The organism is Actinoplanes sp. NPDC024001, assembly GCF_040638955.1.
In the GTDB taxonomy this organism is placed as follows: domain Bacteria; phylum Actinomycetota; class Actinomycetes; order Mycobacteriales; family Micromonosporaceae; genus Actinoplanes.
Genome location: NZ_JBEZZB010000069.1, coordinates 1 through 50,644, shown reverse-complemented (window position 1 = coordinate 50,644; position 50,644 = coordinate 1). Strand labels below are relative to the sequence as shown.

Annotated in this window: 41 protein-coding genes and 2 pseudogenes; 26 read left to right on the top strand and 17 right to left on the bottom strand. The window is 71.4% G+C overall.

Translation table 11 applies throughout. The annotated features are described in order from the left end of the window. Nucleotides 1–292: pseudogene (locus AB0F81_RS25930) on the bottom strand (peptidase S8); the annotation flags it as partial. A gap of 237 nt (nt 293–529) precedes the next feature. On the opposite strand from AB0F81_RS25930, the gene AB0F81_RS25925 reads away from it, so the two are divergent. The 6 genes from AB0F81_RS25925 (at nt 530) to AB0F81_RS25900 (ending at nt 6,348) form a co-directional block, all read left to right on the top strand. Then, nucleotides 530–1,387 carry a hypothetical protein gene (locus AB0F81_RS25925; RefSeq protein ID WP_360201244.1) on the top strand — a complete coding sequence of 286 codons (858 nt, stop codon included), beginning with the start codon at nt 530–532 and terminating at the stop codon, nt 1,385–1,387. A 274-nt stretch (nt 1,388–1,661) separates the two neighbouring features. Next, nucleotides 1,662–1,865, top strand: coding sequence for an SAV_915 family protein (locus AB0F81_RS25920; RefSeq protein ID WP_360201248.1), 204 nt, complete (start codon nt 1,662–1,664; stop codon nt 1,863–1,865). Then, the gene (locus AB0F81_RS25915; RefSeq protein ID WP_360201242.1) at nt 1,862–2,143 is read left to right on the top strand and encodes a hypothetical protein; all 282 of its coding nucleotides are present in this window, start codon (nt 1,862–1,864) and stop codon (nt 2,141–2,143) included. The genes AB0F81_RS25920 and AB0F81_RS25915 overlap by 4 nt, the downstream gene beginning before the upstream one ends. Next, complete coding sequence (locus tag AB0F81_RS25910; protein WP_360201240.1) at nt 2,143–3,216, top strand: hypothetical protein; 1,074 nt, start codon at nt 2,143–2,145, stop codon at nt 3,214–3,216. The genes AB0F81_RS25915 and AB0F81_RS25910 overlap by 1 nt, the downstream gene beginning before the upstream one ends. Nucleotides 3,217–3,231: 15 nt before the next feature. Further along, nucleotides 3,232–4,071, top strand: a complete 840-nt coding sequence (locus AB0F81_RS25905; protein ID WP_360201238.1) for a hypothetical protein — start codon at nt 3,232–3,234, stop codon at nt 4,069–4,071. A gap of 564 nt (nt 4,072–4,635) precedes the next feature. Next, complete coding sequence (locus AB0F81_RS25900) at nt 4,636–6,348, top strand: IPT/TIG domain-containing protein (RefSeq protein ID WP_360201237.1); 1,713 nt, start codon at nt 4,636–4,638, stop codon at nt 6,346–6,348. A 132-nt stretch (nt 6,349–6,480) separates the two neighbouring features. Here AB0F81_RS25900 and AB0F81_RS25895 read toward each other — a convergent pair whose 3' ends face one another. Continuing rightward, the gene (locus AB0F81_RS25895; RefSeq protein ID WP_360201235.1) at nt 6,481–7,098 is read right to left on the bottom strand and encodes a hypothetical protein; all 618 of its coding nucleotides are present in this window, start codon (nt 7,096–7,098) and stop codon (nt 6,481–6,483) included. A 231-nt stretch (nt 7,099–7,329) separates the two neighbouring features. Between AB0F81_RS25895 and AB0F81_RS25890 the strand changes: the two genes are divergently transcribed. The 9 genes from AB0F81_RS25890 (at nt 7,330) to AB0F81_RS25850 (ending at nt 17,278) form a co-directional block, all read left to right on the top strand. Continuing rightward, complete coding sequence (locus AB0F81_RS25890; RefSeq protein WP_360201234.1) at nt 7,330–8,079, top strand: NUDIX domain-containing protein; 750 nt, start codon at nt 7,330–7,332, stop codon at nt 8,077–8,079. A gap of 226 nt (nt 8,080–8,305) precedes the next feature. Continuing rightward, the gene (locus AB0F81_RS25885) at nt 8,306–9,307 is read left to right on the top strand and encodes a molecular chaperone DnaJ (RefSeq protein WP_360201232.1); all 1,002 of its coding nucleotides are present in this window, start codon (nt 8,306–8,308) and stop codon (nt 9,305–9,307) included. Nucleotides 9,308–9,318: 11 nt separating this feature from the next. Continuing rightward, entirely contained in the window at nt 9,319–10,278 is a 960-nt protein-coding gene (locus AB0F81_RS25880) for a hypothetical protein (protein WP_360201230.1), read from the top strand. Further along, a complete protein-coding gene (locus AB0F81_RS25875) occupies nt 10,275–11,522 on the top strand; it encodes an adenylosuccinate synthetase (RefSeq protein WP_360201229.1) in 1,248 nt (415 codons plus the stop codon). The genes AB0F81_RS25880 and AB0F81_RS25875 overlap by 4 nt, the downstream gene beginning before the upstream one ends. Before the next feature lie 157 nt (nt 11,523–11,679). After that, nucleotides 11,680–11,973, top strand: coding sequence for a DUF1540 domain-containing protein (locus tag AB0F81_RS25870; protein ID WP_360201246.1), 294 nt, complete (start codon nt 11,680–11,682; stop codon nt 11,971–11,973). A gap of 140 nt (nt 11,974–12,113) precedes the next feature. Further along, nucleotides 12,114–12,548: a hypothetical protein gene (locus AB0F81_RS25865; RefSeq protein ID WP_360201228.1), complete on the top strand. Its 435-nt coding sequence runs from the start codon at nt 12,114–12,116 to the stop codon at nt 12,546–12,548. Nucleotides 12,549–12,552: 4 nt separating this feature from the next. Next, nucleotides 12,553–13,935: a multicopper oxidase family protein gene (locus tag AB0F81_RS25860; protein ID WP_360201226.1), complete on the top strand. Its 1,383-nt coding sequence runs from the start codon at nt 12,553–12,555 to the stop codon at nt 13,933–13,935. A gap of 105 nt (nt 13,936–14,040) precedes the next feature. Continuing rightward, on the top strand, nt 14,041–15,951 hold the full coding sequence (locus AB0F81_RS25855) for a S8 family serine peptidase (protein ID WP_360201225.1): 1,911 nt from the start codon (nt 14,041–14,043) through the stop codon (nt 15,949–15,951). Between the two features lie 208 nt (nt 15,952–16,159). Continuing rightward, a complete protein-coding gene (locus AB0F81_RS25850) occupies nt 16,160–17,278 on the top strand; it encodes a hypothetical protein (RefSeq protein WP_360201223.1) in 1,119 nt (372 codons plus the stop codon). A 6-nt stretch (nt 17,279–17,284) separates the two neighbouring features. Here the strand turns inward: AB0F81_RS25850 and AB0F81_RS25845 are convergent, their stop codons facing one another. Further along, nucleotides 17,285–18,403 (bottom strand): DUF5925 domain-containing protein, encoded by a 1,119-nt coding sequence (locus AB0F81_RS25845; protein WP_360201221.1) that lies wholly within the window; start codon nt 18,401–18,403, stop codon nt 17,285–17,287. Between the two features lie 64 nt (nt 18,404–18,467). Further along, on the bottom strand, nt 18,468–18,902 hold the full coding sequence (locus tag AB0F81_RS25840) for a nitroreductase family deazaflavin-dependent oxidoreductase (RefSeq protein ID WP_360201219.1): 435 nt from the start codon (nt 18,900–18,902) through the stop codon (nt 18,468–18,470). Between the two features lie 78 nt (nt 18,903–18,980). On the opposite strand from AB0F81_RS25840, the gene AB0F81_RS25835 reads away from it, so the two are divergent. The 7 genes and pseudogenes from AB0F81_RS25835 to AB0F81_RS25805 all read left to right on the top strand — a co-directional run bounded on the left by AB0F81_RS25835 (nt 18,981) and on the right by AB0F81_RS25805 (nt 25,246). Continuing rightward, the gene (locus tag AB0F81_RS25835) at nt 18,981–20,582 is read left to right on the top strand and encodes a S8 family serine peptidase (protein WP_360201217.1); all 1,602 of its coding nucleotides are present in this window, start codon (nt 18,981–18,983) and stop codon (nt 20,580–20,582) included. Nucleotides 20,583–20,680: 98 nt separating this feature from the next. Continuing rightward, the gene (locus tag AB0F81_RS25830) at nt 20,681–22,294 is read left to right on the top strand and encodes a S8 family peptidase (RefSeq protein ID WP_360201215.1); all 1,614 of its coding nucleotides are present in this window, start codon (nt 20,681–20,683) and stop codon (nt 22,292–22,294) included. A 46-nt stretch (nt 22,295–22,340) separates the two neighbouring features. Beyond that, entirely contained in the window at nt 22,341–22,940 is a 600-nt protein-coding gene (locus tag AB0F81_RS25825) for a sulfite oxidase-like oxidoreductase (protein ID WP_360201213.1), read from the top strand. Nucleotides 22,941–22,977: 37 nt separating this feature from the next. Next, nucleotides 22,978–23,715 carry a ferredoxin reductase gene (locus tag AB0F81_RS25820; protein ID WP_360201212.1) on the top strand — a complete coding sequence of 246 codons (738 nt, stop codon included), beginning with the start codon at nt 22,978–22,980 and terminating at the stop codon, nt 23,713–23,715. A gap of 15 nt (nt 23,716–23,730) precedes the next feature. Then, nucleotides 23,731–23,994: a DUF6510 family protein gene (locus AB0F81_RS25815; RefSeq protein ID WP_360201211.1), complete on the top strand. Its 264-nt coding sequence runs from the start codon at nt 23,731–23,733 to the stop codon at nt 23,992–23,994. Between the two features lie 59 nt (nt 23,995–24,053). After that, nucleotides 24,054–24,479: pseudogene (locus AB0F81_RS25810) on the top strand (sigma-70 family RNA polymerase sigma factor); the annotation flags it as partial. A gap of 86 nt (nt 24,480–24,565) precedes the next feature. Continuing rightward, nucleotides 24,566–25,246 (top strand): hypothetical protein, encoded by a 681-nt coding sequence (locus tag AB0F81_RS25805; RefSeq protein ID WP_360201249.1) that lies wholly within the window; start codon nt 24,566–24,568, stop codon nt 25,244–25,246. On the opposite strand, the gene AB0F81_RS25800 is transcribed toward AB0F81_RS25805, so the two are convergent. The 5 genes from AB0F81_RS25800 to AB0F81_RS25780 are packed head-to-tail and all read right to left on the bottom strand — an operon-like array spanning nt 25,243 to nt 32,225. Continuing rightward, on the bottom strand, nt 25,243–27,270 hold the full coding sequence (locus AB0F81_RS25800; RefSeq protein ID WP_360201210.1) for an alpha-galactosidase: 2,028 nt from the start codon (nt 27,268–27,270) through the stop codon (nt 25,243–25,245). The two genes, AB0F81_RS25805 and AB0F81_RS25800, sit on opposite strands and share 4 nt — an antisense overlap. Then, nucleotides 27,267–28,586, bottom strand: a complete 1,320-nt coding sequence (locus tag AB0F81_RS25795; RefSeq protein ID WP_360201208.1) for an extracellular solute-binding protein — start codon at nt 28,584–28,586, stop codon at nt 27,267–27,269. Before AB0F81_RS25795 ends, AB0F81_RS25800 begins: the two co-directional genes overlap by 4 nt. 11 nt (nt 28,587–28,597) lie before the next feature. Then, a complete protein-coding gene (locus AB0F81_RS25790) occupies nt 28,598–29,422 on the bottom strand; it encodes a carbohydrate ABC transporter permease (RefSeq protein ID WP_360201206.1) in 825 nt (274 codons plus the stop codon). Beyond that, nucleotides 29,419–30,273, bottom strand: a complete 855-nt coding sequence (locus AB0F81_RS25785; protein ID WP_360201204.1) for a sugar ABC transporter permease — start codon at nt 30,271–30,273, stop codon at nt 29,419–29,421. Before AB0F81_RS25785 ends, AB0F81_RS25790 begins: the two co-directional genes overlap by 4 nt. Next, a complete protein-coding gene (locus tag AB0F81_RS25780) occupies nt 30,270–32,225 on the bottom strand; it encodes a beta-galactosidase (RefSeq protein WP_360201203.1) in 1,956 nt (651 codons plus the stop codon). Before AB0F81_RS25780 ends, AB0F81_RS25785 begins: the two co-directional genes overlap by 4 nt. A gap of 133 nt (nt 32,226–32,358) precedes the next feature. Here AB0F81_RS25780 and AB0F81_RS25775 point away from each other — a divergent pair, with 133 nt between their 5' ends. Then, complete coding sequence (locus tag AB0F81_RS25775) at nt 32,359–33,366, top strand: LacI family DNA-binding transcriptional regulator (RefSeq protein ID WP_360201200.1); 1,008 nt, start codon at nt 32,359–32,361, stop codon at nt 33,364–33,366. Between the two features lie 45 nt (nt 33,367–33,411). On the opposite strand, the gene AB0F81_RS25770 is transcribed toward AB0F81_RS25775, so the two are convergent. After that, nucleotides 33,412–33,786 (bottom strand): hypothetical protein, encoded by a 375-nt coding sequence (locus AB0F81_RS25770; protein WP_360201199.1) that lies wholly within the window; start codon nt 33,784–33,786, stop codon nt 33,412–33,414. A 239-nt stretch (nt 33,787–34,025) separates the two neighbouring features. On the opposite strand from AB0F81_RS25770, the gene AB0F81_RS25765 reads away from it, so the two are divergent. Next, the gene (locus tag AB0F81_RS25765; protein WP_360201197.1) at nt 34,026–34,808 is read left to right on the top strand and encodes an SGNH/GDSL hydrolase family protein; all 783 of its coding nucleotides are present in this window, start codon (nt 34,026–34,028) and stop codon (nt 34,806–34,808) included. 137 nt (nt 34,809–34,945) lie between these two features. After that, nucleotides 34,946–35,233 carry a PLD nuclease N-terminal domain-containing protein gene (locus tag AB0F81_RS25760; RefSeq protein WP_360201195.1) on the top strand — a complete coding sequence of 96 codons (288 nt, stop codon included), beginning with the start codon at nt 34,946–34,948 and terminating at the stop codon, nt 35,231–35,233. A 6-nt stretch (nt 35,234–35,239) separates the two neighbouring features. Here AB0F81_RS25760 and AB0F81_RS25755 read toward each other — a convergent pair whose 3' ends face one another. From AB0F81_RS25755 to AB0F81_RS25745, 3 genes are all read right to left on the bottom strand, one after another. Then, nucleotides 35,240–36,820, bottom strand: coding sequence for a protein kinase (locus AB0F81_RS25755; protein WP_360201194.1), 1,581 nt, complete (start codon nt 36,818–36,820; stop codon nt 35,240–35,242). Nucleotides 36,821–36,995: 175 nt separating this feature from the next. Then, the gene (locus AB0F81_RS25750; protein WP_360201192.1) at nt 36,996–39,026 is read right to left on the bottom strand and encodes a response regulator; all 2,031 of its coding nucleotides are present in this window, start codon (nt 39,024–39,026) and stop codon (nt 36,996–36,998) included. 50 nt (nt 39,027–39,076) lie between these two features. Next, nucleotides 39,077–40,015 carry a ribose-phosphate pyrophosphokinase gene (locus AB0F81_RS25745; RefSeq protein WP_360201190.1) on the bottom strand — a complete coding sequence of 313 codons (939 nt, stop codon included), beginning with the start codon at nt 40,013–40,015 and terminating at the stop codon, nt 39,077–39,079. A gap of 46 nt (nt 40,016–40,061) precedes the next feature. Between AB0F81_RS25745 and AB0F81_RS25740 the strand changes: the two genes are divergently transcribed. Then, nucleotides 40,062–40,904 carry an ATP-binding cassette domain-containing protein gene (locus AB0F81_RS25740; RefSeq protein WP_360201188.1) on the top strand — a complete coding sequence of 281 codons (843 nt, stop codon included), beginning with the start codon at nt 40,062–40,064 and terminating at the stop codon, nt 40,902–40,904. Between the two features lie 7 nt (nt 40,905–40,911). Here the strand turns inward: AB0F81_RS25740 and AB0F81_RS25735 are convergent, their stop codons facing one another. The 4 genes from AB0F81_RS25735 to AB0F81_RS25720 form a co-directional block, all read right to left on the bottom strand. Further along, entirely contained in the window at nt 40,912–41,565 is a 654-nt protein-coding gene (locus AB0F81_RS25735) for an ATP-binding cassette domain-containing protein (RefSeq protein WP_360201186.1), read from the bottom strand. A 63-nt stretch (nt 41,566–41,628) separates the two neighbouring features. Next, a complete protein-coding gene (locus AB0F81_RS25730; protein ID WP_360201184.1) occupies nt 41,629–44,622 on the bottom strand; it encodes an FtsX-like permease family protein in 2,994 nt (997 codons plus the stop codon). Then, nucleotides 44,619–47,627, bottom strand: coding sequence for an FtsX-like permease family protein (locus AB0F81_RS25725; protein WP_360201183.1), 3,009 nt, complete (start codon nt 47,625–47,627; stop codon nt 44,619–44,621). Before AB0F81_RS25725 ends, AB0F81_RS25730 begins: the two co-directional genes overlap by 4 nt. Before the next feature lie 18 nt (nt 47,628–47,645). Continuing rightward, entirely contained in the window at nt 47,646–50,531 is a 2,886-nt protein-coding gene (locus tag AB0F81_RS25720) for an FtsX-like permease family protein (RefSeq protein ID WP_360201181.1), read from the bottom strand. Nucleotides 50,532–50,644: the final 113 nt, after the last annotated feature.

The following is a 50,644-nucleotide window of genomic DNA, read 5'->3' as shown; positions in this document are numbered from 1 at the left end:
CCGCGCCGTCGGTGTTCTGGCCGTCCTCGACCAGCTGCTTCGCGGTCTCCCGGTCGGTCGCCTCCCGCACCGAGATGACCGGCTTGCCGTCCTCGCCGATCGTCGTGGTGACGACCCGGGCCGGCGCGGCTTCGGAGACGGTGGCCGGCAGCAGCGCTTCCGGGCTGGCGGTCAAGCCGTAGGTCACGGGCTCCCAGCCCGTCGTACCGGTCGGCAGAGCGACAGCGCCAACAGCAGCGAAAGCGCCGATGGCGGTGGCACCGATGGCAAACCTACGGATCTGAACCTTCATCAACTACGTCCCCTCACGTATTTGCTTACGGGGACAAGATTCGGGGGGTGCGGGTGTGACAGCAGTTGTCGACTCGGTGCGCGTTGGTAGCACACCGAACGGGCTCCCACACCGGTTTTGCGCATCCCTCACCACCGGGCCTGAGGATCGGCTGGAAGTCTCCCGATTCGAGCGGATGCCCCTTCACGTTTTGGAAGCATGGAATCGACGAAGCCGACAAAACCGGAGGAGAGCGGCATGACCGACCATGAGCAACCACCGGCAGCCGAGAGCAGCAACCCCGCTGCCGCGGCACGGCGCGGCAAGCGCCGCAAGATCGCCCTCATCGGTACGGGCGGCGCCGCGGTGATCCTGGCAGGCGGCGCCCTGCTCGCGGCGCAGGCGAACGACTCCCGGCAGAGCCTCCCCGAGCCGGCCGCGATGGCCCCGCTCAGCACCGCGGACCCGATGGCGTCAGCCTCGGCGATGCCCGGCTCGGCCCCCGCGTCCGCCATGCCCGGCTCAGCTCCGGCCTCCGCGATGCCCGGCTCAACTCCGGCGTCGGCGATGCCCGGCTCCGCCCAGGGGACGGCCAACACGGCCCCGGCGACCGCGATGTCGCCCGCCACGCCCGCGGCTCCCGCGGTGACACCGCCCTCCCCCAAGAAGGAAGAGCGCAAGCAGGCCGCCCGCTCCGACGAGAAGAGCAAGGCGGAGGTCCGCAAGGAGATCAAGGAGGCACGCGCCAAGGCGGCCGCCGAAGGCGTCCCCCTCAAGCGCCCCCTCAAGGCCGCAGGTGACGTCGCGGCCGAAGAACACACCGTCCAGACCAAGACCGGCACGGTACGGGTGACGACCGCCCGCGGCGACCTGACCGGTCAGCGCGCCCTGACCATCGCAGCCGACAAGGGCAAGCCGGTCGGCGGCGGCGTGCGCTGCACGAACAGGATCCGCTTCAGTGCGGGTGTCCCCGCCCAGGAACGGCCGACGCTGCTGCTCTGCTGGCGCACATCGGAGAACCGCAGCGTGGTGACGATGGCGGTGACCCCGAAGGGGAAGCCGGCTACCGCAGAGAGCATCGCCGTCATCAAAAAGGAGTGGGCCAAGCTCGGCTGACGCCCGAACGCCCTCCGATCCGGGACAAGGCCGGGTGGTGCTCCCACCCGGCCTTACCCATGTCCCGACACGTGCTGCGGCATCTCCGTCGCGTGCCGTCGCCGGGCGGCTGTCAGATCACGGACTGGCATCACACCGATGACCGGCGCGGCCGGTTAGCCTGCGAGCCTCGTCGATCGAGGGGAGCCGAGCCCTGCCCGCCGAAACGATCCCGCCGTACGTCTACCTGCCCTGCTCGTCGGTCAACGCGGAGAGCGGCGAGGTCGACATCGACCTGCGGCGCACCGAGGACGGCCGGATCGCGCTGCTCATCTACTCCGCACTGGACCGTCTCGTCGACTGTTGCGGAGAACAGCAGCCGTGGACGGTCGTCCCCGCAACCGACCTTGATCGAATTCAGCAGCTCACCGGCTATGAACTCATCTACATGGACATGCGTATACCCGAGCAGCTGAGACGGGACGGGGAACAATCATGAGCGATCTGCACGTGGACCCGGAGCTGCTCGACGGGATCGCCGAACGGTTGCGGCGCTGCGGTGACTCGATTGACGCGGTCGGTGGCGGCGCTCCCGCGCTGCCGGACGCCGGCGTCGACACGGCGACCATCGCGGCGATCGTCGGCAAGCTCTGCGAAAGCTCGGCGAACCTGGTGGACGGCCTGCTGGCGGTGAGCACGGGAGTCGCCGCGGCGAGCCGGTCCTATGCCGGTGAGGACGCGGCCTCGGCCGGGAAGATCGCTTCCGGGTTGCCGTGATGCCGATCGACACCCGGCTCGACGGCCGGCCGGAGCAGGTGCACGCCACCGCCCGCTGGCTCAACGACCAGCTCGCCTTCGAGGTGGGCGCCGGGGTGTCGGCGATGCGAACGTCGCGAGCCGATGCGACGACCGGCTGGCAGGGCGCCGCCGGCTCCGCTTTCGATCAACGCATGGGTACGGCGGCCGAGCGAGCCGACAATCTGCGCACCGGCATCCACACCTCGGCAGAGGCGCTGACCCGGTACGCCGACGAACTCGCCCGGGGGCAGGCGCACATGTCACGGGCCCGGCAGATCGCAGTCGCCAACAATCTGCAACTCGCCGGTGACACGATTTTTGAGCCCGTGGGTCAGGCGACTCCGCAGCAGGTTCAGGCGTACCAGCTGGCCAAGGCGGAGGCCGACAAGGGCAACGCTGCCGCGGAGTTCGGCCGGGCATGGCTGAAGAACATCAAGGACGACGTCACCCAGAAATGGCATCTGCTCGCCGCTGACGTCGCGAACAACGCGGTGATCGGAAGCATGGCGGGTCTTCGGCTGCACACTCTGCGCAGCGCTTCGGAGGCTGCCAAGAAGATGTCCGACGATCTGGTCGAGCAGTATCTGAAGGCGCCGGGCGGATCAGCGGAGTCGAAGGCGTTGAACGATGCCTCGTACCGCAAGTATCTGACGAGCGACCGGCTGGAGTTGCGGGCGCAGTCCTTCGAGCGACGGGTCGTGAGCAAGGTCCCGGTGGTCGGCGCGGTCATCACAGCGGCCGGCATCGGGTACGACGTCCACCACGGCAAACCGGTCGGCAAGGCGGTGGTCTCCGGGGTGGGTGGCGCCCTGGCCGGCGCGTACGTCGGCGCGAAAACGGGTGCGGTGGTCGGCATGTGGTTCGGCCCGCAGGGAGCCGTCGTCGGCGGTGCGATCGGCGGGGTCATCGGCGGTGTCGCCGCCAGCGGTCTCATCGACGCGGCCTACGACGCGCTGCCGGACAATGTGACCACAGCCTTCGAGGAAGGCATCAAGGACGCCGGCAAAGCCCTCGGCGACGGCTTCTCGAACACCATCGGCAAGCTCTTCTGACCGGACGGACCCGACATGTCACACGACAATCCGCATCTCGGCTCGCCGTCGCCGGTGGATGACGATCCGTGGCGAGAACTGCGGCCGACACGCTGGTCGACGTTGGGTCTCGGCTTCGTCATGCTGCTCACCGCCGCAGGCCTGGTCACCGCCGTGTCGACGGCGGTGACCGGCGACTTCGGCACCACGGTGTTCCTGCTGTTGGCCAGCCTGTTCTTCCTGCACGTCACCGGCCTGAGCTTGGCGACGCGCCGCTACCCCCGGGGCTCCGCACGGCCGACGCTCGCGACCATCGACGACGGATCAACCGGCCTGACGTTCTTCTTCCGCCGGTCGATGTACTACTGGACAGCGTCGTTCCTGACCCTGCTCAGTCTCGGCCTGGTCCTGCTCGCCCTGGTTCTCTTGCCCGAACTGATGGTCGTCACGATCGTGCTGCTTCTGCTGGCCCTGGTCCCGGCCGCCGTCGTGTTCCTGATGCTGCGGCGGGGGCGTGGGCAGGTGACACTCACCCCGGACGGTGTGTTCCACAAGGGCCTGGCGTTCACCTACTTCGCGCCGTGGCACGCGGTGCTGAAGGTGTCCCCCAGTGAGCACCAGCGTTCGCCGATGATCGCGGTGACCGCCGCACCGGCGAAGGAGACCCGCACCCAGCGCCCGATGCCATCGGGGTTCGCTGGCTGGGAGCAGCGCTTCTACCCCATGATGGCGATCATGGCGCAATGGCTGGGCTCCGACCCAGCGGTCGTCTATTACACGTTGCGGCACTATCACGAAACCCCGGAACACCGGCCGGAGCTCGCGCTCTCGAACGCGGTCGACCGGGTGAACCAGCGGCGCTTCCTCCTGCGATAGCGACGAGTAGCGAGAAGGCGTCCATTTGATGCCGCAAGAATTGCGAAAAACGCACGACACAATTGCGCGATCGGCCCTCAGGGACAGAAAGAGAATACCGGACCAGCCGGATTCTCACGGAACCGGGCCGCGCATCCACCTGAAGCCTATGCGATGAGCGGAGCTCACGTAAGGGATTCTCTCAGGTGCCGGTCTCCTCGCCGGCATCGCGGCAGACGGGCCACCGGAGCGCTCCCGGCGATCCGGCGAAAGTCCTGGCCAGCAGCGCAGAGCAGCGAAGTGCCTGGATGGGCGAGGCAGCCGGCACGGCATTATGACGCCGCGTGCGGACCGGCGCAGGAATTGCGCGGACAAGACCGAGAGAATTCCTCCGAGTCGGACAAAGAGGCAGGACTTTCGCGCCGAGGCCAAGCGGCGCAACAGCCAATTCACTGAACTTTATCACTCTATGTGTTTGCTCTACTGCATCAAGTTACGCTTCCGGCGAGAATGCCTGATGGCGCCGCGAGCGACCCGGGCACACCCATCCCACAGACGGTTTCCAAAACCGTAGGAGGACCTCGCATGCGTAAGTCCAGAATCCGCACCGAGCCTCGGCGCGTTCTGCGCGCCGGGATCGCGACTGCGGCGACGGCCGCGGTTGTGGTCGGTGCAACCGCGCTGCCGGCCCAAGCAGCCGCAGTCCCCCTGACACTCAGCGCCGTGTCCGGGCCCAACACCGGCAACGCCAGCTTCACCGGCACCGCCACCACGCCCTGGCTCACCGGCTACACGACTCCCGCCGCCTACTTCAGCCAGCCCACCTGCCAGCTGACATGGACGGCGGCCAAGTACGGCTCAGACATCCTGCCCAGCGCCACCAACACCGGCATTGTGGCGGCGAGTGCCACCAAGAAGGTGTCCAATTCCAAGGTCGCCGTCACGACGAAGGCCGCAGCCGCAGGCACAACGGGTGCCAACATCGACCTCTCGGACTACGCTCCGGCCAATACCGCCGTGAGGTACAACGTCTGCGTCTATGGCTCGGCGACTGAGAACAGCCCGCTGGTAGGAACGGGGACCTACTCCGTTGTGGCTACCGCCACCCTGACGGCTATCAGTCCCACCGCTGGTCCCGCCATGGGTGGCACAGAGATCACCGTTACTGGAAGTAACCTTCCCACAACGGCGGGTTCGATCCAGGCCACGCTGGGCGGCCTTCCGCTGACGGTTCGTCCAGGAGCCGCCAACTACTTCACGGCCACGGTTCCCAAGGCGTCCCCGCAGAACGATGCGGACCTAATCATTGAGACCACGGCCGGCACCCTTCGGATGAACGACGCCTTCGACTTCGTGAACGGTTCCACGGTGACCCCGAACACAGCGCCGTCGTCGCGGAACCTCGTCGACATCGACATGTTCGGGTCGGGCTTCCTGAACCATAACTTCGGCTGGGCGCTCTCGGACGCGAAGGTCTATCTCGTCAACGGGAACTACAACCCCGCTGACAACAGCACCAAGAAAACACTCGGCCAAACCTCCGAATGCCTCGACGTTCTCGTGATCGACGACACAGAGCTGATCTGCACGCTCGTCCTCTCAACGAGATTCGATGCATCTGTGGCCCAAACGGATGCCTCGACCGAGGCCGCTGGCAACTACCCCTCGTCTACTGGTCGGGCTCTTAGCTCAGCAGGCGCCGGCGTCGCCGTCGCCACGCTGAGCGGCACGACTACGCTGGTCTTTTCCGGTGGCGGCTTGACTCAAGATGATGTCGGCGAAACTGTTGTAGGCACTACAGTTGTGACCAGTGGAACCGATGCCCTCGCCGCCGACACGTATATTACTGCCGTCAACGCGGCCGGAACACAGGCCACGCTGAGTGCGGCTGCTACTCCAGGTAACGGAAACGGGTGGTCGACAGTTACCATCGGTAGCGCAGACCGGGTGACAGCGGGTATCTCCGTCGCTTCCATTGGCACTAAGACGGTCACCGCCGCCACCCGACAATTCTACCCGGGGGATATCGGTGAAAAGATTGTCCACGGTGCGACATTCCGCGTGGGCACGGTCATCACCTCTGTTTCCACGGATGGCCAGACAGCGACCATCTCGAAGCCCGCGCTCGGCACCCTATCCGCCTCAGCTCTCCCCGTCCTTCGGCCAGGCGTCCCGGTCCCCGACGGCTCCTACAACCTCACTGTTGTGAGTAGCGGAGTCATCGGAGCCCAAACCGCTGCAACGTACGCGGAATCTGTAGTCGCAAGTGGCTCGACCTTCACGGTGGCCGAGTTCTAGTTCGGACTTGCATCGCCAGCAAGCAGATCCGGCGGCTCGTCACTATTTCACGCGAGCCGCCGGATCCTTCTTCACGACAGCACACGAACGGCGGCCGCACCCGTGCGGCCGCCGTTCGCTTTCGATTCGTGGCTAGTCCATCGCTTTCCAGCGCTTCAAGATCGCATTTACACTCTTTCGACGTGAGGGGTTGCCATCTAGGTCGACTGCGACCGTGTACACGCTCTTTTCCTTACTCAGGCGCCAGCACAGCAGGAGGTTCTTGCGAACCCCGGCCTTTGTATTGTTCTGCAGCCGAATCCGCTGACTGCACAAAATCTTGTTTCCTGCCGGCTCGCCCATGCCATCCACCCAGGCAAGTTCCCGCTGACCAGTCAGGTCACCGCGCGCTGAGACCACCCGCATCGTGTTCCGGTCTTTCTTGATGTTGCCGCTGTTGGCGATCTGAAGATCGTCCACCGGAGCCTCCGGCCTGGGCTGCAGACCGCGCTTGATCTCGACCTTGCCCAGAACCGCTGACTCGCGGACCTTCGCGACCCGCTCCTTTTCCGACGGGGTGAGTGACGGTGGCGTCTTCGACGGCCTGGGGCTCGGTGACGCCGCCACGCTCTCACCAGACGGCGACACAGCGGCCGAGGCCGCCGGGCTAGCCGCGCTTCCCGGGCTCGGTGCCGCCTGCGACTCCGTGGAACTCTCGCCCCCACACGCCCCCACGCCCAGCAGCAGCGCCAATCCGGTCACCGCGGCCACCCGCGCTCGATGGCCTGCCATCGGTCCAGTCATCGTTCAACACCCTCCAAGTTCTCCGGATCAAGCCCCCATGACGGTGGGAACTTGGACCATCAATGCTGACAAACCAGGCCGAAGCCCACGGCCGAACCGGGACAGACTCAGCCGTTCCACAGCCACGGTTGACGCGGCCCATCGACGACGCTATGTTCTTCTCGCATCGAGTAAGACTCACAGAGAGAAGGACACGGGATGGACGAGGCGAGGTTCCTGGCCGGCTACGACCCGCGGCGCTATCCCGCGGTCGCTGTCACCGTCGACGTGGTCGCGCTGACGATCCGTGACGGCAAGCTCTGCGTGCTGCTCGTCGAGCGCGGCGCCCCACCCTTCGCCGGCCAGCGCGCTCTCCCCGGCGGCTTCGTCAAGGAGGAGACCCTCGACGAAGCCGCGCTCCGGGAGTTCGCCGAGGAGACCGGGCTGACACCCGGACAGGGCGAGCTGGACCGGGTTCACCTGGAGCAGCTCAAGACCTACGGCAACCCGGACCGCGACCCCCGGATGCGGGTCATCTCGGTCGCCTACCTCGCCTTCGCCCCGCGGCTGCCGGAGCCGACCGCCGGCTCCGACGCCGCGCGGGCCTACTGGGTGCCGGTCGACGAGGCCAAGGACCTGGCCTTCGACCACGACGACGTGCTCGCCGACGGCCTCGAACGCGCCCGGGACAAGCTCGAGTACACCCCGCTGGCCACCGCCTTCACCGACGCGGAGTTCACGATCAGCGAGCTCAGGCACGTGTACGCCGCCGTCTGGGGCGAGGAGCTGCACGCCGGGAACTTCCATCGCAAGGTGCTGAGCGTGCCGGGCTTCGTGGAGGCCACCGGGCAGACCACCGCCCGCGGCGGGGAGCGCGGCGGGCCGCGGGCCAAGCTCTACCGGGCCGGCGACGCTCGCCTGCTGCACCCGGCGCTGCTCCGGCCGACCAGGGAGGACCGGGTGAGATGACCACGACGCAGAAGCGGCCGCGCCACTACCGGGGACGTCACCGCCGCACGTGGAGGCGGCGGAACCGATGAGCGCGCTCCGCAGCACCCAGCGATGGGACACGAGCGCCTTCGACGAGGCGCTGCCGCGGATCATGGCGGCGAAACGGTTCAGTGATCTCTCCACTGCGGGCATGGAGCCTGCACAGGCGTACCGGAAATGGGTGAAGCTGGTCCACCCGGACACCGTGGGCGCGGCGCGGCGCGCAACCGCGACGCAGGCTTTCGCCAGGCTTTCCGCGCTGTACAACCAGCACCGCGAGAGCGAGCGGCACCGGGAACGCGACAGCGAGCAGCGGCCCGGGCACCACAGCGAGCAAGCCCGGCAAAGCGAGCACGACCAGCAGAGCGGGCAGGGCCGGCAGAGCGGGCAGGGCCGGCAGGCACGGCAGAGCGGGCGGGGCCGGCAGGCACGGCAGAGCGGGCACGACCCGCAGGGCCGGCAGGCAGGGCAAAGCGGGCACGACCCGCAGGGCCGGCAGCGGACCCTGCGGACGCCGACCGGCATCTATCGGATCGAGGACACTTTCGCCTCCGGCGACCTCGCCGATCTCTACGCGACCGACACCGATGCCCTGCTCAAGATCCCGCGCGATCCGGCCGACAGCGACCTCATGCAGACCGAGGCCGACGCCCTCCGCAGACTGCGGACGGACGGCGATCCGCGGTTCCGCGCCTACGCCCCGAAGCTGCTCGAAACCTTCACCCACGAGGACCGCGAGCACCGCAGACGCACGATCAACGTGATCAAACACCAGCGCGGGATGCGGCCGCTCAACGAGACGGAAACGCTGAGCGACAGCATCTGGATCTGGCGCAAACTGCTCGTCGCGCTCGGCTGGGCGCACCGCGCCGGCGTCGTGCACGGCGCGATTCTGGAGCCGCACATCCTGATCCACCCCGAACATCGGGGGCTGGTTCTCATCGATTGGTGCTACTCCGGGCATCGACCGAAGGCGATAGTGAAGGCGAGGGAAATCGCCTACCCGCCGGAGGTGCTGACCGACCGGATCGCCACCGAAGCCACCGACATCTACATGGCCACCGGCCTGATGGTGCGGCTGCTGAACGACGACATGCCCGCGCGACTGCGCAGATTCGCCGCCGGCTGCATGTATCAAGCGCCGCGGATGCGGCCTCAGGATGCCTGGGCGCTCCTGGCCGAACTGGACGAAATCATCGGGATCTGAGGAGGACGACAATGGGCAGCGGACGTTGGTCCACCGATGTCTACACCGCGGCAGCCGACTACCGGGCCGCGCGCGGGCAGAGCGCGTTCGCGTACAGCGACGGCGGCGCCCGCACGGTGCACCCCGAGCTGGACCCGCAGGGAGTTTTCATGCGGGAGAGCCGGGATTCCGACGAGCACCCGTTCAGCACGCCGATCGCCGTCCTCTTCGACGTGACCGGTTCGATGGGGAACGTGCCGCGGGTGCTGCAGACCAAGCTGCCGCAGCTGCTGGGCCTGTTGACCAGGAAGAACTACGCGATCGACCCGCAGATCATGTTCGGTGCGATCGGCGACGCCACGTGTGACCGGGCGCCGCTGCAGATCGGCCAGTTCGAGTCGGACAACCGGATGGACGAGGACCTGGCCCGGATCGTCCTCGAAGGCGGCGGTGGCGGGCAGAAACACGAGTCCTACGAGCTGGCGCTCTACTTCATGGCCCGGCACACCGTCCTGGACTCGATGATCAACCGGGGGCGGCGCGGTTATCTCTTCCTGATCGGCGACGAGATGCCGTACCCGTTCGTCAAGCCGCGCGAGGTGAAGGCGGTCATCGGCGACGACCTGCCCCGGAAGATCAGCGTCGAAGACATCGTCGCGGAGCTCCGCCGCAAGTACGACATCTACTACATCCTCCCGACGGCGGCCGGCTGGGGCGGCGACAAGGAGGTGCTGGGCCGCTGGAAATCGCTGCTCGGGCAGAACGTCCTGGAACTCGACGACCTGGACGCGGTCTGCGAGACGATCGCGCTGACCGTCGGCCTCGGCGAGGACGCCATCGACCTGGACGAGGGCATCGCCGACCTGTCCGACGTCGGTTCGGCGAAGGGCGGCTCGGTCGGGCGGGCGCTGTCCCGGCTGCAGCGCAACCCGATCGTGCGGGACGCCCCGTTCGAGATCACCGCCGGCCCCGGCGGCAACCAGCGGTTGTGACGGACCACATCGCCGTCGTCGATCTGGGTTACGGCGACGCCGGCAAGGGCACGGTCGTCGACACGCTGTGCCTCGAGCACAGGATCAACGCGGTCATCCGGTTCAACGGCGGAGCGCAGGCCGCGCACAACGTGATCACCGAGGACGGCCGGCATCACACGTTCGCCCAGTTCGGCTCGGGCACGCTGCGTGGGGTGCCGACCCACCTGACCCGCTTCTGCGTGGTCGACCCACTCGCGCTGGCCGCCGAGGCGCGGGCGCTCGGCAACCCGTTTCACCTGCTCACGGTCGATGGCGACGCCCTGCTCGCCACTCCGTGGCATCGCGCGGCGAACCACCGCAGGGAGGTCAGGCAGCGTCACGGTTCGTGCGGCATGGGCGTCGGCGAGACGATGGCGTACGCGCTGAGCACCCCGGACGCCCCCAGGGTTGCCGACACCCTCTCGCCCCGTCGCCTGCGGCACCGGCTGTCCGCCGTCCGCGACGCTCTCGGCGACTGCGAGGAGTCCCTGGACGACGTGGTCGACGCCTTCACCGCGTTCGGCCGGACGGTCCGGATCGTCGGCGGCGACTTCACCGACCGCCTGCTCGCCGGGGGCCCGTGCGTCTTCGAGGGCGCGCAGGGGGTGCTGCTCGATGAGTGGCGCGGCTGGCACCCGCACACGACCTGGTCCACCACCACGTTCGACAACGTGGCCGCGCTCTGCCCGTCGTTCCGGCGGCTCGGGGTGGTGCGCACCTACACCACCCGGCACGGGGCGGGTCCGTTCGTCACCGAGGCGCCCGACCTGGATCTGCCGGAGGCGCACAACGGCCGGGACACCTGGCAGGGCGAGTTCCGGGTGGGCCATTTCGACGCGGTCGCCCACCGGTACGCCGTGGAGGTGGCCGGCGGCGTCGACGCGCTGGCGGTCACCCACCTCGACGCGCCGGAGCGCTGTGCCGGGTTGCGGGTGTGCACGTCGTACCGGGTCGACGGCGAGATCTGGGACCGGATCGATCCCGGTCCGCCACGCGACCTGGAACACCAGGAAAGCCTCACCCGGCGGCTGTTCCGGGCTCGCCCGGACAATCTGCACCGGCCCGAAGATTGGATTGCCGAGATCAGCGACCGGCTCGGTGCACCGACAATTCTTCAGTCACACGGCCCCCGCTCGGCGGATAAGATTTACCCGGCGAATCCATGGATAAACATCACGTCGAATGCGATCGCTGCACCGGCGCTGACCTGGGAGTATGCGTAAAGGCCATTTTAGGTTTGCCTTACCTGACCGCGCTTAGGACTGCCTTACCTAAGGATACGAACCTTTAACAGCAACATCATTAAACGACATGGAAATTGCTCCGGAACGGAGTTATGGTCGGCGGGAGGCCGATAAACCATCGAGGGAGCTGGTAACCATGACGCAGATGATGAACATGCCGCGCGTGCAGACCTGTACCGTCGCCGAATGCGGCTACAACCATGACGGCTGTACCGCCTTCGCGATCACCATCGGCAGCATGAGCACCGCCGAGTGCGACACCTTCATCAACTCGGGCGAGCAGGGCGGCATGGGTGTGGCCACCGCTCAGGTCGGCGCCTGCAAGCGGGCCGACTGCAAGTACAACGAGAACCTGGAGTGCCGTGCCCCGGCGATCACCGTGGGCGCCTCCGCCGACAAGGCCGACTGCTTGACCTACGAGCGCAGCTGAGTCGCCACGTCTTTCGAGCCCGCCGCCCCTCGCCGGGGTAGCGGGCTCGTTGCGTGTCTGCGCCCCACGTCGTACGTCCTACCAGGAAATACGCTTCCGGTCGTATTGCCCGCCCGTCGAGCCGGATCGATGCTGAGGCGGTGCGAACCACTTACCGAATTCTCGCCATGCTCATCGCGCTCGGCGTCGTCGTCCAGGCCGCCGTGATCGCCGGCGCCTGGTTCCTGGTCCTCAACGACCTCGACTCCGGCACGGTCCTGGACAAGAACTCCGAGAACAACTGGGCGCACGTCGCGCACGGCCAGATCGGCGTCATGGTGATGCCGCTGCTCGCCCTGCTCCTGCTGATCGTGTCGTTCTTCGCCCGCGTCCCGGGCGGCGTGAAGTGGGCCGCGATCACTCTCGGCGTGACGATTCTGCAGGTCGTGCTGGCCTTCGCCGGCTTCGCCGCCCCGATCGTGGGCCTGCTGCACGGTGTCAACGCGTTCGCCGTCGCCGGGGTCGCCGGGGTCGCCGCCCGCAAGGCCCGCGAGGCCGGAACCACGGTTCCGGCTGAGCCGGCCACCGTCTCCTGAGGACATGCGCACCAGCGTCCGGGCCGCCATCGCCTCGGTGGCGGCCCTCGTCGTGCTCGGCCCGCTCGCCTGGTTCTGGTACGACAGCCTGGTCCCCGGCACCTACGACATGGCCGCCATGGGCTATCCCGACTACGGCGGCGGACCGGCCGCGGCACACCGGCACAGCGACGGGATCAGCGTCGCTGACCTGCGTGGACCGTCCGGCACCCCGGCGGTCGACGTCACGCTGACCGCCCGGCAGGACGGCGAGCGCTACACCCTCAACGGCTCCTCACCCGGCCCGGAGATCCGGGCCGAGCGGGGTGACCTGATCCAGGTGACGCTGGTCAACGAGTCGGTGCCGGCCGGGGTGACCCTGCACTGGCACGGCGTCGACGTGCCCAACGGTGAGGACGGCGTCGCCGGCATCACCCAGGACGCGGTCGCGGTCGGCGGGCGGCACGTCTACCGGTTCGTCGCGCGGGACGCGGGCACCTACTGGTACCACTCCCACCAGGTCTCCCACGAGCAGGTCCGGGGCGGGCTGTTCGGCGCGCTGATCATCTCTGCCGGTCCGGACGACCCGGTCGTGCAGGTGCACACCTATCAGGGGCGCCGCACGATCAACGGGAAGCCGGGCGTCTCCGAGTTTCCGGCCGCTGCGGGTACGCCGGTGCGGGTCCGTGTGATCAACACGGATGCCGGGCCGATCCGGGTCTGGGTGAGCGGGGCGGCGTACCGAATAGTCGCCGTGGACGGCCGTGACCTGCACCAGCCCACACCGGTCACCGGCAAGGCCGTGCTGGTCACGGCCGGCGGCCGGGTCGATCTGGCATTCACCGCGCCGGGCCGGGTGGACGTCGGCGGTGGCGCCGCCGCCGGACCGGGCGAGGCCTCCCCGGAGCCGCGCGAGCTTGTCGACCTTCTGTCGTACGGGTCACCGGCGCCCCTCGGGTTCGATCCGGGGCGGGCGTCGCGGAACTTCGACTACCGGATCGGGCGGCGGATCGGCTTCCTCGACGGCAGGCCCGGCATGTGGTGGACCGTGAACGGCCGGCTCTTCCCGGACATCCCGATGTTCATGGTCCGCACCGGCGACGTGGTCCGGATGACGCTCCGCAACGTCAGCGGCGAGGTGCACCCGATGCACCTGCACGGCCACCACGCCGTGGTGCTCAGCCGCAACGGGGTGGCCGCCACCGGCAGCCCGTGGTGGATCGACTCGCTCGACGTGGCCGACGGGGACCGCTACGAGATCGCGTTCGTCGCCGACAACCCGGGCATCTGGGCGGATCACTGCCACCACCTGGAGCACGTCCCGGAGGGGCTGAACGCCCACCTGGCCTATGCGGACGTCAGCACGCCGTACCGGGTAGGGGGTGAGGCCGGCAACGTGCCGGAGTGACCGGCAGGCCTTTCGCACCCGAGCCGCGACCGGTCTCGCACTTCTCCGCCCGCACAGTGGTCGACGCGGCGCCGTTCGGCGCCGCTGTCGACGAGAGGTGGATGGATGAAGCGCGGGATCTTCGCGGGTGCTCTGGCGGCGCTGGCGATCGCGGGCGTGAGCGCCTACGCGCTGCCCACCGGAACGGCGGAGTGGGCGCCGGTCACCTACGGGCTGACCGCGAACCCGGAGACGGTGGTGCCCGCCGTCGTCTCGCCCGCCCAGCCGGCGCGGGTCGTCACCACCACCCTGGACGCGGACGGCCGGCCGGTCGTCACGGTCGCCGAGGCTACCGACCGGGCCGGCGCGACCGGTCTGGTCCGCGAGGCGCAGCGGGACCGGAACACCGTCGGCGTCGAGATCGACGCCGTGGTCAAGACGCTCGGCGAGACCGACCGCTACCGGTCGTTGCAGTGGGACATGGACACCCTGCGGGTGCCGGCCGCCTGGCAGCGGTCGACCGGCGCCGGCGTGACGGTCGCGGTGATCGACACCGGGGTGGACGCCGCGCACGAGGACCTGGCCGGCCGGGTGCTGCCCGGATATGACGCGATCGCCGGCACCGCGGGTGTCAGCACCGACGAGAACGGCCACGGCACCCACGTGGCCGGCACCGTCGCGGCGTCGACCGGCAACGGCATCGGCATCTCGGCCGTCGCCCCGGACGCGAGCATCCTGCCGGTCAAGGTGATGGGCCGGAACGGCTCGGGATACATGTCCGACGTGGCCGAGGGCATCGTCTGGGCCGTCGACCACGGCGCCCGGGTGATCAACATGTCCCTCGGGTCGAGCGGGCAGACCGGGACGGTGAGCACCGCGATCGGGTACGCCCGCAGCAAGAACGTCGTCGTGGTGGCCGCCGCGGGGAACAGCCGCGCGGCCGGTAGCCCGGTGAACTACCCGGCGGCGGACGAGGGCGTGATCGCGGTGGCGGCCACCGACTCGGCCGACGCGGTGGCGAGTTACTCCAACGCCGGTGGCTACGTGGACGTGGCCGCGCCGGGCAGCGGGATCGTCAGCACCTATCCGACGGCTCGGCACGCCCCCGGTTACGGGCGGCTCTCGGGTACGTCGATGGCCGCGCCGCACGTGGCGGCGGTCGCGGCGCTGCTGGTGGCGCAGCGTCCGGGGATCACGCCGGACGAGGTGGAGAGCGTGCTGAAGACGTCCGCCGTGGATCTGGGCAGCGCGGGCCGGGACGACGACTACGGCTACGGGCGGATCGACGCGGCGGCGGCGCTGGAGGCGGCCGCGCCGGCTGTGGAGCCGACGACGGCCGCGCCCACGACCGAGCCCACGATGCCGTCGCCGGAGCCCACGACGCCGTCAGCCGAGCCCACCATGCCGTCGCCGGAGCCCACCACACCGTCGGCGGAGCCCACCTCGCCGTCGCCGGAGCCGACCAGCGCGTCGCCGGAGCCCAGCGCGTCGGAGACGCCCGCGCCCGCTCCGGTCCGGATCGCGATCACCGCGGACGTCGCCACCCAGCGGGTCACCTACGGCACCGAGGCCGCGACCACGTTCACCGTCGCCGGCGACGAGGCGGCCTGGGCGGACAAGCCGGCGTCGATCTGCGTCGCGCCGGCCGGCGAGGCCTGGACCTGCGCCCCGGTGCGGACCACCGTGGACGGCACCTACACCGACACCCGCACCGCGACCGGCGCCTTCCGGGTCCGGCTGGTCGTCACCGCGGGCGACGCCAACACCGGTGCGTCGGCGACGGCGACCCGGACGGTGAAGGCGGCGGCGACGGTCACCCGCGTCGCGAAGGGCACCCTCGCCGTGCAGGTCACCGGCGCCGCCGGGCAGACGATGACCCTGCAGCGCTACGCCGCCGGCCAGTGGACCGCGGTCGAGACGTTCCCCACCGAGGCGGAGCGGACCATCACCGGTCTGGCCGGCGGGGCCACGTACCGGATCGTGGTGGCCGGCACCGCCACCGTGCAGGGCGTGACCAGCGGCTCGGTGCGCGCCTGACCCGCGGGCCTCGCGAGGCGGAAACGCCTCGCGAGGCGGCAGCGACCACCAGTACTCTCGGGTCATGCGGTGGCAGCAGCGATTTCGTGACCCCCGGCCGGTAACCGGCCGCGGGGTTGACGACCTGCGCTGACAGCTCGCCAGGTCTCCGCGGGCACGGCCGGGGGAAGTCGATCATCTTCCGCCCACACCGTTCTGGAGGCCTCTGATGTCACACCGCACCTATCTCACTGCTGACCAGCTCACCCGTGCACTTCACCTGCGCGATCTGACCGACCCGGCGCAGGGCGCGCACGCGGTCCAGATCCTTCTCGACGCGGTCGTCACCGCGTTGCGCACCACCTGGGGCAGCACCGTCCGGCTCGTGCGCAACTCGCCCGTCGTGTCGGTGCGCGAGAACTACGACCGGCTCGGCTACAACGCCCACGACGTCACCCGGGACCGCCGCTACACCCGCTACGTCAGCCCGACGGCGATGCTGCGCAGCCACATGAGCGCCGAGATGCCCACCGCGCTCGAGGACTACCGGGATCGCACCGGCGTGGACGAGCTGATCGTCGCGCCGGGCCCGGTCTACCGGCGCGACGTGGTCGATCGCCACCACGTCGGCGAACCGCACCAGGTGGATCTCTGGCGGATCCGGGACGCTGGGGAGACCGGCGACGGCGAGATGCTCCGGATGATCGGCCTGGTGGTCGGCGCGGTCCTGCCGGGTGCGGAGTGGACGGTCTCCGACGTCACGCATCCCTACACCGTTGGCGGGCGGCAGATCGACGTGCGGCACCACGGCCAGTGGCTGGAGCTCGCCGAGTGCGGGCGCATCCACCCGGACGTCCTGCGCGGCTCGGGCCTGGACCCGCGGCGCTGGTCGGGACTGGCGCTCGGCATGGGACTGGAGCGCGCGCTGATGCTGCGCAAATCCGTCCCGGACATCCGGTATCTGCGGGCCGAGGATCCCCGGATCGCCGCGCAGATGCTCACCCTGGATCCGTGGCAGCATGTCTCACCGCTGCCGTCGGCCAGACGCGACATCTCCGTGGTCGTGTCGGCCGACGAGGACGAGGAGACCCTGGGCGACCGGATCCGCACCGCGCTCGGCGCCGACGCGGACGTCGTGGAGTCGGTCGAGGTGCTCAGCCGCACCTCCCACGAGTCGCTGCCCGGCGCCGCGCGAACCCGCCTGGGAACACTCCCCGGCCAGGTCAATCTGCTGGTGCGGATCGTCCTGCGGCCGATCGACCGCACCCTCGGCTCGGACCAGGCCAACGCGATCCGCAACACGATCTACCGTGCGGTGCACGAAGGACCCGTGCTGGAGCTGATCTGAGCAAACCTAGAGGTACATGCCGCCGATCACGGTTTCCTGTTTCGGCACGGTGACCGGTGCGGCGCCGGTCTTGAGGGCGAACAGCTCGGCGAGGGTGGCGCCGTCCGGCCCGACGCCGTCGGCCGTGCCCAGCCAGGCGACCGCCTCGGCGTACGACAACCGGCCCACCTCGATGCTGGCCAGGCACCGTCCCGGCCGGACCACGGCGGGGTGCAGCGCGGACAGGTCCTCGTTCGTGGTGATCGCGATCAGGGCGTTGCGGCCCTGCCCGAGCAGCCCGTCGGTGAGGTTGAGCAGCCGGGACAGTGCCTGCCCGGCGCTGGCCTTGGCCTCGCCACGGATCAGCTCGTCGCAGTCCTCCAGCATCAGCAGCCGCCACTTGGGGCCGCCGTCGTCGCTGCCCAGCGCCACGTTCATCAGATAGGCCGGGTCGGCGAAGAGCCGCTCCGGGTCGAGCACGCAGTCCACCTGGCACCAGAACCGCCACTGCTGGGCCAGGGCCCGCAGCGCGGTGGTCTTGCCGGTGCCGGGCTCGCCGTGCAGCAGCAGGAGACGGCCGTTGACCGACGAGGCGTCGATCGCCATCAACCGCTCCAGGGTGTCGGCGACCGGACCGGAGTAGTTGCGGCGGATCTCCGGCCACGGGGTCGCGCCGATCTCCCGCTCGATCCGGCGCGGCCCGTGCGGGCCCTGGTGCCAGAACCCGATCGGCACGCTCTCCGGGACCGGCTCGGGCTCGTCGCAGGCGTCCGCGATGGCCTCGGCCAGCACCCGGTCGGCCAGCTCGGCGCTGATCGCGGTGACCTCGACCCGGGCCCGCCGGCTCTGCTTCCACCGGGTGACGTGCAGCGACCAGCCGTCGCCGACGCTGAGCCGGCCGTGGCCGTCGTCGTCCTTCGCCTCCCGGACCAGCCGGGCGTCCGGGATCGTCAGCGGCGCGTCGGCACGCAGGTTCTCCAGGTATTTCGTCCGCCCGAACGGCTCGCGCCCGGTAACGAACGCGTCGAGGGCCAGCAGGTCGACGACGTCCACCAGCCGGTCGTCGTCGTCGACGGAGCCGGCCAGCGGCAGGGCGAAGGCCGGGCGGCCGGCGGACCGGTCCACGGACTGGTGCGGTACACGCATCTGTCCATGATCCGAGCCGACCGGCCGATCAGCATCTCGTTTTCCCACGGTCGAGTGCCGTGATTCACCGTCGGGTCAGGACGAACACCGGAATGAGGCGGTCGGTCTTGGTCTGGTACTCCGCGTACGGCGGGTAGGCGGCGACCGCCCGCTCCCACCAGACCTCCCGCTCGTCGCCGGAGACCTCGCGGACCTCGTAGTCGTGCTTCTCCGCCCCGTCCTGCAACTCGACGTGCGGGTTCTTGCGGATGTTGTGGACCCACACCGGGTTCTTCGGGGCGCCTCCGAGCGACCCGACCACGGCGTACTCGCCGTCGTGCTCGACACGCATCAGCGCGGTCTTGCGCAACAGCCCGGTCTTCGCACCGACCGACGTCATCACGATGATCGGCTTGCCCATGATCGTGTTCGCCGTGGCGCCGTCGGTCGCCTCGTACTTCTCGGCCTGCTCGCGGGCCCAGTCGGAGGAGCTGGGCGCGTACTCACCAGTCAGCGGCATGATCCCGAGTCTATGGCCGCACCCTGACCGCTACCCAGCACAGCCCGGATCGCACTGCGCCGCGATCACCTTCGAAAGGTGCGACAACTTCTTCTCAGCACGTTGACGATGGCCCTGGGCGTGGCCGGGGTGCCCGCGAGCGCCCAGGCGGACGAGGCGGAACCGGTACGCACCGTGGTCACCTCGTTCGACGGCGAGGGGCGGCCGGTGTTCACCGTGCACGAGTCGGCCGGCGGGGCGCGGGCGGCGAGCCTGGAAGGGGTGGAGACCGACGTCCCGGTGCGGGCACTGGCCGGCACCGACCCGTACCGAAGCTCGCAGTGGAATCTCGCGAAGGTCGGCGCGACCGCTGTGTGGCCGCGCTCCACCGGAGCGGGCGTCACGGTCGCCGTGATCGACACCGGGGTGCAGGGCAGCCATCCGGACCTGGCCGGCAAGGTGCTCACCGGCTACGACACGATCCGGGACGTCGCGGGCGGCAACACCGACCCGAACGGGCACGGCACCCACGTGGCCGGCACGATCGCCGCGGTGACCGGCAACGGCGTCGGGGTCGCCGGCGTCGCCCCCGGCGCCAGGATCCTGCCGGTGAAGGCGCTCGCGGCCGACGGCAGCGGCTGGATGTCGGACACCGCCGAGGGGATCGTCTGGGCCGCGGACCACGGCGCCCAGGTGATCAACCTGTCGCTGGGCACGCACGAGCAGCTCGGCGCGGTGACCGCCGCGATCGCCTACGCCCGCGGCAAGGGGGTCACCGTGGTGGCCGCCGCCGGCAACGAGCGGACCAAGGGCAGCCCGGTCAGCTATCCGGCGGCCGACCCGGGCGTCATCGCGGTGGCCGCCACCGACGCCGCCGACCGGTACGCGTACTACTCCAACGCGGGCGGCTACGTCGACCTCGCGGCGCCCGGCAGCGAGATCCTCAACACCTATCCGACGAACGTGCGGCGCAGCGGGTACGGCGCGATGAGCGGCACCTCGATGGCCGCGCCGCACGTGGCGGCCGCCGCCGCGCTGCTCAAGGCCTACCGGCCGGCGCTCACCCCGGACCAGATCGAGCACACGCTGGAACGCACCGCGGTGGACCTCGGAGCCCGCGGGCCGGACCGTGACTACGGCAGCGGGCGTCTCAGCGTCGCCGCGGCGTTCGCCTCGCTCGGCCAGCGGGTCGTCACCGACGTCAGCGCGCGGACGGTCGCCTACGGCACGCGTACCAGCACGACCTTCACCGCGAGCGTCGAGGGCCGGCGGCTGGCCGGCCGGGCGGCCTCGGCCTGCGTCTCGGCCGGCGGCGGGGCCTGGCGCTGCTCCCCGGTGACGACCGACGCGGCCGGGCGGTACACCCTGGTCCGCACCGCGACCGGCGCGTTCCGCGCCCGTCTCTACCTGCCGGCCGCCGCGGGCTCGGCGGCGGCCTCCGCCACCGCGAGCTACGGCGTGCAGGCCCGGGTCACCGCGGTGCGCTCCGGCAACGGCGCCATCACGGTACGGGTGAGCGGCGCCACCGGCCAGCGGATGTCCGTCCAGCGCTACTCGAAGAAGCGCTGGACGACCGTGCGGACCTACGCGGCGGTCCCCTCCCGCAAGGTGACCAAGCTGGTCCGGGGCGGGACGTACCGGGTGGTGCTGGCGAGCACGCCGGCCGTGCGCGGCACGACCAGCGCCAGGGTCCGGGCCTGACGCCGCACCCGAACCGCAACCCGACGGTCCCCGGAAAGCACTTCTCCCGCTGGACCTTTGCCGATGTACGCGGGACCCCACCGAGCTAAGGACGGCACGTGCGGCGACTTCTCACCGGCACCCTCGCGGTGGCCACGGCGGCGACTCTGGGCGCCTTCGCCCTCCCCACCGGGAGCCAGGCGTTCAGCCCGGTCTCGTACCGGGTGGTCACCACCACCCTGGACGCGAGCGGCCGGCCGGTGTTCAGCGTCCGCGAGACGACCTCCCCGCCGGTGAGCGTCGCGTCGCGCACCGGGGCCGGCGTGGAGGTCGACGTCCCGGTCCGCGCGACGGGTTCCGACCCGTACCGGGGCGAGCAGTGGGACCTCGACGCGATCGGGGTCGCCACGGCCTGGCGGCAGTCGACCGGCGCCGGCGTGACCGTGGCCGTGATCGACACCGGGGTGGACGGCAACCACCCGGACCTGGCCGGCCAGGTCCTGACCGGCTACGACGCGATCCGGAACACGGCCGGGGGCAACACCGACGCGAACGGGCACGGCACCCACGTCGCCGGCACCATCGCGGCCGCCACCGGCAATGGGAGGGGCGTCGCCGGGATCGCCCCGGACGCGAGGATCCTGCCGGTGAAGGCGCTCGGCGCCGACGGCAGCGGCTGGATGTCGGACACCGCCGAGGGCATCGTCTGGGCCACCGACCACGGCGCCCGGGTGATCAACATGTCGCTAGGCGCGCACGAGCGGACCCAGTCGGTGACCGCCGCCATCGGGTACGCCCGCCGCCAGGGCGTCACGGTCGTCGCGGCGGCCGGCAACGAGCGGGCGAAGGGCAGCCCGACCAGCTATCCGGCCGCCGACGAGGGGGTCATCGCGGTCGCCGCGACCGGCGCCCGGGGCGAGATCGCCCCGTTCTCCAACGCCGGCTCCTACGTGGACGTGGCCGCACCGGGCAGCCACGTCCTGAGCACCGTCCCCGGCGACGAGTACGCGCTGATGAGCGGCACCTCGATGGCCGCGCCGCACGTCGCGGCGGTGGCCGCGCTGCTGCTCGGCAAGGACCCGGGCCTCTCCCCCGACCAGGTCGAAGCGGCCATCGAGGGCTCCGCGGTGGACTCCGGGCCGGCCGGGTTCGACACCGACTACGGGCACGGCCGGATCGACGCGGCCGCCGCCTTCGGCGTCGAGCGGGCCGTCGAGGCGGTCCAGCCGGAGATCAGCCGCGGCGCGGCGAGCCGGTCGGTGACGTACGGAACCCGGACCGTCACCGCGTTCACCGTGCGCGCCGGCGGCGACCCGCTGGCGAACCACGCCGTGTCGGCCTGCTTCTCCGCCGCCGGTGGCTCCTGGACCTGCACGAACGCGCGGACCGACGGCAACGGGGCGGTGTCGCTCACCCGGACCGCGACCGGCGCCTTCCGCGCCCGCCTGAGCGTGCCGCAGACCGCCGTCACGGCCACCGTCGACTACACGGTCCGCGCGGTGGTCACCGCGAGCCGGGCCTGCAAGGGCGCGATCACCGTACGGATCAGCGGCGCCTCCGGGCAGAGCATGGCCGTGCAGCGCTACGTCAACAAGCGCTGGACGACCGTGAAGAAGTACCCCGCGACGGCCGCCCGGAAGGTGACCGGGCTGGTCAGCGGCGGCAGCTATCGGGTCGTGCTGGCGAACTCGGCGACGGTGCGGGGCGTGACCAGCGGCACGGTCAAGGCCTGAGTTTCCCTTGCCCGACGGGGGTGCCCGTGAGGTTTACTCATACCTCATGGGCATCATCTCCCGCGGCTTCGGCGGGCGACGTCGTGACTCGTCGCCCGACCTGCCACCCGGCCAGTACCTGACGCATGACTTCCCGGTGCTCTCCGCCGGGCCGACCCCGCGGATCCCGCTCGACCGCTGGCAGTTCTCGATCGTCACCGAGACCGGTGACAAGCACACGTGGAACTGGGACGAGTTCACCGCGCTGCCGGCCGAGGAGATCACGGTCGACATCCACTGCGTGACCAAGTGGTCCAAGCTCGGCACCGGCTGGAAGGGCGTCTCGCTGGACACCCTGCTGGAGGACGTCGAGTCGGCCGCCGACTACGCGATGGCGCACAGCTACGGCGGCTACACCACCAACGTGCCGGTCGAGGACCTGCTCGACGGCAAGGCCTGGATCGCGTACGAGTTCGACGGCGAGCCGCTGCACCCGGAGCACGGCGGGCCGGCCCGGCTGCTCATCCCGCACCTGTACTTCTGGAAGTCGGCGAAGTGGGTCAACGGGCTGCGGATGATGCCCGAGGACGAGCCCGGTTTCTGGGAGGCCGCCGGCTACCACATGTACGGCGACCCCTGGTCCGAGCAGCGCTACCACGGCGACTGACCATGCGCGACTCGTGCTTTCCCGCGGCGGAGAACCAATGAAGAACCGACGAATCAACTGGCGGGTGGCCACGGTCGCCGACGCCCGGTGGGAGACGAGTTCGGCCCGCACGCTGGTGCTCGACGTGCCCGACTGGCCGGGGCACCTGCCCGGCCAGCACGTCGACATCCGGCTGACCGCCGAGGACGGCTACTCCGCCCAGCGCAGCTACTCGATCGCCTCGGCCTGGAGCGAGGGCGGCCGGGTCGAGCTGACCGTGCAACGGCTGGCGGACGGCGAGGTCTCGCCGTACCTCACGGATGTCGTCGAGAAGGGTGACCAGCTCGAACTGCGTGGCCCGGTGGGCGGCTGGTTCGTCTGGCGGGAGAAGCAGCCGGCGCCGGTGCTGCTGATCGGCGGCGGCTCCGGTGTGGTGCCGCTGATGGCGATGATCCGGGCCCGCGGCCAGGTGCGCGGCCGGCAGCCGTTCCGGCTGATCTATTCGGTGCGCACGCCCGAGGACGCCTGTTACGCCGATGAGCTGCGCCGGCGGGTGCGCGACGATCCGGGTCTGGACGTGCATTTCGTCTACACCCGCAAGGCGCCGGAGGGCTGGCCGGTCCCGCCGAAGCGGATCGACGTGGCGACGATCAACTCGCACGGCTGGCCGCCGGACTTCCAGCCGGACTGCTTCGTGTGCGGCCCCACCTCGTTCGTCGAGACCGCCGCGGACATCCTGGTCGCTCTCGGGCACGATCCCACGAAAATCCGGACCGAGCGTTTCGGGGGCGCCTGATGAGAGGGGTGCGTGATGGAGCTGGACGGTAACTCCCTCGCCGGTGACCTGCGTGAGGTCTTCGCGGCGGACATGACGGGCGTGATCTTCACCTGTGCCGGGTGCGGTCACGCCGGCGCGGTGGCGACGCTGCGGGTGTGGGAGCCGGCGCCCGGCCTGGTCGGCCGCTGCCCGAACTGCGAGGACCCGGTCCTGCGCCTGGTCCGCACCCCGGACCGGGTCTTCCTCTGCCTCACCGGCGCCACGCGCCTGGAAATGCGGCTGGAGACCGACACCTGAGTTCGATGGCTTTCGATGAAATGCCGCCGGGGTGACAGACATGTAGGTGATGCGGGGCGGTGACCGCCCGGCATCACCTAGTCGAAGGAGCCACCTTGGCACGCGCGCCCGACGCCGCCCTCTTCGAACGTCTCTACCGCTCCTGCTACGAGGATCTGCTCCGGTACGTTCTGCGCCGCACCGGCCGGCCGGAGATCGCCGCCGACGTGGTGGCCGACACCTTCCTCATCGCGTGGCAACGGTTCGCCGCCATCCCGGCCGGCAACGGCCGTCCCTGGCTGTTCGGGGTGGCCCGTAACGTGCTGGCCAACCGGCACCGCGCGATCCGCCGCGACCATGACCTCGCCGCCCGGCTGCGCCACGAGCTCGGCGCCGCCATCGTGACCGCCCCCGAGGTACCCGCCGACATCTCCGCGGCCTTCGCCACCCTCAGCGCCGCCGACCAGGAGATCCTGCGCCTGGTCGCCTGGGAGGGACTGTCCGCCGAGGAACTGGCCGTGGCCCTCGACTGCTCGGCGAACGCCGCCCGCATCCGCCTGCACCGCCGCGCCTGGCCATCGGTGGCACGCTGGTGGCCGGCCTGGCCGCCGCCGTGGTGGCCGCCGGGGTGTGGCTGCCGGAGTCGGCCCCGGGCGGAACGGCCCCGGCGCGGGCCGCACTTCAGATCACCACCCACGACGAGTACCTCGACATCCGCATCCTCGACCCGGCCGCCGACCCGCAGCGATACCGGCAGGAACTCACGGCGCGCGGCCTCGACATCGAACTCTCGCTGGCCGCGGCCGAAGCCGGCTCGGTCGGCCGGGTGGTCTTCCAGGAGCACGACCAGGACGGCATCAAGCCGATCGAGGCACCGGGGAACTGCACCGCCAACGGCAACTGCGCCGTCGGCGTACAGGTCCCGCTCTCCTACCGCGGGCATGCCCGGATCGTCTTCGGCCGCGCCCCGCTGCCCGGCGAGTCCGTCGCGGGCGACGCACCGGTCCTCACCCCCGGGCAGACCGCCGAGCTGGACGCGCTGGTCGGCAAGCGGGTGTCCGAGGTGCGCCGCCGGTTGAGCGCGAACGGGCAGACCGCCGGCTACCGGGTCGGCCCGAAGTCGCTGGAGACGCCCGCCTCGGAACTGCCCGGCACGTGGATCGTGTTCGACGTGGCGCCGCTCGCCGGCGGCGTCGTGGTGATCTGGGCGTCGCCGGACGGCACCGAGCCGGACTACGCGGACGACGTGCCGGTTCCGGCCGCGACCAGCTAGCCGTCCACGCTGAGGAGCAGGGCCTGCTCCGGCGCCAGCAGTGGCACGGGCAGGCCCACCTCGGCGAGCACCCGGCCGGGCAGCGTCACCGAGCCGGCGGCCAGCCACGCCGGCGGGGCGTCCTGGACCACCCGGGGCGGTGTGCCGATCGGCCGGACCGTGTAGAGCCGGTCCGGGTCGAGGCCGGGGAACCGCACCGGCGGCGGCAGCGCGACCGTCGGCGAGCCCACGGTGACCAGGGCGAAGACCGCCTGCGTGCGGTCCTGGGCGACCACACCGTGCAGGTGGTCGCCGGCGCGGACCACCCGGCCGGAGTGCAGCAGCGGGCGCAGCCGCTTGTGCTCGGCGACCCACGCGGCGATCCGAGCCCGCTCGGCGGGCGTGGCGGCGGTCAGGTTCCACTCGATGCCGGCGCTGCCGAACAGGGCGGTGGCCAGGCGGAACCCGAGATCCGAGGTACGCCCGGTGACGTGCGCGGTGCCCGCGCCCAGGTGCCCGCCGAGGTATTCCGGCGGGATCAGCACACTGGTCCACCGCTGGATCCGCTGCCGGTCCAGCGGATCGTTGGTGTCCGAGGTCCAGAACCGGTCGACCAGGTCGAGGATGCCGAGGTCGATGCGGGCCCCGCCGGAGGCGCAGCTCTCGATCTCCACGTGCGGGAATCTCGCCCGCAGCGCGGCGAGCAGGCGGTACAGCGCGGTGGTCTGCCGGTGCGCGACCCCGGGCACCAGCAGGTCCCGGTTGTGGTCCCACTTCAGGAAGGCGATCGGGTACTCGGTGAGCAGCGCGGAGATCCGGGTGAGCAGATAGTCGTAGGCCTCGGGCACGCTCAGGTCGAGGACCCGCTGCCAGCGCCAGGTCGGGCCGTGGTCGAGGATCCAGTCCGGGTGGGCGGCGGCCAGCCTCGAATCCGGGCTGATCATCTCGGGTTCGACCCAGAGGCCGAAGTCCATGCCGTTGCGACGGACCCGGGAGATCAGCGGGTGCAGACCGTCCGGCCACACCGCGGGGTCGACGTGCCAGTCGCCGAGGGCGCGTTTGTCGTCGCGGCGGCCGGTGAACCAGCCGTCGTCCAGGACGAAGCGCTCGACGCCGACGGCCGCGGCGGCGTCGGCCAGGTCGCTGAGCACGCTGAGATCCTGGTCGAAGTAGACCGCCTCCCAGGTGTTCAGCACCACCGGGCGCGGCAGGCGCAGCGGCGAACGGGCGCGGATCCACGGGTGCAGACGGTCGGAGAGGCCGTCGACGCCGGTCTCCGAGAAGACCGCGACGAGCCAGGGCGTCTCGTAGGAGGAACCCGGCGCCAGGCGGATCTCGTCCGGGGCGAGCAGTTCGCCGGCGCCGAGGACGCTGTGGCCGAGCGCGGAACGTTCCGCCCAGATCCGCTTGTCGCCGCTCCACGCCAGGTGGATCGCCCAGACCCGGCCGCGCCGGAAGTCGAAGCCGGGCTCGCCGGCCATCAGCAGGAACGCGTCGTCGTGACCGGGGCGGCCGTGCCGGCTCTCCCGGCTCCATACGCCGTGCCGCAACGGGCCACGCTGCGGCTGCCGCTCGTGCGACCACAGCCCGGTGAAGTCCAGCAGCTCCGAGGCCTCGGCGGCCAGAGGGAGCACGACGTCGAGCCCCGGCACCCCGACCGGAGCGGGACCACGGTTGGTCAGGCGGTGCCGGATCCGCAGCACGCCTTCCGGCGACAACTCCAGCTCCGTCCGCACCTCCAGCGTGGAATCGGGGCTCGCACACCGTACGACTGCGGTGTTGCCGTCGGCGTGGGCACTGACCAGCCGGAACTCGGCCTGCAGGGCCGGCCGGCCGGTCCATCCCTCGAAGAGGGATGGCAGCAGCGACAACCGCAACGGTACGTCGATGGAGCTCGGCGGAACGGCCGGGACGAGGGCGTCGGCCAGCGCGTCGAGCGGGACGTCCCCGAGGTCGGCGCCCCAGTGCAGGATCGCGGGAACGGCGGCGCCGCGGGCGTCCAGCACGAGGCTGGCGCCCGCGGCGCGCAGGTGGAGCACGGTCACTCGGCGACCGGGATGGACTGGGACTTGAGGGTGTCGACGGTCGAGGTCTGCGCGCCCTTGAGCGCGTCGACCAGGGTGCCGCTGCCGGAGACGGCCTTCTTGAAGCCGTCCGAGGCGCTGGCGTAGGTGGAGGTCATCGTCGGTCCCCAGACGAAGTCGGGCGCGACCTGGGTGGAGGCCTGCGCGAAGACATCGTAGATCTTCTGACCGCCGTAGAACGCCACTCCCTCTTTCAGGGCGGGCAACGATGCGCCGGCCTTGGTCGCCGGGTAGAGCTGCGCCTCCTTGTTCAGCAGGGTCAGCGCCTCCTCGGAGGTGTTCAGCCAGAGCGCGAACTTCGCCGCCTCGTACGGGTGCTTCGAGCCCTTGAAGACGGCGGTCGACGAGCCGCCCCAGTTACCGGCGACCGTGCCGCCCGAGGTCCACTGCGGCATCGGCGCGACCGCCCACTTGCCGGATGTGTCCGGCGCACCCGACATGATCGAGTTGGCGCCCCACACCGCGGACACCCAGGTCCACGCCTTGCTGGTGTTGTAGGCGTTGTCCCACTCGGTGGTCCACGGCGGCACCGTCGAGACCAGCTTCTTGTCGAGCAGGCCCTGCCAGTAGTTCGCCACCTTGGTGGTGTTCTCGTCGGTCATGCTGACGGTCCACTTCGAGCCGTCGTTGCCGAACCAGCGGCCACCCGCCTGCCAGGCCAGACCGGCGAACTGGTTGATGTCGCTCTGCGAGAAGTTGGTGATGTAGCCGCCGGCGGCCTTCACCTTCTCGGCCGCCGCCGCGTACTCGTCCCAGGTGGTCGGCACCGGGATGTTGTTCTTCTCGAACAGGTCCTTGCGGTAGAACAGCGCCATCGGGCCGGCGTCCTGCGGGATGCCGAAGACCGAGTTCTCCTCACCGAAGGTGACCTGGTTCCAGGTCCACTCGACGAACTGGTCCTTCGCGGCGGTCACCTCGGTGCAGTCGGCCAGGTTCAGCAGGCCGTCCTGCACGCGGAAGCTGGGCAGCGCGTCGTACTCGATGTGGCCGAGGTCGGGGGCGTTGCCGGCCTTCAGCTGGTTGAAGAAGTTCTGGTAGGTGCCGCCGTTGCCGTTCGGGCCGGTCTGCACCTTGACCTGGATGTTCGGGTTCTTGTCGTTCCAGGCCTTGACCACCTTCTCGATCCCGGGGATCCAGGTGGTGTAGTTCAGCGTGACGGCGCCTTCGGAAGGTGCGCAGCTCGTGGCCTGCGCACCGCTGTCACCGCTGTCGCCGCCTGACGAACAGGCGCCCAGGGCCAGGACGGAAGTCAGCGCGAGACATATCGGAAAACGCATTTTTTCTCCTTTCATTTGACGGCGCCGGCACCGAGGCCGTTACGCCAGAAGCGCTGAAGCAGCAGGAACGCGACCACCAGCGGCACGATCGAGACGAGCGCGCCGGTGATCACCAACATGCGCAGCTCAGGGACCTGATTCACCTGGGTGTTCCAGGAGTAGAGGCCCAGCGTCACCGGGAAGAGCCGCTCCTCGCCGAGCATGATCAGCGGGAGCAGGAAGTTGTTCCAGACCGCGACGAAGTGGAACAGGAAGATGGTGACCAGGGCCGGGAACATCAGCTTGCTGGAGACCTGAAAGAACGTCCGGATCTCGCCGGAGCCGTCCAGGCGGGCCGCCTCCAGCAGCTCGTCCGGCACGCTCGCGGTGGCGTAGATCCGGGCCAGGTAGACCCCGAACGGGTTGACCAGGCTGGGCAGGAAGACCGACCAGAAGGTGTTGGTCGCCTCGAACTGGCTGAAGATCAGGAAGAGCGGCAGGGCGAGCGCGGTGGCCGGGACCAGCACGCCGCTGAGCACCACATTGAAGATCGCTTCCCGTCCCGGGAAGCGATACTTCGCCAGCGCGTAACCGCACATGGCGGCGAGCAGGGTGCCGAGCAGGGCCGCACCGCCGGTGTAGACGATGCTGTTGCCCAGCCAGCGAAGGAAAACCCCGTCCCGGTACGCGAAGAGCTCCCGTACGTTGTCGACCAGTGCGAAGTCGGCGAACCACAGCGGCTCGGTGCTGACGAACTGGCTGCGGGTCTTGGACGCGCCGACCAGCAGCCACCAGATCGGGACCAGGAAGTACAGGGTCGCGACTCCCATGATCACCATGGGCGGGATGCGCTTCACCGGTCGCCTCCCCGCTGGGTGACCTTGAGGAACGTGAACGAGAGCAGGCAGGTGGCGAGCGCCAGGACCACCGAGAACGCGGCGGCCAGGTTGAAGTTAGGGATGGACGAGGTGGAGTAGACGGTCAGGTTCGGCGTGTAGGTGCTGGACACCGCCGAGCTGAAGGCGCGGAACACCTGCGGCTCGGCGAGCAGCTGCAGGGTGCCGATGATCGAGAAGACCGTGGTCAGCACGATCGCCGGCATCACCAGCGGGATCTTGATCGACCACGCGGTCCGGAACTGCCCGGCGCCGTCGATCCGCGCGGCCTCGTAGACCTCGGTCGGGACGGCCAGCAGCGCCGAGTAGATGATCAGCATGTTGTAGCCGACGTAGACCCAGGTCACCACGTTCGCCATGGCCCACAGCACCAGGTCGGCGGAGAGCAGGTCGACGCTGGTGGTGACCGCGGTGAACGGGGACAGGTTCGGCGAGTAGAGGAAGCCCCACATGATCGCGGCGACGACGCCGGGGACCGCGTACGGGACGAAGAACGCCAGCCGGAAGAAGCGCCGTCCCTTGACCAGCCCCGAGTCGAGCAGCAGGGCCAGGACCAGCGCGAGCCCGAGCATGATCGGGACCTGCACGATCCCGAAGAGCAGCACCCGCCCGATGGACTCCCAGAACGGGCCGTCGGTGAAGACCCGCTGGTACTGGGCCAGGCCGCCGAAGACCTCACGGGCCGGACCGAACGTGCCGGTGCGTTCCACCTTGTACAGCGACTGCACGATGGCGTAACCGATCGGCAGCAGGTAGAAAGCGGTGAAGAGCAGGCCGAACGGCATGATGAAGAAGAGCAGCGCCTTTTTCATTCTTTGATCACGCTCACGCCGCCGCCGGGGATGTTCAGCAGTCCGCGGACCGGCTCACCGGTGACCAGATCGAGCCCGGTGGCATCGATCTCGACCGGATCCGTGCCGTGGTTGATGACGAACAGGTAGCTGCCGCTCTCCCCGGCCCGGCGGACCACCTCCACGTCCGCGTTGCCCTGGGTCTGCACCCCGGCGTCCCGGACAGCGTCCTCGAGGACCTCACGCAGATCGAGCGCGGTCGCGACGTACCACGCTTTGCCGGCGCCGTAGGCGTTGCGAGTGATCGCCGGAACCCCCGGGAGCGGCCCGTCGACGTAGGTCGCGATCGTCTCCGCGGTGGTCGTCCGCAGCCGCTCGGTCCAGAGCGAGCCCGTCGCCCCGTTGCTGAGCGCGACCTCACGGCCCGGCAGCAGCGGCGCGAACTCCTCGGCCAGCACCCCCAGCACCTCCCGGAAGGCGCCCGGGTAGCCGCCGAGCCGGATCCGGTCCCGCTCGTCGACGATCCCGCTGAAGAAGGTGACCAGCAGGTTCCCGCCGTCGCGTACGTAGTCGGCGATCCGCTCGGCGGCCGGGTCACCGACCATGTAGAGGCACGGCACGACGACCAGCCGGTAGCCGCTGAGGTCGGCGTCCGGGGAGACCACGTCGGTCGTCACGCCCAGGCCCCGCAGCGCGCGGTGCGCGGCGTGCACCTGGTCGAGGTAACGCACCGCCTGCGACGGCCGGGCCTCGCCCTCCGCCGACCACCACGACTCCCAGCTGAAGAGCACGGCCACGTCGGACTGCACCCGGGTGCCGGCCACCTCGCCGATCCGGTCCAGCGTCTCGGAGAGCTTCAGCACCTCCCGCCAGGCGACGGTGTCGGTGCCGGCGTGCGGCAGCAGCGCCGAGTGGAACTTCTCGGCGCCCTGCGCCGAGGCCCGCCACTGGAAGAAGCAGATCGAGTCGGCGCCGCGGGCCACGTGGGTGAGCGAGTTGCGCAGCATCTCGCCGGGCGCCTTGGTCAGGTTGTGCGGCTGCCAGTTGACCGCGCCGGCCGACTGCTCCATCAGCATCCAGGGCGCGCCGCCGGCCAGCCCGCGGGTGAGGTCGGCGGCGAAGGACAGCTCGGCGACCGGGTCACCCAGCCGGTGATCGAGGTAGTGGTCGTTGGCGATCACGTCCATCTCCGGCGCCCAGGACCAGTAGTCCAGGTTGCGGATGTGGGCGGTGACCATGAAGTTCGTGGTGACCGGTGTCCGGGAGTGCCGGCGCAGGATGGCGGCCTCGCCCCGGTAGTAGGCGAGCAGCTCGTCGGAGCTGAACCGGTGGAAGTCGACGATCTGGGCCGGGTTGCGCAGGGAGAGCGCGAGCCGGGGCGGCTGGATCTCGGCCCAGTCGCCGTAACGCTGGCTCCAGAACGAGGTCCCCCACGCCTCGTTCAGCGTCTCGATCTTACGGTAGCGGCTGCGCAGCCACTCGCGGAACGCCTCGGCGCTGACCTCGCAGTAGCAGAGCGCGTTGTGGCAGCCCAGCTCGTTGGAGACGTGCCAGAGCGCGACCGCCGGATGGTTGCCGTAACGCTGGGCGACCCGGTCCACCAGCTCGTAGGCCCGGTCCCGGAACACCGGGGAGCTGGGACACCAGGCCTGCCGGCCACCGGGGAACCGGACGGTGCCGTCGGCCGCGGCCGGCAGGATCTCCGGGTAGAGCGTGCTGAGCCACGGCGGCGGCGACGACGTGCCGGTGCCCAGATTCACCCGGATGCCGTTGTCGTGCAGCAGGCCGACGACCTCGTCGAGGTCGTCGAAGTGGTAGCGCCCGGGGCTCGGCTCCAGGTTCGACCAGCCGAAGATGTTGACGGCGACCAGGTCGACGCCGGCCTGGCGCATCAGCGCGACGTCCTCGCGCCACACGTCGGGCGACCACTGTTCCGGGTTGTAGTCGCAGCCGAGGCTAATTCCCGTGTTCATAAAACTCCTGGTCAAAGGCCTGTGCACGTGCACACATTACGGCTCGTTGTGACGCCGGTTACGAATGTGTGAACGTGCACACAGTAGGACTGCCCTGGCACGTGGTCAATAGCGGCGGCGTTACTGTGATCTCATGTCCCGGCCTCCGAAGCGCGCCACCGTGCACGACATCGCGGCCGCCGCGGGCGTCTCCCGCGGCACCGTGAGCCGTGTGCTGAACGGCGGCTACGTCTCCGCCGAGGCCAGAGCGGCCATCGAAGCGGCGATCACTGAGGTCGGTTACGTACCGAACAACGCGGCACGCGCCCTGAAGATGCGCAGGTCGCAGGCGGTCGCGTTCGTCGCGCTGGAACCGCACTCACTCTTCCTCGACGACCCCAACATCGGCTCGATCATGCTGGGCGCCAACGCCGCGCTCTCCCTCGCCGACCACCAGATGGTCAGCCTGGTCGTCGAGTCGGCCCGCGACACCGAGCGGGTCGCCCGCTACCTGAGCGGCGGCTTCGTCGACGGCGCGATCGTCGTGTCGGCGCGCACTCGCGACCCGATCATCAAGGTCATCTCCGAGCTGGCGCTGCCCGCGGCGTTCGTCGGCCACCCGCCCGAGCTGAGCCTCCCGTTCGTCGGGATAGACAACGTCGGCTCCGCCCAGGCCATCACGGCCCGCCTCCTCGCCGGCGGCCGCCGGCGCGTCGGAATGATCGCGGCGGCGCTCGACCGCGACTCCGGCATCGACCGCCTCACCGGCTTCAAGACAGCGATGGGTACGGCGTACGACGCGGAGCTCGTGGCGGAGGTGCCGCACTACGACTACGGCTCAGGCGTCAAGGGAATGCGGGCGCTGCTAGCTCTTGAGCCGGCGATCGACGGCGTGTTCGCGGCCTCGGACGCCATCGCGGCCGGCGCCCTGGAGGCGCTGCGCGAAGCCGGCCGCAGCGTGCCCGGCGACGTCGGCGTGGTCGGCTTCGACGACAGCACGTGGGCGGTGCGGTGCCAGCCGCCGCTGTCGACGGTGCACCAGCCGGCGAAGGAGCTGGGGTCGTGCGCGGCCCAGCTGGTGCTGCGGCAGCTGCAAGGCGAAACCCCCGACCCCGGCGGCCAACTGCTCCCCACCCCCATCATCTGGCGCGACTCCGCCTGACACCGGGTGCACCTCGGGCCCGCTGCGCGCCGCAAGGTCACCCGGTCAGCTGCGGAAGGAGCGCAGGCGTTGGGCCAGGGTGGGCGGCGGGGGTGGCGGGACCGGGCGGCGGACGGCGGGTGGGGCGGAGCGGCCGATCGGCTGGTCGTAGTCGGCGGTGGCGATCGCTTCGATGATCTGCTCCTCGCCGAAGTTCTCCGAGCCGGGGATCTGCGGGACGAAACCGACCAGGATGCCGTCGCGCATCACCTGGGCCTCGAGGCCGGCAGTGCCGTCGTTGTCCCAGATCGCCTCGCGGCCGTCGGGGAGGACCACCCGAATGCCGTACTGGGTGACGCCGGCACGCGGGAGTTTCAGATGGGCGAACACGTTGCGTGCGCGCAGGCTGGCGACTACCCGGCGGGCTCGGTTCTCTTCCATGACGCGACGTTAAACCGCTGATCTGTAAACACGCTGAAGGTCGGCTCGACGGCCGTTGAGAGGAGAGCGCACACGGCACACGTAACATGACCCATCGTGATAAGCCCAGGTCACATCGATGCATGTTACTCCCTTGTAACAGGAATGTCACCGGATTCCTTTTCTCGGGACCTTGACTTACTGTGCGGTAACCGAAGCGCTTCGGCCCCAGATCCCCACGTGGATATCGGAGGCCATCGATGAGAACGGCTCACGTCCTCGCCACTCTCGTCACCTCGTCCGTCCTGAGCCTCGCCCTCGCCGCACCCGCCCAGGCGGCGAGCACCATCGACTACGTCGCCCTCGGCGACTCCTACTCCAGCGGCGTCGGCGCGCCCGGCCAGTCCGGGAGCTGCGGGCGCAGCAACTACAGCTATGCGCCCCAGTGGGCCGACCGCAACGATCCCGCCTCGTTCCAGTTCCTGGCCTGCGGCGGCGCGGTCACCGACGACGTCCTGAACACCCAGGTGCCGGCCATGAACAGCGGCGCGGACCTGATCAGCATCACCATCGGCGGCAACGACGCCGGCTTCGCGCCGACCGTCATCACCTGCCTGACCTCGAGCGACTCGGCCTGCGCGGCCAAGGTCAACGAGGGCAAGGCGTACGTCAGCACCACCCTGCCCGGCAAGCTGGACGCCACATACCGGGCGATCCGGGCCAAGGCGCCGGACGCACGGGTGGTCGTGCTGGGTTACCCGCTGCTGTTCGGCACCACGTCGCTGATCTGCGAGATGAGCATCGCCAAGCGCAGGGCACTCAACAGCGGCGCGGAGACCCTGGACGCGATGATCAAGCAGCGGGCCGAGGCGGCGGGCTTCGTCTGGTCGGACGTGCGTGACGAGTTCTCGGGGCACGGGGCGTGCACGTCCCGGCCGTGGATCAACGGGCTCACGATCGTCCCGCCGCAGAACTCGTACCACCCGAACAGCGCCGGATACACCAACGGTTACCTGCCGGCGTTCTCCGGTTCGGCAGGCTGACCCCCGATCCGGCTGACGCTCAGTGTCGTCTCCCGCCCGGGGACACCACACTGGGCGTCAGCCGGGGAAACCCCGTGCAACCGGGACGCACCGTGGGCGGACCGGGACGGCTGCCGGGCACCGGCAGCATTCTCGTCATGGCCCGAGTGAACACGCTGCTCTTCCTGATCGTCGTCGCGCTCAGCGTGGTGGCGCTGATCGACTGCCTGGCCACCGACCGGGCCCGGATCCGCTCGTTCCCGCGCGGCGCCTGGGCAATCCTGATCATGCTGTGCCCGGTGGCGGGCGCGATCGCGTGGTTCCGCGCCGGCCGGGCCCTCTCCGCCGGCGACATCCACGCGGCGCCGCAGCAGCGCGGCCCGATCGGGCCGGACGACGACCCGGAGTTCGTCCGGCAGCTGGCCGAGGCGATCCGCAACCGCTGACCGCGGCTACCAGGTGAACGGGCGGCCGCGGGTGGTGTTCGTGGCGGTCCGGCCCTCGCGTTCGTAGCGGTACGACATGACTACGGCATAGCTGCGGCCGCGGCTGGGCCTCGCCCCGGCCGGCCCGCACTGCTTGGTGAACGACTCCCTGGTGAAGGAGAGGCCGTCACAGGTGGTCGGACCGGCCACGGTGCGGCCGGTGGCGGCGTCCTGCAGCCGGACCTCGATCCGGCCCCGGCCTCCGGCCGGCGCGGTCAGCGAGGCCTGAAACTGCACGTCACGGCCGAGCGAGTGGCAATGCCGCGGACCCAGCGGGGTACGGGTGGCCAGGTCGAAGACGAAGTTCTGGGAACACTGCCAGGGGCCGTAGGGCCTGCCTTCCGGAACCGGGGACCGTGAAACGGCCCTGGTCACGGCGCGCGGCGTAGCCCGTACGTCTGAAGTGGGCCGGGGCGTGGGAAGCGCAACGCCCCGTGCGGCCTTGCGTGCCTTGGCAGGCCGGGTGTTCTGGCGGTTCTGAGGTGGAGCGGCCGTGCGCCGCGTGGAGGCCGGCAGGCTGGCCTGCGGAGCGCTGGGCGCGACGATCACCGTGCGGGCCTGGTCGCCGGAGCGACCGAGGTGCCAGGCCGTGGTGGCGATGCCGGAGGCGAGCATCGTGCCGGCGACCACCGCGGCGGTCGCGCCGGGCCGGATCCAGCGGTTGCGCGGCGCGTCGTTGCGCGGCGCGTGGCGGCGGGGAGCGGGTATCTGGCCGGGCAACGACTCCGCGACGGGGCTGCTGGGGCGCGGCAGGGCGGGGACGTCGCCGAGGTCGGCGGAGAGTTTCCGGAGGTCGGCGACGAGTTCAGCGGCGCTGGGCCGCAGGCGCGGCTTGCCGGACAGGCAGGACGTGACGATCCGCCAGAGCGGGTCGGGGATGCCGGGGCGGCGCTCCGGACTGCCCTCGGCGTGCAGGCGCATCAGCTCCGGGATCGAGTCGCTGCGGTACGGCGGATGCCCCGTGACCAGCTCGTAGAGCAGCACCCCCAGCGCGTAGACGTCGGTCGCCGCGCTCGGGGTGGTCCCGTGGAACGCCTCGGGCGCCATGTAGTGCGGGGTGCCGACGACCGCGTTCGGCGTGGTCATGCTCGGCAGGTTGAGGATCCGGGCGATGCCGAAGTCGGTGAGCCGGGTCTCCGGCTTGCCGCCCTCCGTGCTGAGCAGGATGTTGTCCGGTTTCAGGTCGCGGTGGATGATCCCCAGCTCGTGCGCCTCGGCCAGCGCGGAGGCGACCTGGCCGGCCAGCCGCACCGCCTCGGCGGGCGGCACCGTGCCGTGCCGGTTCAGATGGTCGCGCAGGCTGCCGCCGTCGACGAGATCCATCACCAGGCCGAGCGTCTCGCCGACGCTGAACAGGTCACGGACCCGGACCACGTGCCGGTGCCGCAGCATCAGCAGGATGGTCCGCTCCTGCACGAACCGGGTGACCAGCCGGGGCTGCCGCAGCAGGCTCTCGTGGAGCAGCTTGACCGCCACCGGCTCGCCGGTCGAGCGTTCCTCGCCCTGCCAGACGGTGCCGGTGGCGCCCTGTCCTATTGGTCTGACCAAAAGGTAAGAATTCCCGACACACCGCCCGGCCAGTGGCGCATCCGAGCCGCTATCCGTGGGATCCTGGGTCACTCCGCGGTCCTTCCGATGACGGCAATGCCCCGGAATACTGCGGTTTGTCCGTATCAGCTGGCAAGCTATGCAACCCGGTTCGGTGAGAGCCCGCGCGCTTGCGTCACTGGGCCCCGCTCCTGTCGTTCACGGGTTGCGGACCACACAGCGAGCGGATCGCGCCGAGCAGGGTGGACCGGGTGAACGGCTTCTCCAGCAGCATGCTGTTGTCGTCCAGATGCAGCTGCGGGCCGAGCGAGGCCGCCGTGTACCCCGACATGTAGAGCACCGGCAGATCCGGCTGATGCGTGCGCAACGCGCCGGCCAGCTCCGGCCCGGTCATCGTCGGCATCACCACGTCGGTGATCAGCAGGTCCGGCCGGGCGCCCGAGGCCACCTGAGTGACCGCCATCAGCGCGTCGGTGGCGACCGTGATCTCGTAACCGGCCGGCGCGATCAGCCGCTGCACCAGCTGCGCCACGTCCGGCTGGTCCTCCACGATCAGCACCCGGCCGATCACGGACGTCTTCTCCTTGCGCTCCCCACCCGGTGAGCTCTGCTGCTCCGCCGCCGGCAGATAGATGTGCACGGTCGTGCCGATCCGCGGCTGCGACTCCAGCTCGATGTGCCCACCGAGGTTCTGCACGATGCCCGCGGTGGTGGCCAGGCCCAGACCCGCGGCGGTCGGCCGGGTGGTGAAGAACGGCTCCAGCGCCCGGCGGCGGATCTCGTCGTCCATGCCGATACCGGTGTCGGTCACCACGAGATGCACCAGCTTGCCGGTCGGCGCGCCCTCGGCCAGCTGACCCGGCTCGATCACCTCGTTGGTGGCGGCCACCCGGACCATGCCGCCGTGCAGCATCGCGTCCCGGGCGTTCGCGGCCAGGTTCACCAGGGCCTGCTCCAGCGGGCCCCGCTCGGCCTTGATCGGCCAGACGTCCGCCCCGAAGGTCAGGTCCAGGCCGATGTGCTCGCCGAGCGTCCGGCTGAACAGCGTCTGCACGTCGGTGAGCAGGTCCGGGATCGGGATCACCTCGGGCCGGTTGCCCTCGCTGCGGCCGAAGGCCAGCAGCTGGTGCGTGAGCGTGCGCCCGGTGCCGACCGCGTCCAGGATGTCCTTCGCCAGCTGGTGGTGCGGCGAACCCTCCTCGGCGGTCGTCAGGATCATGTCGGCGGAGCCGGCCACCACGGTCATCAGGTTGTTGAAGTCGTGCGAGAGGCCGCCGATCAGCTGGCCCAGGCTGTCCAGCCGGCGCAGGTGGTCCAGCTGCCGTTTCAGGCCCCGAGCGTCGATGTGGTCGGTGGTGTCGGTGATCATGCAGAGCACGCCGGCGAACTCGCCGTGGTCGTCGAGGGCGGGCATCATGCTGATCCGCACGCTGCGCCGCGAGCCGTCGGCCCGCATCAGCCGGGTGGCGCCGACCGTGGACCGGCCGGTCCTGCACTCGGCGATCCGGCGGTCCAGCTCCTTCTGGCCCACGTTGTCCAGGAAACCCCGCAGCGACACGCCGATCAGCTCGGCGCGGGGCATGCCGAGCACGACGCCGATCGGTTCGTTCGCGTACGTGGCGACGCCCTCCGGGTCGAGTTGGAGCACCCCCTCGGGGATGGTCTCCAGCACCCGGCGGTAGCGCTCCTCCGCGGCGCGCAGCCGTTCCTGGGCCCGGGCGCTCGAGACGGCCAGCGACAGCTCGCCGGCGATGTCCCGGGCCAGCTCCACCTCGGGCGTCGAGTAGAACGCGTCCTCGGTGTGCCGGGTCAGGATCAGGTAACCGGCGTAGGTGTTGTCGACGATCACCGGGCACAGCACGGCGGCGGAGATGCCGTGCTCGGGCGGGCTCAGCGCGGCCGCCGACTCGCCGGCCAGCACGATCGGCCGGCGGCTCGCCGCGAGGGTCGTGGAGTACTCGTCGTCGGGCGACGTACCGGCCCGATCGAGCGCCCGGGCCAGCGGGCCCGAGCGCTCGTCGTCCAGGTGGTGGTACGAGATGTGGTCGTACCGGCCGTCGTCGCGGAGCAGTTGGACGCCGGCGCCGTCACCGATCATGTCGGCGGCGGCGCGGGCGGCCGTGGAGCGGACCTCAGCCGGGTCCGCCGCCGCGCGGCTGAGCGCGAGGGCGAGGTCGGCAAGCGCGTACCGGAGGGGGTAAGCCATGACACCCATGCGAAACATGATTCGCGTTGGGTGGGGCTCATGAGGCCGTTTTATGAGAAAAGGGCACTTACCGACTCGCCGTTGTGGATCCGGCGCATCGCCTCGGCGAGGGCCGGCGCGACCGACAGGATGGTCAGCTTGTCGGTGCGGTTGTGCAGCGGGATCGGCACCGTGTTCGTGCAGACGATCTCCTCGATCTCCTTCTCGGCGGAGAGCCGCTGCACGGCGTCGTTGGTGAACAGACCGTGGGTGCAGGCCACCCGGACGCTGCGGACGTTGCGCTCACGCAGCCGGGCCAGCAGCTCGAAGACGGTGCTGCCCTTGGCGATCTCGTCGTCCAGCACGATCACGTCCCGGTCGGCGACCTCACCGATCACCGAGCTGATCACCACCTTGTCGTCGGCGAACCGCTGCTTCGCGCCGGCCGCCACCTCGATGCCGAGCATCCGGGCGAACGCGGCCGCCTCCTTCGCGTTGCCCAGGTCCGGCGAGACCACCACGGTGTTGCTCAGGTCGTAGCCGCGGAAGTGATTGGCCAGCTCGCGCAGCGCGTGCAGGTGGTCCACCGGGATGCTGAAGAAACCGTGCACCTGCGGCGAGTGCAGGGTCATCGCCAGCACCCGGTCGGCGCCGGCGGTGGTCAGCAGGTCGGCGACCAGACGTCCCCCGATCGAGATCCGCGGGGCGTCCTTCTTGTCGGAACGGGCATAGGCGTAGTGCGGCAGGACCACGGTGATCCGGCCGGCCGACGCGCCGCGGGCGGCGTCGAGCATGAAGAGCAACTCGGCGAGATGCTCCTGGGTCGGGGGGACCAGCGGCTGGATCAGGAACACGTCCCGTTCCCGGCAGTTCCCCTGCAGCTGCACCTCGATGCAGTCGTTGGCGAACCGGGAGATCCGGGTCGGCATCAGCGGCACCGCGAGATGCTCGCAGATCTCGGCGGCCAGTTCGGGATGGGCAGAACCGGTGAAAACGGCGATGTCACGCACGGGGACACCCTATTCACAGTGGCGTACGTTGATTAGTTTGGGCGTCATGAACGGACTGGCTGTCGCCTGCCGGCGAGTGGTGCACATCTACCGCGCCGAGGCGGGCGACGTGGTCGCCCTCGCTGGGGTGGACCTCTCCATCGCGCCGGGCGAGACGCTCGCCCTGGTGGGGCCGTCCGGATCGGGCAAGTCCACGCTGATCGCGCTGCTGGCGGGGCTGATGCGGCCGTCCGCGGGGCGGATCAACGTCGGCACCTACGACATGGGGAAACTCTCGGACGGGGAGATCTCCCGGCTGCGCGGCACCGAGATCGGGGTGGTGCTGCAGGGCGCCGGGCGCAACCTGCTGCCGTACGCGTCGCTGCACCGCAACATCTGGCTGGCCCAGCGGCGGGCGGCGCACACCCGCGGGATCAAGCTCGACGACCCGGACCGGATCCTCGACCTGGTGGGGCTGCCCGGGCAGGGGCGGCGGCGCCTGGCTGACCTCACACCGGGCGGCCGGCAGCGGGCGGCACTCGCGGTGGGCATCGCGGCGGGACCCGGGTTGCTGCTGGTGGACGAGCCCACCAGCCGGTTGGACACCGCCGGGCGCGACGAGGTGCTCGACGCGCTGGAGACGGTGAACGCCGAGCGGCACACCACGATCGTGGTCGTGACCCACGACAACGAGGTGGGCGCCCGGCTCGGGCGAGCGGTCACCATCCGTGACGGCCGGGTGGGTGCCGAGGGCCGGGACGGGCAGGACTTCGCGGTGGTGGCCGGAGACGGCACGGTGCAGCTGCCGCCGGATGTGCTGGGCTCCTATCCGCCGGGGACGCTGTTCACCGTGCAGCACGTGGACGGCGAGGTGACCCTGGTGCCCGGTGGGGCGGAAACGCCGGTCTGAGCCACCGCTAGGGGCGGGCCCAGACCGCCGCGCCGTCGGCCAGGTGGAGTTCGCGGTCGCAGACCGCTGCGGCCTCCGGGTCGTGGGTGGCCAGGACCACGGCCGCGCCGCGGGCCGCCTCGGCCCGCAGCAGCTCCAGGACGCGCTGACGGTTCGCCGCGTCCAGCTCGCTGGTCACCTCGTCGGCCAGCACCACGGTGCCGTGCAGGGCGATGCCGCGCGCGATCGCGGTGCGCTGCTGCTGCCCGCCGGAGAGCTCGTCGATCAGCTGGTTCGCCTGGCCGGAGAGGCCGAGCGCGTCCAGCGCCTCCGCGGTCCGGCGGCGGGCGTCGGCCGGTGATCCACCGGTGGCGATCACCGCGACCGCGATGTTCTCGGCCGCCGTCAGGATCGCGGCCAGGCCGTTGTCCTGCGGGATCAGCACGACGCCCTGCGCCACCGCGCGGTCGCGGTCGCCGACCTCGGCGCCGTCCACGGCGACCGTCCCGGCTCGCGGCGGCAGCATCCCGGCCATCGCGCTGAGCAGCGTGGTCTTGCCCGCGCCGGAGGTGCCGGTGACCGCCAGCAGCTCGCCCGGCCGGGCCGTCACGGTGATGCCGCGCAGCACCGGCTCGCCGCCGCCGTAGGCCAGGTCCGCCGAATCCACCGTCAGTGTCCGCATCGCCTCTCCCCCGCCCGATCCCGCCCGCGCACCCGCATCAGTCTTCCGTCACGCCGGTCAATGTCAACGCCTGCGGGTGACACCCAGCGCCGCCACCAGATAGAGGACCAGCACCGCGCCCCCCACCCCGAGCAGCACCGGCACCCGGGGCAGGCCGGGCAGCGGCAGGTCAGGCGGTTCCAGCCCGGCCAGCGGCAGCGCCCACCCGGTCAGCAGCCACCCCGCCACCCCGGCGCCCAGCCCCACCACCGCCGCGATCGTGACCAGCACCGGAAACGTCCAGAACGTCGCCTGCGCCGCCTGCCCGGGCCGCAGCCCCTGCACCCGCAACGCGGTCAGGTCCTCGGCCCGCCGTGCCCGGTCCACCGCGATCGTCAGCACCAGCGCTCCGGCGCCGAGCAGCACGGTCAGGACTCCCGCCAGCACGTGGAACCAGAGGGCGATCGCCGGGCCCTGCCGGTCCAGCCGCTCCCGGACCTGCCCGGCCCGGGTGTCGCCGATGACCGTCAGCCCCTGCTTCGCCAGCCGTTCCACGATGTCCGCCGGCGCCGCCGCGTTCAGCCAGACCTGCGGCTGCTGCGCCCGCGCCTCGTCCACCGTGAGCTGGTCGGCGAGTTCCAGGTCGACCAGGGTGCCGGTACGGCCGAGAACCGGCACCGCCGGCAGCGATGCCACCGACACCACCGGCACCGCGTCGCCGCCCAGAGTGCTGATCACATTCGCCTCCGGCAGCGGCCCGGCGTGCGCCATCGGCACCGGCGCCGGCGCGCTGACCGGCCGGATCCAGGCCGCCCCGGCCGCTCCGGACGAGACCTCCACGTCAGCGGCGATCCCGTCCGGCGCGGCCGACGTGCGGGTCCGGTGCGACCCCCACCAGCGGTCCTGCTCGGTGAACCGGATCGGGGTGGCGTCGCCCGCCGGCGCCGCCGCCCGCAGCTCGTGGACCACCACCCGGCCGGTGACCTCGGAGGTGGTGCCCCCGACGATTCCCACCCCGCTGATCCGGCAGCCGTCCCGGCAGATCGCCACCCGCTGCTGGTACGCCCGCCTGCCCGCGCTCATCTCGCCGAACTCCACGACGCTCTCACCGAGCCCGCGCACCGACGACACCGCGGCGATCAGCCGCAGCTCGGCATCGGGCCCGGTGGGGACCTTGGTGGCTTCGACGACGATGTCCGTCCCGGTGAACTCGGGCCGCTCGGTGCCCGCCACCCGCAGCCGTCGCGCCACCTCGGCCGCGCTCGGCGCGTCCTCCGGCCAGGTCGCGACGGCGGCCAGCCGCGGCGAGTCGACCGCCAGGCCGGGGCGGGGGCGGCTGCCCCCGCTGTACAGGTTGGTCACGGCCATCGCGAAGGCGCCCTGCGGGTCGACCTCGCGGACGGCAGCGAGCAACCGGCGGCGCGGCACCGCCTCCACGGTGAGCACCCGGTCGGCGCCGGTGCCGAGCTCCGCCTGGACGGCCCGGCCGCGGGCGGCGGTGTCGACCGCACACGTCGCGTACGCCGCCACGGCGGCGGTGGCCGCCAGCAGGGCGAAGAGCCGGGTGGCCCCGGGCCGGCGGGACAACTGCAGACCGGCGAGGGCGACACCGATCCGGCCGCGGTTCAGGGCTCGGGTCGCGTACCGGCCGACGAGCGGGAGCAGGGCGTGCGCGGTGAGCAGGGCCAGCGCCAGCATGAGCAGGGCCGGGGCGAACAGGCCGACCCCGGTGAGGGAGCCGTCGGAGAGCGCCAGCTGGCCGCCGGCAACGATCGCGAGGACCAGCACGACCGCCTCGGTGGCCTGCAGCCGGCGACGTTCCGGCGGGGTGCGCCGCAGCAGCGTGGCGACCGGGCTGAACAGCTGCCGTCGCAGGGCGGCGACCGCGGCGAGCAGGGCGGCCGCGGCGGCGACCGGCGCGTAGCGCAGCGAGGCCCAGCCCGCGTCGGCGCCCACGCCCGGGAAGAGGCTCGCCGCCACCGCGTTGATCAGCAGCTGCCCGGCGAGACAGCCGGCCAGGGCCCCGGCGAGGACGGCGGCCAGGCTCTCCCCGGTCGCCAGCCACCACCGGGTCCACCAGCGGGTGCCGCGCAGGGCGACGACGGCCAGCTCGTTCTGCCGGGCCTCGGCGCCGTGGCCGACGGTCAGGTAGATGCTGAAGCAGGCGAGCAGCACCAGCGGCACGGCCAGGACCGGGACCAGCAGCCGGGCCTCGGCGCGACCCTCCTCGATGCGCTCGAACAGGCGCGGCATGCCGGTGTTGATCTGCACGGCGCCGACCTCGCGGGACACCTCCTCGACCCGGCGCAGGTCGGCCTCGACCTGGTCGAGCCGGTGGATGTCGAAGGTGCCCGGGTTGGCGATGCCGTCGATCGCCATGGTGGTCACGGTCTGCCTCGTCGCGGACAGGGTCAGCGAGTTGGTGAAGACCGGCTCGCCGGACCCCACGTCGGGGCCGCTGATGAAATAGCCGTGGGTGCCCCAGTAGGCGCCGGCCGGTTCGAGCGGCCGGTAGATCCCGGCCACCGACAGCGTCTTCGGTGGGGCGGCGGCCACATATTTCGGCACCGGGTCGCCGTTGAGCCGGGCGCCGGACAGCACGATGCCGTCACCGGCCGCCAGGCCCAGCCGCTGCGCGGTCCGCTCACCCAGCAGCACGTCGCCCTCGCCGGCCAGGCAGCGGCCGGAAAGGATCCGCACGTGGGCGCACACGTCCTGCCGGAACACGAACCGGGTCGGGTACGTCGTGGCCCGCTCCAGTCCGACCGTCGGCATCTCGGCCGAGTAGACGTACGAGAACCCGTCCATGTCGATGAGGGCGTGCCCGACGTCGGTGAAGTCGATGCCCGTCCCGTCGTCGGCCGCCGCGTCGGCGTCCCGGGCCCCGCGTGCCACCAGGCTGAGCTCGCCGGGGCCGGCGGTGGCGATCTGGCCGGCCGCGACGGCCCGGTCGGCGACCAGCAGATAGGCCGGGGCGGCCACGGCCGAGGCGACCGCCAGCATCGCCAGCAGGGCCAGGGTGACGGCCTGCCCACGCCGGGCCCAGACCTGTGCCAGGGCGAGCGCGAGGGAGATCATGAGGTGCGCTCCCGCAGCGATCGGAGCAGTGGCAGCAGGGTCAGCCAGCCGGTGCCGCCGAGCACCAGGAGCGCCACGCCGGTGGCCGCCAGCACCGCGCCCGGTGGCAGGGCGGGCGGAGCGGCGAGCACCTGCCACCCGTCGGTGAACGACGGCACGGCGCTGCCGGTGAGGGCGCTTGCCAGCACGGCGGCCAGGACGCCGCAGGCCAGCCCGGTGATGATCACGGCGGCGGTTCCCGCGTACCCGGTGGCTTCGGCGTCTCGGCCAGGCAGGCCCTGCACGCGCAGCGCGGCGAGCCGCGCGCTGACCGCGCGCCGGTCGACGGCCGCCGCGACGGCCAGCACAGCGGCTGCCAGCAGCAGCGCCGCCACCCCGGTGAGCAGGGCGAACCGGACCACCGCGGCCGGACCCTGGTCGCCGAGCCGGGCGATGCGGCCGGTGACCGTCTCGTCGCCGGTCACGGTCAGCCCGGCGGCGGTCAGGTCGGCGACGAGGCCGGCTCGGGCGCCGGGTGCCAGCCACACCTGGTACTCCCCGTTGGGGTCGACCTCGCCGGCCATCCGGCGGGTGGCGTCCAGGTCGACGACGAGGCCGCGGCGGCCCACCGCGGGCAGCGCGGAGACGGTGGCGGTGACCCGCACCGGGATCGGCTCGCCGAACGAGCCGAGGACCGGATCCTCGTACTGCCAGTCGGACGGTGTCGTGCCGGCCAGCACGACCGGCAGCGGCACCGGGGTGTCGGCGGACCACACCTCGGCACCCACGCGCTGCAGGTCGGTGGTGTTCGCGTCGCCGGCCAGGCGCAGCACTCCGTCGGCGGCCGTGACGTCGACGGCCGCGCCGGCCGTGCCGGGACGCCACCGGGTCATGTCCCCGAGCGCGGCGGAATCCAGCACAGCGGCCTCCGGACCGGTCTGCCGCACGTCGCGCACCGTCACCGCGGAGCCGGCCGGCGGCGGCGCGGTACGCCCGCTCGCGTCCGGCGGGGTGGTCACCTCCCACCGCATGATCCGGCAGCCGGGCGCGGCGTCACAGCCGGCCAGCGGGACCGTGACGGTCTGCTCCCCAGCCGCGAGGGTTCCGAACGAGGCGCTGATCCGCTCCCCGCTCGCCTCGTGCTGGAGCAGCAGGGAGAGAACCAGCGGCGCCGGCCCGTCGCGGCGGATCCGGGCGGTCAGCCCACCTCCGGTGACCGTCGTGGGCTCCGGCGGGGCCGCTCCGCTCATCGCACCGGGCAGGGCGGCGACCGGCCCGAACTCCGGGCGCCAGGAGGCGACCGCGGCGAGCCGGCCGGTGTCGACCTCGAGGACCTCCTGCTCCAGCCCGCGGGAGAGCACGGCGGCCATCGCCTCCCGCCCGGCCGGGTCGGCCTGCCGGACGGCGTGCAGCAGCACCGTCCGGTTGGGGGCGTCGACGCTGAGCACCCGCACCGCCCCGAGCTCGGCCGCGCTGCGGTCGGCGCGGGCGGTCTGCTCGGCCCGCCACCCGGCGAAGGACGTGACGAACAGCGCGACCGCCACCACGATCAGCATGAAGACCCGGTCGGTGCCGGCCGAGCGGGAGATCTGCAGCGCGGTGAGGCCGAACCGCAGCCGCCCCGAGCGCAGGGCCACCCCACCGGCGCGGGCCGCCGCCCGGCTGAGCAGCCGGGCCACCAGCAGGCCCAGGGCGAGGGCCGCCAGCGCCGAGGCGGCCGGGGTGAGGCCTTCCGCCGGGCCGCCGGACCGGGCCTGATAGAGCACCGCGGCCGCGACCACGAGCAGGAGCACGTCGGCCAGCGCGGACCGCCAGTCGCCGCGGCCGGTCACCGCCCGCCGCAGCAGCGCCGAGACCGGACGGCCGAGCACCGCCGCCTCCACCACGGCCAGCACGATCATGCTGCCGAGCAGGACCGCGGCCACGGCGGCGGCGGAGAGGGCCAGCGCGGTCCGCCGGTCGGCGGCGACCTCGATCGGGCCGGCGAGCAGGTGTGCCAGCAGATAGCCGGCCGCCGCACCGAGCGCCACCCCGCACAGCAGCGGCACCAGGTGCTGGCCCCAGGCCAGCCGCAGCATGCCGGAGCGGTTGACGCCGCGCAGCTTGAGCAGGGCGGTGTCGGCGCGGCGGTCGCGCAACGTGTACCACCCCGCGAGGCCGACGGCGAACCAGCTGAGCAGCAGCATCTGCACGCCCGCGGTCAGCACGCCGGCCAGGATCGTCTCCCGGTCGCGGGCGATGGTCTCCAGCAGCGGGCCGACCGCGGTGGACAGCCGCAGCTGGTTGCTGCCGAGCCGGGCGTCGGCGGCGGCCAGCGCGGCGGCGACGTCGTGACCGTCGTCCCCACGGAGCAGCTCCTCGGACAGCTCGGCGTCCCAGGCCGCCGTGGTGCCCCACAGCTGCCGGGCGGCGAACGTGTCCAGCGGGGCGAAGGCCAGGTCGAGCCCGGCCTCGGCCCGGAACTGGGAGCTGCTCCAGTAGGCCCCCGCGGGATCGGTCAGGGTGTAACGCGCGACGACCCGCAGGACCAGCGGCCGGTTGAAGGAGGAGCTGCGCAGCTCGACCGGGTCACCCGGGGCGAGCCCGAGCCGGCGCCCGGCCTCCTGGCTGATCGCCACCTCATCGGGCCGGGCGGGGCACGGGCCGTCGAGCCGCACGTTCGCGCAGAAGTGCTCCCGGTAGGCCACCGGCATGGGGATCGAGTCAGGGCCCTGGCGCACGGTGAGCGGCACGGTCAGGCCGATCGCCGGCTCGACGACCGGGATCGGCAGCCCCGCACGCACCGCGCCGGAGAACCGGTCCAGTGCGGCCCGCGGCTTGCCCTGGGTATCGACGTTCTGCCGCACCGAGACCACCCGCTCGGCGGGCCGCGCCCCGGCCAGGTCGGACACGGCGGCCCGCCCGGACGCGGCGAAGCCGAACCACGGGCCGGCCGCGGCGATCGCGGTGGCCAGCGCGGCCAGCACGAGGATGGTCAGGACCTGCGCGGTCCGTTCCCGGACCGCACCGAGAACGAGCGCGAGCATGCCCGGGACGTTACGCGATCACCCGGTCTCCCGGGGACCCCTGTGGACGACGGTGCTTAACCGGTTCACCCGACTTCGCAGGTTGCGCCCGGTCGCCAGGGCCACCAGGAAGAGCACGGCGAGGACGGCCGCTGCCGCGCCGAGCATCGGCGCGGCACCCGGCCGGGTCGGCAACGGCAGGTCCGGCGGGTCGAGCCCGGCCAGCGGCAGCGCCCAGCCGGTCAGCTCCCAGGCCGCGACGGCCACGGCCAGGCCGGTCACGGCGGCGAAGAGCACGAGGACCGGATAGGTCCAGAGGGTGGCCCGGTCGACCGCGCCCCGGCTCAGGCCCTGGGCCCGCAGCGCGGCCAGGTCGGCCACCCGCCGGGACCGGTCGACCGCCGCCGCGAGCACCAGGGCGCCGGCCCCGAGCAGCACCGCGAGGCCACCGGCGAGCAGGTGGAACCAGAGCGCCAGCGCCGGGCCCTGCTGTTCCAGGGACCGCCGGACCTGATCGGCCCGGGTGTCCACGAGGACCGTCAACCCCTGCTCGGCGAGCCGCTCCAGGACGTCCGGCGGGGCCGAGTCGTTGAGCCACACCTGCGGGATCTGCGCCTGGCCGGCGTCGACCGCGAGCCGGTCGGCGTACTCCAGATCGGCCAGGACGGCGTGCCGGCCCAGCTGGGGCACCGCCGGCAGCTCCGCCACCGGCGTCACCGCGAGCTCGCCCGCGTCCAGGCCGTTGACCACCCCGGTGGGCGGCAGCGAGCCGGCGTGCGCCACCGGCAGCGGGTACGGCGTGCCGCCCGGATGCACCCAGGTGCCACTGGACAGCCCCTCCGACGCGTCCAGGTCGATGCGCAGCCCACCCGGGTCCCGCGCGAGCCGCCCGTTCTCCGGCATCCGCCACTTGCCGGGATCGGCCAGTTCCTCGCGGACGAGCACCGGCCGTACCGGGTTGATCGTGGTCAGCTCGTTGATCACCACCCGCGCGGAGATGCCGAGGGCGGTGCCCACCGCGGTGAAGCCCAACCCGTTGATCCGGCAGCCCTCCCGGCACACCGCCACCCGCTGCTGATAGCTGAACCGCCCCGGTTGCAGCTCTCCCAGCTGCACTTCCGCGTCACCGAGCCCGGTGATCGACGCGACCGCGACGCTGAGCCGGATGCCCTTGCCCACCGGCAGGTCCTCGGCGGTGGCGACCACGGTGATGTCCTCACCACGGAACACGAACGGCTCGGCCGCCGCCGGGCGCAGCCCGCGGGCCACCGGACCGGCGTCCGGGGCGCCGTCCGGCCAGGTGGCGACGGCGGCGAGCCGTTCGGAGTCGACCGCGAGACCGCTCGGCTCGCCCGCGGAGCCGCTGGGCATGCGCGCGGCGGCCATCGCGAACGTCCCGCCGGGATCGGCCCGGCGCACCGCCTGCAGCAGCTGGGTGCGGTAGACCGGCGCCACCGTCAGCACCCGGGCGGCGCCGGTGCCCAGCTCCGCCTCCACCACCCGGGCACGCGCGGCGGTGTCCATGCCCGCCGCGGCGTAGCAGGCCACCGCGACCGTGGCGACGAGCAGCGCGAAAAGACGTTCGGCGCCGGGGCGGCGGGAGAGCTGGAGGCCGGCGAGGGCGACGCCGAGCCGGTCGGTGGTGAGGGCACGCCCGGCGTACCGGGTGACGAACGGCAGCAGGGCGCGGGCGGCGAGCAGGGCCAGGGCGAGGACCAGCAGGGCCGGGGCGAAGAGCCCGATGCCGGTCAGCGAACCGTTGGAGAGCGACAGCTGCACGCCGGCGACCACGGCGAGGATCACCACGATCGCGTCGGTGAAGATCGGATGGCGCAGGCCGCGGACCGGGTTCCGGCGCAGCAGGGTGGTCACCGGGCTCAGCAGCGGCCGCCGCTGGGCGGCGAGGGCGGCGATCAGCGCGGCGAGGGCGGCCAGCGGCGCGTACCGCAGCGACGACCAGCCGGGGTCCACGCCGACGCCCGGGAACCGGTTCGCCGCGAGCGCGTTGACCAGCAGCTGCCCGGCGACACAGCCGGCGACCGCACCGAACCCGACGGCGACCAGGCTCTCCCCGGTCGCCAGCCACCAGCGCACCCACCAGCGCGGGCCGCGCAGCGCGACGACGGCCAGTTCGCTCTGCCGGCCCTGCACGCTGTAGCCCACCGCCAGGAAGATGCAGAAGCAGGCGAGCAGCACCAGCGGGACCGCGAGCACCGGCACCAGCAGCCGGGACGAGGCCCGCCCGGCCTCGATGCGGTCGAGCAGCCGGGGCAGCTCGGTGGAGATCTGCAGCGAGGTGCCGAGCTGGGTCGAGGTCTTGCGCAGCCGGTCCAGCCCGGCCCGCAGCTCGTCGAGGCGCCCGGCGTCGAGGGTGCCCGGCTGGGCGGTGCCGTCGATCGCCAGCTGGGTGGTGCCGTGGTCCATCGCGCGCAGGGTGGCGGAGTTGGTGAAGACCGGCTCACCCGGGCCCAGCCCGGCGAGGGTGGTGAAGTATCCGTGCGTCCCCCAGTACGCCGCGTTCGGGTCGCCGGTCCGGTAGACGCCCACCACGGTCAGCATCTTCGGGACGCCCTCGGCGACGTACCGCGGGTCGCGCGGGTCGGCGTTGAACACCGCCGAGGCCAGCTCGATCTGGTCACCGGCGGACAGGCCGAGCCGTTTCGCGGTGTGCTCGCCGAGCAGCACGTCGCCCTCGCCGGTCAGGCAGCGGCCGGCCCGGATCTCCAGGTGATCGCAGACCCGCTGGCGGAACACCAGCCGTGAGGCGTAACGCGGGTCCGGCTCGATGCCGACCGTCGGGTACTCGGCCGAGTGCACGTAGGCGAAGCCGGGCAGCCCGATCAGGGCGGTGGCCACGTCGGTGAAGCTGACCGAGGCGCCGGCCGCCAAACCGTCCTCGACGCGTTCGTTCTGCTGGGCCGCCACCGTGAGGCTCAGTTCGGCGGGGCCGTCCGGCTGCGGGCGCCTACTGTCGGCGAACAGAGCAAACCCCTTGTTCCGCAGCGAAAGGTGAAATCAGCCGTGAATCGATCGAAAAG

Bases quoted from the DNA above. Each gene is read 5' to 3' on its own strand.
- AB0F81_RS25825 (WP_360201213.1), top strand. From the start codon at position 22,341: ATGGGCATCATCTCCCGCGGCTTCGGCGGGCGACGTCGTGACTCGTCG.
- AB0F81_RS25925 (WP_360201244.1), top strand. From the start codon at position 530: ATGACCGACCATGAGCAACCACCGGCAGCCGAGAGCAGCAACCCCGCT.
- AB0F81_RS25845 (WP_360201221.1), bottom strand. From the start codon at position 18,403: ATGCGTGTACCGCACCAGTCCGTGGACCGGTCCGCCGGCCGCCCGGCC.
- AB0F81_RS25890 (WP_360201234.1), top strand. From the start codon at position 7,330: ATGGACGAGGCGAGGTTCCTGGCCGGCTACGACCCGCGGCGCTATCCC.
- AB0F81_RS25795 (WP_360201208.1), bottom strand. From the start codon at position 28,586: ATGCGTTTTCCGATATGTCTCGCGCTGACTTCCGTCCTGGCCCTGGGC.
- AB0F81_RS25910 (WP_360201240.1), top strand. From the start codon at position 2,143: ATGCCGATCGACACCCGGCTCGACGGCCGGCCGGAGCAGGTGCACGCC.
- AB0F81_RS25915 (WP_360201242.1), top strand. From the start codon at position 1,862: ATGAGCGATCTGCACGTGGACCCGGAGCTGCTCGACGGGATCGCCGAA.
- AB0F81_RS25770 (WP_360201199.1), bottom strand. From the start codon at position 33,786: ATGGAAGAGAACCGAGCCCGCCGGGTAGTCGCCAGCCTGCGCGCACGC.
- AB0F81_RS25880 (WP_360201230.1), top strand. From the start codon at position 9,319: ATGGGCAGCGGACGTTGGTCCACCGATGTCTACACCGCGGCAGCCGAC.
- AB0F81_RS25760 (WP_360201195.1), top strand. From the start codon at position 34,946: ATGGCCCGAGTGAACACGCTGCTCTTCCTGATCGTCGTCGCGCTCAGC.
- AB0F81_RS25765 (WP_360201197.1), top strand. From the start codon at position 34,026: ATGAGAACGGCTCACGTCCTCGCCACTCTCGTCACCTCGTCCGTCCTG.
- AB0F81_RS25850 (WP_360201223.1), top strand. From the start codon at position 16,160: ATGTCACACCGCACCTATCTCACTGCTGACCAGCTCACCCGTGCACTT.
- AB0F81_RS25860 (WP_360201226.1), top strand. From the start codon at position 12,553: ATGCGCACCAGCGTCCGGGCCGCCATCGCCTCGGTGGCGGCCCTCGTC.
- AB0F81_RS25725 (WP_360201183.1), bottom strand. From the start codon at position 47,627: ATGCTCGCGCTCGTTCTCGGTGCGGTCCGGGAACGGACCGCGCAGGTC.
- AB0F81_RS25905 (WP_360201238.1), top strand. From the start codon at position 3,232: ATGTCACACGACAATCCGCATCTCGGCTCGCCGTCGCCGGTGGATGAC.
- AB0F81_RS25855 (WP_360201225.1), top strand. From the start codon at position 14,041: ATGAAGCGCGGGATCTTCGCGGGTGCTCTGGCGGCGCTGGCGATCGCG.
- AB0F81_RS25735 (WP_360201186.1), bottom strand. From the start codon at position 41,565: ATGCGGACACTGACGGTGGATTCGGCGGACCTGGCCTACGGCGGCGGC.
- AB0F81_RS25815 (WP_360201211.1), top strand. From the start codon at position 23,731: ATGGAGCTGGACGGTAACTCCCTCGCCGGTGACCTGCGTGAGGTCTTC.
- AB0F81_RS25840 (WP_360201219.1), bottom strand. From the start codon at position 18,902: ATGCCGCTGACTGGTGAGTACGCGCCCAGCTCCTCCGACTGGGCCCGC.
- AB0F81_RS25730 (WP_360201184.1), bottom strand. From the start codon at position 44,622: ATGATCTCCCTCGCGCTCGCCCTGGCACAGGTCTGGGCCCGGCGTGGG.
- AB0F81_RS25785 (WP_360201204.1), bottom strand. From the start codon at position 30,273: ATGAAAAAGGCGCTGCTCTTCTTCATCATGCCGTTCGGCCTGCTCTTC.
- AB0F81_RS25900 (WP_360201237.1), top strand. From the start codon at position 4,636: ATGCGTAAGTCCAGAATCCGCACCGAGCCTCGGCGCGTTCTGCGCGCC.
- AB0F81_RS25870 (WP_360201246.1), top strand. From the start codon at position 11,680: ATGACGCAGATGATGAACATGCCGCGCGTGCAGACCTGTACCGTCGCC.
- AB0F81_RS25780 (WP_360201203.1), bottom strand. From the start codon at position 32,225: ATGAACACGGGAATTAGCCTCGGCTGCGACTACAACCCGGAACAGTGG.
- AB0F81_RS25820 (WP_360201212.1), top strand. From the start codon at position 22,978: ATGAAGAACCGACGAATCAACTGGCGGGTGGCCACGGTCGCCGACGCC.
- AB0F81_RS25775 (WP_360201200.1), top strand. From the start codon at position 32,359: ATGTCCCGGCCTCCGAAGCGCGCCACCGTGCACGACATCGCGGCCGCC.
- AB0F81_RS25750 (WP_360201192.1), bottom strand. From the start codon at position 39,026: ATGGCTTACCCCCTCCGGTACGCGCTTGCCGACCTCGCCCTCGCGCTC.
- AB0F81_RS25740 (WP_360201188.1), top strand. From the start codon at position 40,062: ATGAACGGACTGGCTGTCGCCTGCCGGCGAGTGGTGCACATCTACCGC.